The sequence below is a fragment of the Promicromonospora sp. NPDC052451 genome, assembly GCF_044547525.1.
Classification (GTDB): Bacteria; Actinomycetota; Actinomycetes; order Actinomycetales; family Cellulomonadaceae; genus Promicromonospora.
This window is the reverse complement of the sequence record NZ_JBIUAP010000003.1, coordinates 314318-371988: the sequence shown is the minus strand read 5'-3', so window position 1 is coordinate 371988 and position 57671 is coordinate 314318. Positions and strand designations below refer to the sequence as shown.

The 57671-nt window shown below is 73.4% G+C and carries 50 protein-coding genes (2 of these 50 running past the window's edge); 18 read left to right on the top strand and 32 right to left on the bottom strand.

From position 1 onward, the window contains the following. From pyrR to ACIG47_RS07365, 5 genes are all read right to left on the bottom strand, one after another. On the bottom strand, positions 1-238 hold the 5' end (the start) of the coding sequence (pyrR, locus tag ACIG47_RS07385; protein ID WP_397430261.1) for a bifunctional pyr operon transcriptional regulator/uracil phosphoribosyltransferase PyrR. 455 nt of this gene lie to the left of the window's left edge; the window shows 238 of its 693 coding nt (coding positions 1-238); the start codon lies at positions 236-238; its stop codon lies off the left edge, out of view. A 152-nt stretch (positions 239-390) separates the two neighbouring features. Beyond that, entirely contained in the window at positions 391-1593 is a 1203-nt protein-coding gene (locus ACIG47_RS07380) for an MFS transporter (RefSeq protein ID WP_397430260.1), read from the bottom strand. Positions 1594-1624: 31 nt separating this feature from the next. Next, positions 1625-2041, bottom strand: coding sequence for a transcription antitermination factor NusB (gene nusB, locus ACIG47_RS07375; protein ID WP_397418255.1), 417 nt, complete (start codon positions 2039-2041; stop codon positions 1625-1627). A 1-nt stretch (position 2042) separates the two neighbouring features. Then, positions 2043-2606: an elongation factor P gene (gene efp / locus ACIG47_RS07370; protein WP_397418258.1), complete on the bottom strand. Its 564-nt coding sequence runs from the start codon at positions 2604-2606 to the stop codon at positions 2043-2045. A 150-nt stretch (positions 2607-2756) separates the two neighbouring features. Beyond that, on the bottom strand, positions 2757-3218 hold the full coding sequence (locus tag ACIG47_RS07365; protein WP_397430259.1) for a Pycsar system effector family protein: 462 nt from the start codon (positions 3216-3218) through the stop codon (positions 2757-2759). Between the two features lie 243 nt (positions 3219-3461). Here ACIG47_RS07365 and ACIG47_RS07360 point away from each other — a divergent pair, with 243 nt between their 5' ends. Then, positions 3462-4115: a hypothetical protein gene (locus ACIG47_RS07360; protein WP_397430258.1), complete on the top strand. Its 654-nt coding sequence runs from the start codon at positions 3462-3464 to the stop codon at positions 4113-4115. 7 nt (positions 4116-4122) lie between these two features. Continuing rightward, a complete protein-coding gene (locus tag ACIG47_RS07355) occupies positions 4123-4941 on the top strand; it encodes a hypothetical protein (protein WP_397430257.1) in 819 nt (272 codons plus the stop codon). 24 nt (positions 4942-4965) lie between these two features. Here the strand turns inward: ACIG47_RS07355 and ACIG47_RS07350 are convergent, their stop codons facing one another. The 3 genes from ACIG47_RS07350 to soxR form a co-directional block, all read right to left on the bottom strand. Further along, positions 4966-5436, bottom strand: coding sequence for a type II 3-dehydroquinate dehydratase (locus ACIG47_RS07350; RefSeq protein ID WP_397430256.1), 471 nt, complete (start codon positions 5434-5436; stop codon positions 4966-4968). Between the two features lie 36 nt (positions 5437-5472). Further along, on the bottom strand, positions 5473-6060 hold the full coding sequence (locus tag ACIG47_RS07345) for a hypothetical protein (RefSeq protein ID WP_397430255.1): 588 nt from the start codon (positions 6058-6060) through the stop codon (positions 5473-5475). Between the two features lie 96 nt (positions 6061-6156). Further along, complete coding sequence (gene soxR / locus ACIG47_RS07340; RefSeq protein WP_397418270.1) at positions 6157-6660, bottom strand: redox-sensitive transcriptional activator SoxR; 504 nt, start codon at positions 6658-6660, stop codon at positions 6157-6159. Between the two features lie 120 nt (positions 6661-6780). On the opposite strand from soxR, the gene ACIG47_RS07335 reads away from it, so the two are divergent. The 4 genes from ACIG47_RS07335 to ACIG47_RS07320 all read left to right on the top strand — a co-directional run bounded on the left by ACIG47_RS07335 (position 6781) and on the right by ACIG47_RS07320 (position 10796). Next, positions 6781-7824 (top strand): alcohol dehydrogenase catalytic domain-containing protein, encoded by a 1044-nt coding sequence (locus tag ACIG47_RS07335; RefSeq protein ID WP_397430254.1) that lies wholly within the window; start codon positions 6781-6783, stop codon positions 7822-7824. Continuing rightward, positions 7821-9134 (top strand): MFS transporter, encoded by a 1314-nt coding sequence (locus ACIG47_RS07330; RefSeq protein ID WP_397430253.1) that lies wholly within the window; start codon positions 7821-7823, stop codon positions 9132-9134. Before ACIG47_RS07335 ends, ACIG47_RS07330 begins: the two co-directional genes overlap by 4 nt. Before the next feature lie 80 nt (positions 9135-9214). Next, on the top strand, positions 9215-9571 hold the full coding sequence (locus ACIG47_RS07325) for an iron chaperone (protein WP_397430252.1): 357 nt from the start codon (positions 9215-9217) through the stop codon (positions 9569-9571). Between the two features lie 79 nt (positions 9572-9650). Continuing rightward, positions 9651-10796 (top strand): sigma-70 family RNA polymerase sigma factor, encoded by a 1146-nt coding sequence (locus tag ACIG47_RS07320; RefSeq protein ID WP_397430251.1) that lies wholly within the window; start codon positions 9651-9653, stop codon positions 10794-10796. 25 nt (positions 10797-10821) lie between these two features. On the opposite strand, the gene ACIG47_RS07315 is transcribed toward ACIG47_RS07320, so the two are convergent. Beyond that, on the bottom strand, positions 10822-12273 hold the full coding sequence (locus ACIG47_RS07315) for an MFS transporter (protein WP_397430250.1): 1452 nt from the start codon (positions 12271-12273) through the stop codon (positions 10822-10824). Positions 12274-12390: 117 nt separating this feature from the next. Further along, complete coding sequence (locus tag ACIG47_RS07310; protein WP_397430249.1) at positions 12391-13764, bottom strand: alpha-hydroxy-acid oxidizing protein; 1374 nt, start codon at positions 13762-13764, stop codon at positions 12391-12393. A gap of 107 nt (positions 13765-13871) precedes the next feature. On the opposite strand from ACIG47_RS07310, the gene ACIG47_RS07305 reads away from it, so the two are divergent. Both ACIG47_RS07305 and ACIG47_RS07300 read left to right on the top strand, forming a co-directional pair. Further along, complete coding sequence (locus ACIG47_RS07305) at positions 13872-14843, top strand: alpha/beta hydrolase (RefSeq protein ID WP_397430248.1); 972 nt, start codon at positions 13872-13874, stop codon at positions 14841-14843. A gap of 10 nt (positions 14844-14853) precedes the next feature. After that, on the top strand, positions 14854-15627 hold the full coding sequence (locus ACIG47_RS07300; RefSeq protein ID WP_397430247.1) for a glycerophosphodiester phosphodiesterase family protein: 774 nt from the start codon (positions 14854-14856) through the stop codon (positions 15625-15627). A 9-nt stretch (positions 15628-15636) separates the two neighbouring features. Here ACIG47_RS07300 and aroB read toward each other — a convergent pair whose 3' ends face one another. From aroB to ACIG47_RS07230, 14 genes are all read right to left on the bottom strand, one after another. Continuing rightward, positions 15637-16794, bottom strand: coding sequence for a 3-dehydroquinate synthase (gene aroB / locus ACIG47_RS07295; RefSeq protein ID WP_397418294.1), 1158 nt, complete (start codon positions 16792-16794; stop codon positions 15637-15639). Then, positions 16791-17366: a shikimate kinase gene (locus ACIG47_RS07290; RefSeq protein WP_397430356.1), complete on the bottom strand. Its 576-nt coding sequence runs from the start codon at positions 17364-17366 to the stop codon at positions 16791-16793. The genes aroB and ACIG47_RS07290 overlap by 4 nt, the downstream gene beginning before the upstream one ends. A 32-nt stretch (positions 17367-17398) precedes the next feature. Continuing rightward, positions 17399-18628, bottom strand: a complete 1230-nt coding sequence (aroC, locus tag ACIG47_RS07285; RefSeq protein ID WP_397418296.1) for a chorismate synthase — start codon at positions 18626-18628, stop codon at positions 17399-17401. Positions 18629-18909: 281 nt separating this feature from the next. Then, entirely contained in the window at positions 18910-19812 is a 903-nt protein-coding gene (locus ACIG47_RS07280; RefSeq protein ID WP_397430246.1) for a shikimate dehydrogenase, read from the bottom strand. Continuing rightward, positions 19812-20981: an endolytic transglycosylase MltG gene (mltG, locus tag ACIG47_RS07275; RefSeq protein WP_397430245.1), complete on the bottom strand. Its 1170-nt coding sequence runs from the start codon at positions 20979-20981 to the stop codon at positions 19812-19814. Before mltG (ACIG47_RS07275) ends, ACIG47_RS07280 begins: the two co-directional genes overlap by 1 nt. Before the next feature lie 198 nt (positions 20982-21179). Further along, entirely contained in the window at positions 21180-22313 is a 1134-nt protein-coding gene (gene mltG, locus ACIG47_RS07270) for an endolytic transglycosylase MltG (RefSeq protein ID WP_397430244.1), read from the bottom strand. A 35-nt stretch (positions 22314-22348) separates the two neighbouring features. Next, positions 22349-22933, bottom strand: a complete 585-nt coding sequence (gene ruvX / locus ACIG47_RS07265) for a Holliday junction resolvase RuvX (protein WP_397430243.1) — start codon at positions 22931-22933, stop codon at positions 22349-22351. Next, complete coding sequence (gene alaS / locus ACIG47_RS07260; protein ID WP_397430242.1) at positions 22933-25626, bottom strand: alanine--tRNA ligase; 2694 nt, start codon at positions 25624-25626, stop codon at positions 22933-22935. The genes ruvX and alaS overlap by 1 nt, the downstream gene beginning before the upstream one ends. A 216-nt stretch (positions 25627-25842) precedes the next feature. After that, a complete protein-coding gene (locus ACIG47_RS07255) occupies positions 25843-26097 on the bottom strand; it encodes a hypothetical protein (protein ID WP_397418308.1) in 255 nt (84 codons plus the stop codon). Further along, complete coding sequence (locus tag ACIG47_RS07250) at positions 26094-26510, bottom strand: DUF948 domain-containing protein (protein ID WP_397418310.1); 417 nt, start codon at positions 26508-26510, stop codon at positions 26094-26096. Before ACIG47_RS07250 ends, ACIG47_RS07255 begins: the two co-directional genes overlap by 4 nt. 187 nt (positions 26511-26697) lie before the next feature. Then, complete coding sequence (rpsD, locus tag ACIG47_RS07245; protein ID WP_119145706.1) at positions 26698-27324, bottom strand: 30S ribosomal protein S4; 627 nt, start codon at positions 27322-27324, stop codon at positions 26698-26700. A gap of 230 nt (positions 27325-27554) precedes the next feature. Continuing rightward, positions 27555-28949, bottom strand: coding sequence for a replication-associated recombination protein A (locus tag ACIG47_RS07240; protein ID WP_397418342.1), 1395 nt, complete (start codon positions 28947-28949; stop codon positions 27555-27557). A gap of 12 nt (positions 28950-28961) precedes the next feature. Continuing rightward, positions 28962-30146, bottom strand: coding sequence for an AI-2E family transporter (locus ACIG47_RS07235; protein ID WP_397430241.1), 1185 nt, complete (start codon positions 30144-30146; stop codon positions 28962-28964). Positions 30147-30150: 4 nt separating this feature from the next. Next, positions 30151-31368 (bottom strand): AI-2E family transporter, encoded by a 1218-nt coding sequence (locus tag ACIG47_RS07230; RefSeq protein WP_397430240.1) that lies wholly within the window; start codon positions 31366-31368, stop codon positions 30151-30153. A 148-nt stretch (positions 31369-31516) separates the two neighbouring features. Between ACIG47_RS07230 and ACIG47_RS07225 the strand changes: the two genes are divergently transcribed. The 3 genes from ACIG47_RS07225 to ACIG47_RS07215 all read left to right on the top strand — a co-directional run bounded on the left by ACIG47_RS07225 (position 31517) and on the right by ACIG47_RS07215 (position 36736). Continuing rightward, a complete protein-coding gene (locus ACIG47_RS07225) occupies positions 31517-32383 on the top strand; it encodes a prephenate dehydrogenase (protein WP_397430239.1) in 867 nt (288 codons plus the stop codon). A 73-nt stretch (positions 32384-32456) separates the two neighbouring features. Next, on the top strand, positions 32457-35840 hold the full coding sequence (locus tag ACIG47_RS07220; RefSeq protein WP_397430238.1) for a TIR domain-containing protein: 3384 nt from the start codon (positions 32457-32459) through the stop codon (positions 35838-35840). Positions 35841-35884: 44 nt separating this feature from the next. Beyond that, a complete protein-coding gene (locus ACIG47_RS07215; RefSeq protein ID WP_397430237.1) occupies positions 35885-36736 on the top strand; it encodes a prephenate dehydratase in 852 nt (283 codons plus the stop codon). A gap of 22 nt (positions 36737-36758) precedes the next feature. Here the strand turns inward: ACIG47_RS07215 and ACIG47_RS07210 are convergent, their stop codons facing one another. From ACIG47_RS07210 to ACIG47_RS07195, 4 genes are all read right to left on the bottom strand, one after another. Next, positions 36759-40187 carry an ALF repeat-containing protein gene (locus ACIG47_RS07210; protein WP_397430236.1) on the bottom strand — a complete coding sequence of 1143 codons (3429 nt, stop codon included), beginning with the start codon at positions 40185-40187 and terminating at the stop codon, positions 36759-36761. A 24-nt stretch (positions 40188-40211) separates the two neighbouring features. After that, a complete protein-coding gene (locus tag ACIG47_RS07205) occupies positions 40212-40754 on the bottom strand; it encodes a hypothetical protein (protein WP_397430235.1) in 543 nt (180 codons plus the stop codon). 102 nt (positions 40755-40856) lie between these two features. Beyond that, positions 40857-42800, bottom strand: coding sequence for a trypsin-like serine protease (locus ACIG47_RS07200; protein WP_397430234.1), 1944 nt, complete (start codon positions 42798-42800; stop codon positions 40857-40859). 198 nt (positions 42801-42998) lie between these two features. Continuing rightward, positions 42999-43823 carry a sigma factor-like helix-turn-helix DNA-binding protein gene (locus tag ACIG47_RS07195; RefSeq protein ID WP_397430233.1) on the bottom strand — a complete coding sequence of 275 codons (825 nt, stop codon included), beginning with the start codon at positions 43821-43823 and terminating at the stop codon, positions 42999-43001. 204 nt (positions 43824-44027) lie between these two features. On the opposite strand from ACIG47_RS07195, the gene mptB reads away from it, so the two are divergent. After that, the gene (gene mptB / locus ACIG47_RS07190) at positions 44028-45482 is read left to right on the top strand and encodes a polyprenol phosphomannose-dependent alpha 1,6 mannosyltransferase MptB (RefSeq protein WP_397430232.1); all 1455 of its coding nucleotides are present in this window, start codon (positions 44028-44030) and stop codon (positions 45480-45482) included. Then, a complete protein-coding gene (locus tag ACIG47_RS07185; protein WP_397430231.1) occupies positions 45479-46999 on the top strand; it encodes a hypothetical protein in 1521 nt (506 codons plus the stop codon). Before mptB ends, ACIG47_RS07185 begins: the two co-directional genes overlap by 4 nt. A gap of 132 nt (positions 47000-47131) precedes the next feature. Here ACIG47_RS07185 and ACIG47_RS07180 read toward each other — a convergent pair whose 3' ends face one another. Beyond that, on the bottom strand, positions 47132-48646 hold the full coding sequence (locus tag ACIG47_RS07180; RefSeq protein WP_397430230.1) for a multicopper oxidase family protein: 1515 nt from the start codon (positions 48644-48646) through the stop codon (positions 47132-47134). A 45-nt stretch (positions 48647-48691) separates the two neighbouring features. Next, positions 48692-51310 (bottom strand): LuxR C-terminal-related transcriptional regulator, encoded by a 2619-nt coding sequence (locus tag ACIG47_RS07175; protein ID WP_397430229.1) that lies wholly within the window; start codon positions 51308-51310, stop codon positions 48692-48694. 305 nt (positions 51311-51615) lie between these two features. Between ACIG47_RS07175 and ACIG47_RS07170 the strand changes: the two genes are divergently transcribed. Genes ACIG47_RS07170 through ACIG47_RS07150 form a run of 5 tightly spaced genes read left to right on the top strand, consistent with a single transcriptional unit; the run spans position 51616 to position 56830 of the window. Then, the gene (locus ACIG47_RS07170; RefSeq protein ID WP_397430228.1) at positions 51616-52752 is read left to right on the top strand and encodes an ABC transporter substrate-binding protein; all 1137 of its coding nucleotides are present in this window, start codon (positions 51616-51618) and stop codon (positions 52750-52752) included. Beyond that, positions 52749-53603 (top strand): ABC transporter permease, encoded by an 855-nt coding sequence (locus ACIG47_RS07165; protein WP_397430227.1) that lies wholly within the window; start codon positions 52749-52751, stop codon positions 53601-53603. Before ACIG47_RS07170 ends, ACIG47_RS07165 begins: the two co-directional genes overlap by 4 nt. Continuing rightward, the gene (locus ACIG47_RS07160; protein ID WP_397430226.1) at positions 53579-54385 is read left to right on the top strand and encodes an ABC transporter ATP-binding protein; all 807 of its coding nucleotides are present in this window, start codon (positions 53579-53581) and stop codon (positions 54383-54385) included. Before ACIG47_RS07165 ends, ACIG47_RS07160 begins: the two co-directional genes overlap by 25 nt. Further along, positions 54382-55740: an LLM class flavin-dependent oxidoreductase gene (locus tag ACIG47_RS07155; protein WP_397430225.1), complete on the top strand. Its 1359-nt coding sequence runs from the start codon at positions 54382-54384 to the stop codon at positions 55738-55740. The genes ACIG47_RS07160 and ACIG47_RS07155 overlap by 4 nt, the downstream gene beginning before the upstream one ends. 1 nt (position 55741) lies before the next feature. Beyond that, positions 55742-56830, top strand: a complete 1089-nt coding sequence (locus tag ACIG47_RS07150; protein ID WP_397430224.1) for an LLM class flavin-dependent oxidoreductase — start codon at positions 55742-55744, stop codon at positions 56828-56830. 26 nt (positions 56831-56856) lie between these two features. Here the strand turns inward: ACIG47_RS07150 and ACIG47_RS07145 are convergent, their stop codons facing one another. Together ACIG47_RS07145 and ACIG47_RS07140 are read right to left on the bottom strand one after the other, a co-directional pair. Continuing rightward, positions 56857-57261 carry a zinc-binding dehydrogenase gene (locus ACIG47_RS07145; RefSeq protein WP_397430223.1) on the bottom strand — a complete coding sequence of 135 codons (405 nt, stop codon included), beginning with the start codon at positions 57259-57261 and terminating at the stop codon, positions 56857-56859. A gap of 65 nt (positions 57262-57326) precedes the next feature. Continuing rightward, positions 57327-57671 carry the 3' portion of an alcohol dehydrogenase catalytic domain-containing protein gene (locus tag ACIG47_RS07140; protein ID WP_397430222.1) on the bottom strand. 111 nt of this gene lie beyond the right edge of the window, so only the last 345 of its 456 coding nucleotides appear in the window; its start codon lies off the right edge, out of view — the gene reads right to left on this strand; the stop codon is at positions 57327-57329.

Sequence of the window (57671 nt, the reverse complement as noted above, 5' to 3'; positions counted from 1 at the left end):
CGCGCGTCGGGATGCCGAGGAGCAGAAGATCGGCGGCGCCCTTGTTGCGCTCCACGATCTCGTGGGCGATCCGGGTCAGGGCGCGGGCGATGTCGGCCTCACCGAGCACGGTGCGTGCCGCGGTGGAGGTGTCCGCCGGGGCGGCGGCGGCGGGGCTGGTGGTGCCGGGATCCGCGCCATGGCCCGTCGTCGGGCTCGGGGTTGCGCTGGATGCGGGCATGCGGCTGCCAGGGCTCATCTGGCGACCTCCTTCTCCGCCTCACGGGACGGGTTTAAAGGGAGTCTGACAGCCACCACCTTAACCCGCCGGACAGGCGCCGGACGCCGGGTCACCGGCCGACCGGAGGGGCGTTGCTCACACCCCGGCGAGCCGGCCGGCCGGCGAGCGGGTCAGTCGCGGAGCACCGTCGCCGCCAGGCCCGCCGCGAGAGCGACCAGCGCCAGCACCATGCCCACCGTGCCGGGCCAGCCCGCCAGCGCGAAGGCGACCCCGCCCAGCCAGCCGAACAGGCTCGACCCCGCGTAGTACGCCAGGTTGTAGACGGCGGCCGCCTGGGTGCGCGCCTGCGGGGCGGCGACCGGGGTCCACCCGCTGGCCACCGCGTGCGCGCCGAAGAACCCGGCGGTGAGCACGACCAGCCCCGTCAGGACCACCGGCAGCCAGCCCGACAGCGTGGCCACCACCCCGAGCGCCATCACACCGGCCGCGACCACCAGGACACGGCGGCGGCCGTACCGCACGACCAGCCGCCCGGTCCGCGCGGAGGACCACGTTCCCGCCAGGTAGGCGAGGAACACGAGGCTGACCACACCGGGCGACAGGCCGAACGGCTCGGCGGCCAGCCGGAAGCCCAGGTAGTTGTAGACGGCGACGAACCCGCCCATCAGCAGCAGACCCTGCGCGTCCAGGACGAGCAGGCGCGGGCTCAGCAGGGCGCGGAGCCGTCCGGCCTCCGGCGCCGGGTGCCCCGGGACGGCGGCGTCGGGCCCGCCGCTCCCCCGGGCCCGCGGGCCGCGGTCACGCGGCGCGAGCCGGACGAACACCCCCGTCGCGACCAGGCACGCCACCGCCACGGCGGCCACCCCGGCGCGCCAGCCGAAGAGCTCGGCGACGCCACCGGAGACCAGCCGCCCCAGCAGACCGCCCACCGACGTGCCCGCGACGTAGGTCCCGGCGGCCCGGGGCACCACCGCGGCGGGGAGCATCTCGGTCAGGTACGCCATGGCCACCGCGGGGACGCCCGCGACCAGCAGTCCCTCGACGAAGCGCCCCGCGACGATCAGGCCGAACGACGGGGCGAAGGGGACTGCGAGCCCGACCACCGTCGCACCCAGCATGGCGACGGTCATCGCGCGCACCCGGCCGACCCGGTCCGCGACCCCCGCCCAGGGCAGCACCCCCACCGCCAGGCCGAGCGTCGCCGCGGAGACGAGCAGCGCGGTGGCCGACGCCGACGTCGCGAGCTCGCGCGCGGCGTCGGGCAGGACGGACTGCGGGGCGTAGAGCTGGGCGAACGCAGCGGTCCCGGCACCGAACAGCGCGACGAGCAGGCGTCGCTCGTCGAACCGTCCGGTACCGGGACCGGTACTCACGCGTGTCGCAGGGTCGTGCGCGTCTCGGACGTCACGCCAGCAGGGTCGGCTTCAGGTCCTTGACCCGGCCGAGCAGGCCGTTCACGAAGGCCGGCGACTCGTCCGTGGACAGGTCACCGGCGAGGTCGACGGCCTCGTCGAGCGCCACGGCGTCCGGCACGTCGTCGTTGAAGAGGACCTCCCACGAGCCGATCCGCAGCAGCGCACGGTCCACGGCCGGCATGCGTGCGAGGGTCCAGCCCTGCGAGTACGTCTCCAGCACCTCGTCGATGCGCTCGCGGTGGGCGACCACGCCCTCCACGATCTCGACCGTGTACTGCGGCACGGCCGCCTCCGTGCGGGGCACGGCCACGCGGTCGGCGAGGAGCTTCAGCGGGTCGATGCCCCGCTGCTCCGCCTCGAAGAGGATGTCGGCGGCGCGCTTGCGCGCCTTGGTGCGTGCGCCCACGTCAGTCGGTGACGCGGCCGAGGTAGTCGCCGGTCCGCGTGTCGACCTTGACCTTGACGCCCTGCTCGAGGAACAGCGGCACCTGGATCTCGGCACCCGTCTCCAGCGTCGCCGGCTTGGTGCCGCCCGTGGAGCGGTCGCCCTGCAGGCCCGGCTCGGTGTAGGTGATCTCCAGCACGACCGACGCCGGCAGCTCGATGTACAGCGGGGTGCCGTCGTTGGACGCCAGCATGACGTTCATGCCCTCGAGCATGTAGTCCTTCGCGTCACCGACCGTCGCGGCCGACACGTTGATCTGGTCGTACGTGTCGTTGTCCATGAAGACGAAGTCGTCGCCGTCCATGTACAGGTACTGGAAGTCGCGGCGGTCCACGTTCGCGGTCTCGACCTTGATGCCCGCGTTGAACGTCTTGTCGACGACCTTGCCGGACAGCACGTTCTTCATCTTGGTGCGGACGAACGCGCCACCCTTGCCCGGCTTGACGTGCTGGAACTCGATGACCGTCCAGAGGTTTCCGTCGATCCGGAGCACGGTGCCGTTCTTGATGTCGTTGGAGGTAGCCACGTTCGTCTTCCTGTGTCGGGGAAAGGGTTGCCCAGGGCATGCCGACGGGGAGCCGGCGACTGGGGTGACCGGGCCGGATGATCCAGCCGTGCGATCAAGGGTGTCAAGCAGCAGCGGTCAAGTCTAACGGACGACCTCGGTCGGCTCCGCCTATCCCTGCCCGCTTCGCACGATGATGCCGATCGCGCCTGCGACGATCATGAGTACCACCGAGACCGGGTAGTAGGTCAGCGCCCGTCGAATGTGCGCATGCTTCTGGACCGAGATCTCAGCGAGGTTCTTGACCTGGATCCAGGCCTCGCGACGATCGTCCTCCTTGGTCGCCGCCACAAGGTCGTCGACTGACGCGTCGACGATGTCCGGAAGGGAGTATCTGGAGAAGCCTCGCTGCTTCATGCGCGGCCGAAGCGACAGCACGAGATGCATGCCCGCGACCCCGCAGAAGATGATCGCCGCGGCACCGATGAGCGCACCGGCCAGCGCAAGCCACGCCCCTGGCGCGAGCGCCTGGTACAACGGGATGGCCGGCGTCCCGACGCCGAAGGTGAGAGCAATCGCCGCGACCAGGACGCTTGTCTTGACGTCCGCGTTGGTGATGGTGAGCTGGAGCATCGACTGAACAAACTGGGCGTCGGCCGCACTGCCGCTCTGGTCCGGCATCCGAGTCAGACGGCTTGCGTCGCGCTGTGCCCGTCCCGCACCCCACCAGCTCATCCAGCCTCCCGACCTCGTAAAACGTCGCCATGTGAGCGTACCGACCTGCCCGAAGGATGCACACCGACCTCCCCCCTGTTCGATCCCACCGGATCAAGCACATGGCTTACCTTCCCCACAGTGAAGGCATATCCTTAATAGATGTTCACCGTCATCGGCGACATCGTCGGATCACGCAATCTGAGCGACCGCGCACAGGCGCAACGCTCGGTCGTCACGACCCTGTCTCGAGTAGGCGCGTCCATCCCCGTCGCCCAGCGCCTTGAACCGACGTTCGGCGACGAGATCCAGGGCGGGTTCCAGACGATCGCGCACGCAACCCTCGCGACCTTGCTGATCCGGCTCGAACTGGCCTGGCTCGCACATCCCCCGCCCCGGTCTGCTCAACAGGACACCAAGACACCCGATCTGATCGTCATGCGATTCGGAATCGGCCAAGGAGACGTCCGCGTGTTCGAGATCGACACCCAGCCCATTCGACAGGACGGCCCCGGCTGGCACACCGCGCGCGACGCGATCGACTCGCTCGGGAAGAAGGCCGGCACGAGGTACGTCGGACCAGAGAACGCCGGGGCGCCCTCACAAGCAGCAGTCAACGCGTTCCTCATTGCGCGCGACGGTCTCGTCGATACACTCAACCACCGCCAACAGCGGATGCTCCTTCGTGCCCTGCATGGCGATTCACAGAAGGCCATCGCGGAGCTGGAGGGCATCTCGGAGTCGGCGGTGAGCCAGGCGTTCGCGAGGGGCGTGAGTGCCGTTCGGGACGCGCAATGCTTCTTCGGAAAGGCGTGATGCTCGAATGGCAGCCCTCGGAGCGTTCCTCGCGGCACTGGGCGTGGCAGACGCCTTCCGGGACACCAGCACCGTCAGCATCTCGTCCACACGACGCTACGCCGCGCTTGCCGTCGGCGTGGTCACTCTCGCAGCACTTCTGGCAGCGGGTGGAACCTCTGCGGCCTCCATGATCACCCTCGGCATCCCGCTGAGCCTGCTCCTGGCCGTCTGGGCCCTTCTCGACCCGATCGCGACTGCGATCGGCAAGGCGACGGCCCGCGGTGCAGCATTCCTGGCAATCGCCACGGGGACCGTCGCCGCACTCCTCTTCGCAGACGATGCCGCGGTCGCCTGGCCCACCTGGGTGCCCGGCCCGCTGTCGACGTTCTCGCCGTCGCAGGTGATTCTCGTTGCCGGAATAGCAGTTGCCCAGGTCTCGACAGCAAACGTCCTGGTCCGCTTGATCCTTGAAGCCGTCAATGTGCCGACCAAGGAAGGTTCCGACCGTCTTCGGAGCGGGCGTGTCCTGGGACCGATGGAACGCCTGTTCATCGTGGGCCTTGGCCTTGCAGGCAATCTCACCGCCGCGGCGGTGGTCGTGGGGGCCAAAGGGCTGCTGCGGTTCCCGGAGCTCGCAGCCAGCGAATCCAGCGCACGAGCGGCGTCGCCGATCATCATCCAGACATCCGCGAAGGGCACCGCTGGCATGCCGACAGACCCAGGCACGGCCGCGCCGATCCACCAAGGCCCCAACCCGGTCACCGAGTACTTCCTCATCGGCAGCTTCGCCAGCTGGCTCATCGCGCTTGCCGGACTTGGCCTCGCGATGCTCGTCCTTGGTTAAGTCTTGTACTTAATTCCGTGCTCATTAAGCCCTGGACTTATCACCCAGCCGCCCCGCGATCGCCGACAGCGCCAGCCGGTACGAGTCGAACCCGAACCCCGCCACGGTCCCCGTGGCGATCCCGGCCACCACCGAGTAGTGCCGGAACGACTCGCGCGTGGCGGGGTTCGACAGATGCACCTCGACCAGCAGCAGACCGGCCGTCGTGACCTGGGCCGCGGCGTCCCGCAGGGCGTAGGAGTAGTGCGTGAACGCCGCCGGGTTGAGCACGACGTGCGCGCCCGCGTCGACCGCCTCGTGGAGCCAGCCGACGATCTCCGACTCACCGTCCGTCTGCCGCACCTCGACGTCCAGCCCGAGGTCCTCACCCCACTGCGCGGCGGCGACCTTCAGGTCGGACATCGACGCGTGGCCGTAGATCTCGGGCTCGCGGACGCCGAGCCGGCCGAGATTCGGGCCGTTGAGCACAAGGACACGGGGAAGTGCGGAGACCATGCGCGCGAGCCTAGTGCGCCACAGGGCCGGACGGCGTCACACCTTGCCGGGCCCGGTCACGATCCGGTGCCCGCCCGTGGCGTCGGCGATCCAGCCCAGCGTCTCGGGCCGGAGCTCGTCCCACTCCCAGAAGACGAACGCCAGGCACGCGAGCGCCGCGCCGTCGGCGCCCCAGCGCTCGACCGGCTCCGCCGCGCCGCACTCCCGGCACTCCAGGTCGGCCGCGCCGCCCTCGACCCACTCGTTCGCCGCCTCGTGGAACTGGTCCAGCCCGTCCTCGTCCATGCCCGTCGGGCCGACGACGTCCGGGTGCCCGTAGAACGACCGCACGGCCGAGCACCGCGGGCAGGTCACGGCGTCCACGGAGAACTGGCTTCCGTCGTGCAGTGCGCGACCCTCGCGAACCTCGAGGCCCCACGGCTGCTCCCCCGAGGTGGAGGCGACCACCGTCTGCCCCCACGCGGGGCCTGCCGGGTACCCGTCGGCGCCGAGCGCTGCGTTCGGTGACCGGTCCGGCAGCAGCACCCCGCGCGCGACGAGGTCGGCCACGACCCGCTGCCCCAGCAGCGGGGCGTCGGCCTCGGTCGCGTCCAGGTCGGCGACCCACTGGTAGTACGTGCCCACGGTTCTCCTTCGGTGTCGATCGCGACGTCGATCGACGTCGATCCGGCCGGGCGCCGGCTGCGCCCCGGCGGCACCCTGCGCCGCCGGCCACCCACGCTAGCGGCGACCACCGACATCCGCGTCCGGTTCCAGCCCCTCCACCAGGAGCGTCCGCGGCCCGGGGCCCGACTCGGCGAGCTCGTCGTGCGGGTTGGTCAGGGCGCACCGCCGCAGCGAGAGGCAGCCGCAGCCGATGCAGTCGGTGAGATGGTCACGCAGCCGGGAGAGCTGCTCGATGCGGGCGTCCAGGTCGTCGTGCCACGCCTGCGAGATGCGGCGCCAGTCCTTCGCGGTGGGCGTGCGGTCACCGGGGAGGGTCGCCAGCGCCGCGCCGATGTCCGCGAGCGGGATCCCCACGCGCTGGGACACCCGGATGAACGCCACCCGGCGCAGGGTCTCGCGCCGGTAGCGGCGCTGGTTGCCCGACGTCCGGCGGCTGGTGATCAGCCCCTTGCGCTCGTAGAAGTGCAGCGCCGACACGGTCACGCCGCTGCGGGCGGCGAGGTCGCCGACCGTCAGCTCGTCGCGGTCCCAGGGCACTGCGGGGTGGGATGCTTCCATCAGGTGACCTCCTGCGGTCCGAGCGGTGGCGGTGCGTTCCTGCCGCGGCGCCCGTGGTGGTCGCCGTCGGCTCGAGGTCGCAGTTGACCTCAACTATGGTTCAGGTTAGAGGATCACGGCATGGACGCCATCAGACACCATTCGTTCGGCCCGCCCGAGGTCCTCGTGCTCGAGCAGGTCCCCGATCCCGTACCCGGTCCCGGTGAGGTGCTCGTCGACGCGGTGGCACACGGCGTGCACCTGCTCGACACCAGCATCCGGCGCGGCGAGGCGGGACCGCCGCTGCCGCTGCCGACCCTCCCGACCGTCCCGGGCAGGGAGATCGCGGGCACGGTGTCCGCGCTCGGCGACGGTGTCGACCCCGCGTGGGCCGGACGGCCGGTCGCCGCGCACCTGGGACCGGTGCCGGACGGCGGCGGGTACGCGCGGCGCGTCGTCGTCGGCGCGGACCGGCTGCACGCGCTGCCGGAGACGCCCGACGGCACGCCGCTCGACCCCGCTGCGGCGATCGCCATGATCGGGACCGGCCGCATGGCCGCCTACACCCTGGACGTCGCGGCGGTCACGCCGGACGACGTCGTGGTCGTCACGGGCGCCGCCGGCGGGCTCGGCACGCTGTTCGTCCAGGAGGCGCTGCACGACGGCGCCCGCGTGGTCGCCCTCGCGGGCGGCCCGGCGAAGCTGGCCGTGCTGCGGGACCTGGTGAGCGACCCGGGACGTCTCGCGCTGGTCGACTACTCCGCCCCGGGGTGGCCGGACGCCGCGCGCACCGCGCTCGGCGCGACCCCCGCCACGCTGGTGCTCGACGGCGTGGGCGGCCCGCTCGGCACGGCCGCCACGTCCCTGCTGAGCGGCGCGGACGGGGCCGACGCCGCCAGCGCCGGGCGCCTCGTCGCCTACGGCTGGGCCTCCGGCTCCGCCAACCGGTACACCGCGTGGGCGCCCGACGACGAGCGGATCGAGTCGGCGGTCGAGGTGCGCTACGCCGTCGGGCCGGACGCTCCCCCGATGGGCGACCAGCGGCCGTACCAGGAGCGGGCCCTGGCCCACGCGGCGTCGGGCAGGTGGCGCGTGGTCACGCACCGCGTGCCGTTCGCGCAGGCCGCGCGCGCCCACCGCGAGCTCGAGGAGCGCCGCACCACCGGAAAGGTGGTGCTGGTGTGACCGCCGCACCCTCACCCGCGCGCGCCGTCGCGCCCGGTGCCCTGAGCCCCGGCGCGCAGCGCCTCGTCCTGGTCGGGATGGTCGCACTGTGCTCGCTCGGCGCCTTCGAGGCGCTGGCCGTGGCCACCGCGATGCCGACCATCGCCGTGGACCTGGACGGTCTGCGGCACTACACGTTCGCGTTCGCGGTCGTCTTCGCCACGAGCGTGGTCGGCATGCTCACCGCCGGGCGCTGGTGCGACCGCACCGGCCCGTCGCCGGCGATGTGGACCGGCGTGGCGCTGTTCGTCGTCGGCCTGGTGGTCGCGGGGACGGCGACCGGGATGGGTGTGCTGATCGCCGGGCGGGCCGTCCAGGGTGTCGGGAGCGGGCTGTTCGGCGTGGCCCTGTACGTCCTGGTGGCCCGGGTCTTCGCCCCCGGACGCCGGCCCGCCGTCTTCTCGGCGTTCGCGGCCGCCTGGGTGGTGCCGGCGATCGTCGGGCCCGGGCTGGCCGGCCTCGTCGTGGAGCACGCGGGCTGGCGCTGGGTGTTCCTCGGCGCCGCGGTCCTCACCGTTCCGGCGGCGATCCTGATGCGCCCCGGGCTGACGGCGGCGCGGGGCGACGCCCCGGGCCAGGACGACGGGGACGCCGGGGCCGTCCCCACGCCGTCCGAGCGCCCGCTGCGGGCAGCCCTGCGCCTCGCCGCGTCGGTGCTGCGTGCCGGGCGCGGGCTGCCCGCCGTCGTCGCGGTGCGGGCACTGGTGTCGGCGGCGTTCACCGGGGCGGAGGTGCTGCTCCCGCTGCTCCTGGTGCACGAGCGGCACCTCAGCCCGGGCGGGGCGGGGCTGATCCTGACGGTCGGCGCGCTCGGCTGGTCCGCGGCGTCCTGGGTGCGCGGGCGCGACCTGCTGCACCTGAGCCACACCGGCTACGTCCGGCTCGGCGCCGGCTTGCTCGCGCTCGGGACGGTGGGTGCCGCGGTGCTCGTCCTCCCGGGCGTGCCGGCCGGGGTAGGGATGGCGTTCTGGGTGCTGTCCGGCAGCGGCATGGGCCTGGTCTACCCGACGTTGTCGGTGCTCACCCTGGAGCTCGCTCCCCCGCACGAGCAGGGCAGCGCCTCGTCGGCGCTGCAGGTGGCCGATGCCGTCGCCGCGGCGGTGGCGTCGTCCGCGACCGGCACCCTCCTGTGGGCGCTGTACGACGTGACGGGGCTGCCGGCGTACGCGGCGGTGCTCGGTCTCACCGGCCTGCTGGCGGCTGGTGCGGTGCTGCTGGCCAGGCGCACCACCGTCCCGGCCGACGTGGCGGCGGAACCCGGGGCCTCCTGACCGGCCAGGCCGGCCGGCCTGGCCGGCCTGGCGGGCCGTCCGGCCTGGCGGGGCGCGCCCACCGGGCCGAGGCTGTTCCCATGGACGACTTCACGCAGTACATCGCGAGCCTCGACGGACCGGCCCGGGACGCCGTCGAGCACGTGCGGGCGCGTGCGCTGGAGCTCGTGCCGGACGCCGAGGAGGGCACCAGCTACGGCATGGCCGCGCTGCGCTACCGCGGCAGCCCGCTGATCTCGGCGCGCGCCACCGCCAGGCACATCGGCCTGTACCCGTTCAGCCCGCCGGCGATCGAGGCCCTCGCTCCGGACCTGGCCGGTTTCTCGACGTCGAAGGGCACCGTGCGGTTCACCCCGGACCGTCCGCTGCCGGACGACGTCCTGGACCGCCTCGTCCTGTTCCGGCGCGACGAGATCGACGCCATGCGGTCGCGCTGACGTCCGCACCCGGCAGCCGGGTCCGTCACGTTCCGCCGACGTGTCTCGTCGTCGGGGCATGACGCGAGAGCATGTCCCCATGACGACCCCCGACGCCTCCGGCACGCACCTCGACGACGCCGCCCTGGCCCGGCTGCGGCCCCTGGCCTTCTCGGTGGCGTACCGGATGCTCGGGAGCGTCGCGGAGGCCGAGGACGTGGTGCAGGAGGCGCTGACGCGGCTGTCCCAGGCGGACGGCGTGCGCAACCCCGACGCGTTCGTGACGACCGTGACCACGCGGATCGCCATCGACGTGCTGCGCTCGGCCCGCGTACGGCGCGAGTCGTACGTGGGCGAGTGGCTGCCCGAACCCCTGGTCGGTCCCGTGGATGCCCACCTGCCGGTGGCCATGGCCACCCCGCCGCCCGACGCCGCCGGGCACGCCGAGCTGGCCGACGACCTCTCGACGGCCTTCCTCGTGCTGCTGGAGACGCTGACCCCGACCGAGCGTGCGGCGTTCCTGCTGCACGACGTGCTCGGGTTCCCGCACAGCGAGGCCGCCGACGTCATCGGGACGAGCGAGGTGGCCGCACGCCAGCTCGCCTCCCGCGCCCGGCGCCGGATCGCGAACCGGCGCGAGGCCGCGGCACCGGGTGCGGGGTCGACGGAGCCCGGGTCCGGGCACGACGCGGTGGCACGGCACGGTGCCGGAGCGCAGCAGGCTTCCGGGGCGCAGCACGCGTCCGGGGCACCGGGTGCCCGCAGGACCACGGAGACGCATGCCGAGCAGCTCGTGACCCGGTTCCTCGCGGCGTGCGAGGACGGCGCCGTGGACTCGTTCCTGGAGCTGCTCGCACAGGACGTGGTGCTCACGGGCGACAGCGGCGGCAACGTGCCCCCGGGCATGTCGATCGCACGATCCGTCGTGGGCCAGGTGCCGGTCGCGCGGGTGCTGGCCGGCTTCATGCGGCGCGGTGCGCCCCTGCACTTCGAGCGGGCGCTGGTGGGCGGGCAGCCCGGTCTGCTCATCGTGGCGGACGACGTGCTGGGCGGCGGCCTCGTCGGGACCTGGTCCTTCGAGGTGGCCGAGGAGGCGGCACCCGGCGCTCCCGGCACCACCACACGGCTCGCGGCGATCCGCGGCGTCATCAACCCCGAGAAGCTGCGTCACCTGGGGCCGCTGGCCGACCTGACACGGCTCCACGAGTGGCTGCGCACCGAGGGGCGCCGCAGGACCGCCCGGTAGTCGGCGCGAACCGGACGCCCGCCGCTCAGGCCCCCTGCCCGACCGCCCCGGAAGTGCCGGCGCTCGAGACGCCCGGGACCGGCGCCTCCTTGACGAACCACATGAGCACGAGCCCGGCGAGCACCACCGCGATGATCCCGAGCGTGCCCCAGATCGTCGCGCCCGTCAGGGCGATGGCGATGCTCCACAGCGTGCTCGACATCCACGAGGTGGCCCGGCCCGTGGTGGCGTACAGGCCGAAGATCTCCGACTCCCGCCCGGCGGGCGTCACGCGGGCCAGGTAGGAGCGGGACGCCGCCTGCGCGGGCCCGACGCACGCGGACAGGATCAGACCGCCCACCCAGTAGACGACGGGGCCGAGGTCGCGCAGGAACACGACGGCCAGGCCCGCGGCGACGATCACGCCGAGCGTGGTCAGGATCACCGAGCGGGCCCCGAACCGGTCGTCGGCCCGGCCCACGAGCACCGTGCTCACCCCGGCCACGAGGTTGGCCGCGATGCCGAACACGATCACCTCGTCGGCCGAGAAGCCGAAGCTGACGCTGCCGATGATGGCGCCGAAGGCGAAGACGCCGCTGAGCCCGTCCCGGAACACGGCGCTGGCCAGCAGGAACCAGAACGTCTGCCGGGCGGTGTGCCACAGCCCCTTGATGTCGCGGTACAGCACCGCGTAGCTGGCGAAGAAGCCGACCTTCTCCCGGCCCGCGGTCGGCAGCCGCTCCGGCACGAAGGCGAAGACGGGCCAGGCGAACGCCAGCGCCCACAGCGCGCAGGCCACGGCGATCAGGCGGAAGGCGAGCCCGTTGTCGGTGGGCATGCCCCACCAGTCGGCGCCGTTGGCGACCACGACCAGCACCAGCATGAGGATGCCGCCCACGTAGCCGAGGCCCCAGCCGAGCCCCGACACCTTGCCGACCGTGCGCGGCGTGGCGACCGAGACCAGCATGGCGTTGTAGTTCACGCCGCCGATCTCGCTGAGCACGCTGCCGAGGCCGATCAGGGCCGCGCCCAGCACGAAGTAGGCCGGGTCCTCCTCGACGAACCACAGCGCCAGCATGCACAGCACCATCCCGGCGGTGGCGCCCGCGAGCCAGGCCTTGCGGCGGCCGGTCGCGTCGGCACGCTGCCCCAGCACCGGCGCCAGGACGAAGATCGCCACCCCCGCCAGGGCGTTCCACGTGCCCAGCCCGCTCGTGAGCTCGGCCAGCCCGCGCTGGTAGGCCGGGTCATCCTCCCCCAGCGCCGCGACGGCGGGGTCCAGGAACGAGTCGGTGGTCAGGTACAGCGCCGTGAAGACGAACGTGAGGATCACCGTGTTGAACGGCTGGGTACCCCAGTCCCACAGCGCCCAGGAGAACACCTGCCGCCGCGGGATCCGCGTCCCCTCCCGCAGCTCCAGGCCGGTCGCCGGGAGCGGGGCGTCGGCGGCGCCGGAGCCGGAGGCCGGGCTGTGTGGTCGCTGAGGGGCGTCGGTCATGGCGGCAGTCTGCCCGGCCGGCGTGAATGGCGGGTGCTGGGCCGGTCACGATCTCATACCGACCGGCCCGGACCTAGGCTGCAGCCGGGCGTCCGGCCGGGTCAGAGGGTCAGAGGGTCAGAGCGCGAGGTTGTGCCGCCCGATCTGGTCGACGGCCGACACACCCGCGAGCGCCATCGTCAGGTCGAGCTCGGCGAGGACGTGCTCGGCGACGGCGCGGACGCCGTCGGCCCCGGCGAGCGCGAGGCCGTAGACCCAGGGTCGGCCGAGGAGCACCGCGTCGGCGCCGAGGGCCAGCGCGGTGAAGACGTCGGCGCCGGTGCGCACGCCGGAGTCGAACAGGACGGGGGCCGGGGTGCTACCGGGTGCCTGGTGGGCGCGGACGGCGTCGACCACGGGGGCGAGCATGTCGAGCGAGGCGACGGCGTTGTCGATCTGCCGGCCGCCGTGGTTGGACACGATGACGCCGTCGGCGCCGTGGTCGAGGGCGGCGCGGGCGTCGTCGGGGTGCTGGATGCCCTTGACGAAGACGGGCAGGGTGGTGCGTGCGCGCAGCCAGGCGAGGTCGGTCCAGGTGAGGGTGGAGCGGGAGAAGACGTCGAGGAAGGTCTCGACGGCGGCACGCGGGTAGGGCTGGGTGAGGTTGCGCCTGGTGGGGCCGGGGTGGTGGCGGGCCATGGACAGCAGGGAGCGGACGGCGGAGGGGGTGGGCAGCCGGCGGCCCGGGTCCTGGGCGGCGCCCGCCGGCGCGACGTCGGACGGCCTGGTCCCGGCGACCCGGGCCTCGACGAGACGCCGGAACGCGGGGTCGCTGAGGTACTGCGCGATCCCTTCCGCGCGGGCGAACGGGAGGTAGCCGAGGTCGAGGTCGAGGGTGCGCCAGCCGAGCACGTGGGTGTCGAGGGTGACGACGATCGCCTCGCAGCCGCTGGCCTCGGCGCGGGCGACGAAGGACTCGACCACGGTGTCGTCGGACGACCAGTAGAGCTGGAACCAGCGCGGGCTGTCACCCAGGAGGGTGGCGGTGTGCTCCATCGGGGTGGACGCCTGGGACGAGATGACGACGGGCAGGCCCAGGTCCCGGGCAGCGGCGGCGAGGGCGGGTTCCGCGTTGCGCGGTGCTGCGGCCCGTCCTCCGCGGCCGCGCTGGTGCTGGACGGCGAGCTCCAGCGCGCCGACGGGCCCGAACAGCACGGGTGCGGGCAGGTCGCGGCCCAGGAGGGTGGTGGCCAGGGAGCGCCCGCCGACGTCGACCATCTGGCGCGGCACGGTGCGGTACCGGCCGAAGGCCTCGCGGTTGGCCTCGACGGTGCGCTGCGCGCCGGCGCCACCGGAGACGTAGGCCCAGGCGGTGCGGGTCATCCGGCGGCGTGCGGCGGAGGCGAGGGCGTCGGGGTGGGTGGGCACCACGGGGCGGCGGCCGTAGACGCCGTCCCGGTAGATCGCGGACTGCACCGTGCGACCGACGTTGGTCTCACCATTTTTGGGCATGTTGGACATCTTGCCACGGCGTTCGCCGCCTCTCCCCGGCGGCGACTCGTCGCTGACCCGCGCGTCGCGACCCGCTCCGGCAGCCGTCGGCGGCATACGATCCGCACGTGCCTGGTTCACCCGACACGCTCGACTGGCGTACCGACCACCTGCTCGGCGAACCGTTCCAGGAGGCCCCGCTCGGGCCGGCCACCCTGGTCCGCTACCCCCACCCGCCCGACCTGCCGGTACCGCGCGCCGCCGTCATCCATGTGCACGGCTACAACGACTACTTCTTCCAGGAGCACCTTGCGCGGGTGTTCGCCGCGGCGGGGTACGCCTTCTACGCCGTCGACCTGCGGGCGGCGGGCCGGTCGCTGCGGCCCGGCCAGATCCCGCACTTCGTGATGGACCTGCGCGAGCAGGCGACCGACATCGCCACCGCCGCGCGGACCGTGCGCGGGCTGGAGCCAGGACTGCCGCTCGTCGTGCACGCCCACTCCACCGGCGGGCTCACCGCGGCCCTGTGGGCGCACGCGCACCGCAACGCCGCAGGCGCCGACGCCGGGCCCGACCTGCTGGTGCTGGACTCGCCGTTCCTGGACCTGCGCGCCCCGTACTGGCAGCGCACGGTGGGCACCCGGTTCCTGGACACCGTGGGTCGTCTGGCGGCGACCGCGGTCATCAGCGACGGCCCGTCGCGCTACGCGGAGCACCTCCTGGCCGCCAACGGGGGACGCTGGGAGTTCGACACCACGCTCAAGCGGCCCGAGGGCGTACCCGGGCGGGTCGGCTGGTTCGTCGCGGTCCGGCGGGGACAGGCGCGGGTCGCGGCCGGCCTGGAGATCGCGTGCCCGGTGCTGCTGGCGCGTTCCGACTCCTCGGGCCCGGACTCGCTCGACAACCCCCTGCTCGACGCCCAGGACACCGTGCTCGACGTCGAGCAGATGGCGGCCCTCCTGCCGTGCCTGGGCGAGGACGTCACCGAGCTCGTGGTCCCCGGCGGCGTGCACGACCTCACGCTCTCGGCACGCGGGCCGCGCGAGGCCTACCTCGACGGCATGCTCCAATGGGCGCAGAGCCGAAGGACCGACACGTGAGGTGCAGCAAGTGACCTACTTCGAGGGGCCGTTCCAGGCCCTCGCCCACCGCGGGTTCGCGCACGCCTCGGCCGGGACCGAGGGCCTGGAGAACTCGCTGGCCGCCTTCGGCGCCGCCGTCGACCTGGGCTACCGCTACGTCGAGACGGACGCCCACGGCACCGTCGACGGCGTCGCCGTGGCCCTGCACGACGAGTCCCTGGACCGCACCACCGACGGCACCGGACTGGTCGCCGAGCTGCCGTGGTCGGAGGTGAGCGAGGCGCGCATCGGCGGCGTCGAACCCGTACCCCTGCTGGAGGACGTGCTGGGTGGCTGGCCCGGCCTGCGGGTCAACATCGACGTCAAGCACGCCTCCGGCGTCGGGCCCGTGGCTCGCGCCGTGGAGCGCACGGCGTCCTGGGACCGCGTGTGCGTCACCTCCTTCGACCCGGCCCGACGGCGCGCCACGCTGGCCAAGCTGTCCCGGCCCGTGGCGACGTCGGCCGGCCGCAGGGAGATCGCGACGTTCCTCACCGGCGTCCGGCTCCGCGCCCGGCCGCTGGCGCGCCGTGCCCTGCGCCAGGTCGACGCGCTCCAGGTGCCCGTCAGCGAGGGCCGGGTGACCGTCGTCGACGCCGCCTCGATCGAGGCGGCGCACGCGCTCGGCAAGAAGGTCCACGTCTGGACCGTGAACGAGACCGCCGAGATGGTCCGCCTCCTCGACGAGGGCGTGGACGGCCTCGTCACGGACCGGGCCGACCTGCTCAAGGACCTGCTGGTGAGCCGGGGGTTGTGGGACTGACCGCGGGCGTCAGCCCAGGGTCAGGGTGACCGGGGTGCCCGGGCCCTTCGTCGGCGGTTCCTTGGCGACCTCCGCGTAGGCGGCCGCCAGCAGCGTCGGGTCCGGTCCCTCCAGGCGCACCGGCTTGGCGACGTCGTCCAGGACGACGAAGCGCAGCAGGTCACCGCGCGCCTTCTTGTCACGGCGCATGGCCGACAGGAGCTGGTCCCACCGGTCGCCGCGGTAGTGCACCGGGAGCCCGAGCGCGGACAGGATCGACCGGTGCCGGTCGGCGACGTCGTCGGGCAGCTTGCCGGCCATGCGGGCGAGCTCGGCCGCGAAGACCATGCCCACGCTGACCGCCGCGCCGTGCCGCCACTGGTAGCGCTCCGCGAGCTCGATGGCGTGGCCCAGGGTGTGCCCGTAGTTCAGGATCTCGCGCAGGCCGGCCTCCTTGAGGTCCTCGCCCACCACCCGGGCCTTGACCCGGACGGAGCGCTCCACGAGCTCGGCCACGACGGCCCAGGTCTCCTCGGTGGCGTCCGCGCCGGCCCAGTTCCGCAGCTCGTCGACGTGCGCCTCGACCAGGTCCAGGATCGCCGGGTCCGCGATGAAGCCCGTCTTGACCACCTCGGCCAGGCCCGCGACGAGGTCCCACTTGTCGAGTGAGCCGAGCGCCGCCAAGTCGCACAGCACGCCGGCCGGCGGGTGGAACGCGCCCACGAGGTTCTTGCCCTCGGAGGTGTTGATGCCGGTCTTGCCGCCCACGGCGGCGTCGACCATCGCGAGCAGCGTGGTCGGCACCTGCACCACCCGGATCCCGCGCAGCCACGTGGCCGCCACGAAGCCGGCCAGGTCCGTCGTGGCGCCGCCGCCGACGCCCACGATCGCGTCCGACCGCGTGAAGTCGAGCTGCCCGAGCAGACCCCAGAGGAAGGCCGCGACCTGCGGTGTCTTGGCCGACTCCGCGTCCGGGACCTCCGCCACGAACGCCTCGTAGCCGGAGGCCTTGAGGTCCTCCGAGATCGCGTCGGCCGTCGCGGACAGCGCGGCCGGGTGGATCACCATGACCTTCGCGGCCTTGCCGACCAGTGCCGGCAGCTCGCCCAGCAGGTGGTGTCCGATGACGACGTCGTAGGGTGCGTCTCCCTGCACGGTGACCCGTACGGGAGCGCTGTCGGTGCTCACGCGGTGCTCTCCTCGGTGCTCTTGCTCTCGGTCTGACCGTGCTTCGGGTCGGTCAGCTCCCCGCCGACGAGGTCCAGGCCCAGCGCCTCGACGATCTCGCGCGCCACGTGCTCGCCGGGCCGCTCGCTCGACACGATCGTCAGGGTCGCGAGGCGCTCGTAGGTGGGCCGTCGCTCGGTCATCAGCTTCTGCCACTGCGCGCGCGGGTTGCCCAGCAGCAGCGGACGGGCCTGGTTCATGCCGACCCGTTGCGCGGCGATCGCCAGCGGCACGTCCAGGAACACGACGTGGCCACCCTGGGCGGCGTACGCCACCAGCGCCTCCTGGGTCACGGGGTTCATCACGGCGCCGCCACCCAGGGACAGCACGCCGTCGTGCTCCGCGAGGGCGGTCAGGACGGCGTCCCGCTCCAGCTCGCGGAAGCGGGGTTCGCCGTCGTCGACGAAGATCTCGCTGACGGGCTTGCCCGCACCGGCCTCGATGTCGGCGTCCGTGTCGCGCACGGTCAGGCCGAGGCCGGCCGCGAGGATGCGCCCCACCTTCGACTTGCCCGAACCGGGCGGCCCGATCATGACGACGACGGGCCTGGTGCCGGTCGCGCCGCTCACCTCAGCAGCTCCGGGATGGCCGCCACGTACGAGTCGAGGTTGCGGCGCACCTCGGCCACGGAGTCGCCGCCGAACTTCTCGACGGCGGCCTCGGCCAGGGTGAGCGCGACCATGGCCTCGGCGACGACGGCGGCCGGCGGCACCGCGCACACGTCGGACCGCTGGTGGTGGGCGGTGACGGGCTCGCCGGTGGCGGTGTCGACGGTCGGCAGGGCGCGCGGCACGGTCGAGATGGGCTTCATCGCGGCGCGCACCCGGACGATCTCGCCGTTGGACATGCCGCCCTCGATGCCGCCCGCGCGGTTGGTGGTGCGCTGGATGCCGGGCTGCCCGTCCGGTGCCGTGCCGCGCACGATCTCGTCGTGGGCGGCGCTCCCCCGCCGGCGGGCGGTGCGGAAGCCGTCGCCGACCTCGACGCCCTTGATCGCCTGGATGCCCATGAGCGCGGCGGCCAGCTTCGCGTCGAGACGGCGGTCGCCCTGCACGTACGTGCCGAGGCCCGACGGCACACCGTAGGCCAGCACCTCGACGACGCCGCCGAGCGTGTCGCCGTCCTTCTTCGCCAGGTCGATCTCCTCGACCATGAGCTTCGAGGACGCCGCGTCGAGGCAGCGCACCGGGTCGGCGTCGAGCGCGGCGACGTCGTCCGGGGTCGGCAGTGCGGCGTCGTCGGGCACCTCGGCCTCGCCGATGGCGACCACGTGCGAGACGAGCCGGATGCCGAGCGCCTGCTCCAGGAACTTCGCGGCGGCCACGCCGAGCGCCACCCGGGCCGCGGTCTCGCGGGCGGAGGCGCGCTCCAGCACCGGACGCGCGTCCTCGAAGCCGTACTTGCGCATGCCGACCAGGTCGGCGTGCCCGGGTCGCGGCCGGGTCAGCGGGCGGTTGCGGGCCACCTCGCGCTCGTCGCCGGTGCCGGCGTCGACCAGGAGCGCCTCGGCGGGCACCGGGTCGGCCGACATGACGTCGGTCCACTTGGGCCACTCGGTGTTGGCGATCTCGATGGCGAGCGGGCCACCCTGCGTGAGCCCGTGACGCAGGCCGCCGAGCACCCGCACCTGGTCCTGCTCGAACTTCATCCGGGCACCGCGGCCGTAGCCGAGACGGCGGCGCGCGAGGGCGCCCTGGATGTCCGACGTGGTCAGCTCCACGCCCGCGGGCAGACCCTCCATCACCCCGACCAGGGCCGGACCGTGCGACTCACCCGATGTCAACCAACGCAGCATGGTCGGATTGTTTCACGCGCATGACGGACCCGGCGCCCCGGTCCGGTGGGCGACACACCGAGGCCGGCGTGATCGGGCACCGGCGTGTCGCCGCCGGGGAAGGGTGCCCGCGCAACTGCGTCACGGAGAGTAGACAACGTCTACGGTGCGTGACACAGCTGGGCGGGCCCACTGGGCTCGGCCGGCCTGCCTCGCGCCCGTGCATCATGCCCGACGCCCTCTCGTCGCCGGTTGCCATCGCCCGTGGCCGTGGGTATCGGCGAGACGCCGGCACGGACCCGTCAGTGCGAGAGGGCCGCCCGGAGCGCCTCGTCCATGGCCGCCAACGGCGCCGGACGGCCCGTCATGAGGCGCACCTGCTCGGCCGCCTGGTGCAGCAGCATCCGCTCGCCCCCGACCGCGGGTGCGCCGAGCGCCGTCCACGCGCTCTGGAGCACGGTGGGCCGCGGGTCGTAGACCACGTCGAGCAGCACACCGCGGGGGCCGCCTGCGGACGGACCCGACGCCGCGCCGGAGACGTGGTCGGCGAGCAGGGACGCCCACGTGTCGGCCGCGTACTTCGGCGTCGTGGAGACGACGGCGTCCGCGGCGGCCAGGGCGGACGTCGTCGTCTTGTCGTCGAACACCTCGAACGACGGCGCCACGCCCATGCGGGCCACGGCCTCGCGCAGCGGGCCGATCCGGTCAAGGGACCGCACGAACACCCGCGGCGCGGCGCAGCCGAGCTCGGCCAGCGCCGCGACGGCGGAGGCGGCCGTCGCTCCCCCGCCCAGGACGACGGCGTCCGCCACACGGCGCGCGCCGAGGCCCTCGCGCAGCGCCGCCACGATGCCGTGCACGTCCGTGTTGGTGCCCGTCCGGATCACCGTGCCGCGGACGGTCGAGAAGAGCACCGTGTTGACCGCACCCACGGCCTGCGCGAGCGGCTCCACGTGGTCGAGCAGCGGGATGACGACCTGCTTGAGCGGCATGGTCAGGCTCAGCCCGGCCCAGCCCTGGTCGAGCCCGTCGAGGAAGCCCGCCAGGTCGTCCTCGGTGACGTCGTGGAGGCCGTACGCCCAGCCGTCCAGGCCGAGGGCGCGGTAGGCCGCGGTGTGCAGCACCGGGGACAGCGAGTGGGCCACGGGATGACCGAGCACGGCGGCGCGGCGCCCGCCGGCGGGGGTCGTCAGGTCGTCCGTCATCAGTACCCGTTCTCCGCGGCCCAGGCCTGGTACTCCTCGCGGAACTCCAGGAACTCGTCGTAGTCGTCGGTGAACTTCGTCTCCTGCGAGTCCAGGTTCACGGTGACGTACCAGCGCCACGGGCCGGCAGGTGGATTGAGCACCGCTTCCACCGACGCCCTGCTCGGCGCACCGATCGCCGTCGGCGGCAGCCCCGGGACCACGCGCGAGGCGTACGGGAACGACTCGTCCTGGAACTCCTCGGTGGTGATCAGGTGGGACGGCTTCTTGCGCCCGTAGGAGTCGATGGCGTCCAGGCCGAGCGGCTCGTTCGCCGCGAGCCGGTTCTCGATCACGCGGGCGACCTGGCCGCGGTACTCGTCGGGCGCCTCGCGCTCCACCAGCGACGCCTTGATGATCACGTCGTTCCACTGGGCAGGCGGCACCTCGAGCTCCTTGAGCTCGCTCACGGTGAGCGCCACCATCTGCTTGAGCACGTCCGCGGCGGGCACGGTGCCCGGCTTGGCGTCGTAGGTGCTGGCCGCGAGCCAGCCCTCCAGGTGCCCGCCGGCCTCGGCCGGCAGACCCAGCCCCTGGGGGTCGTCCAGTGCCGCCCTGACGTCCTGCTCGGGCCAGCCCGCCTCGACCATCGTCTCCCGGATCTGCGCCACGGTGTGCCCCTCGACGACCGTCAGGCCGCCCCGGACCACCGCGTTCGTCGCCAGCAGCGCGACGGCGGACTCCGCGCTCATGTGCAGCCTCAGCTCGTGCGTGCCGGGCTGGATCGCCGCGGCGTCCGGGTTCGCGTTGAACGCCCGGACGAACGCCTCCGAGCTGGCCACCACGTCCTGCTCGACGAGCTCGGCCGCGATCGAGTACCCGTTGGCCCCCTCGGGCACCTCGACGTCGACCGGTTCGCCGCCGGTGCCCTCGTAGTCCGCGGCGGCCAGGGGCGTGCGGATGCCGAAGAGGTAGCCGTCGTTCTTCACGGTCCACGCGCCGAGGGCGCCGAGCACCACGAGCACCGCGACCACGGCGATGATCAGCGGGCGGCGCGACCGCTTCGGGCGCCGGTCCCGCCGGCTCGCCCGGCCCCCCGGGCGGGTGTCGCGCTCCGTGCGCCGTCCACGCTGGCCGCTGGCGTGCCGCGGTGGCCCCTCATAGCTCACTCCGGGAAGGGCCTCGGTCACGCTCGCTCCGTCCTCTGTGCTGCGCGAATCACTCGTTGATCCGCGCCTGGTCACCATCGGGGTCCATGACACGCCAACAAGATGTCACGATCACATCACAGCCCGGGTGCCGCGAACGCTACCCCGAGCGGACCATTCCCGGCCAACTCCCGGGATTCGCCCGCGCGGTCCGCCGGGAATGCCGGCGGACCTGCGACGTCACTGGTTGGCCTTCTCCCACTCCCGCAGCTCCGCGACGTACTGCTGGTGCTCGTCGAAACCCTCGGCGAACTTGGTCTCGCCGGTGTCGAGGTTGACCGTGACCCAGAACTTCCAGTTGCCGGGGGCCGGGTTCAGCACGGCGTCCACCGCGACCTCACCGGGGTTGGCGATCGGCCCGGGCGGCAGCCCCGTGTGCTGATAGGTGTTGTACCGGTTCTTCGCGTTGTTCGTGTCGGCACGGGTCAGCTCGGTGCCGGGCTTGCCCGCCCCGTACGCGACCGAGGCGTCGATCTGGAGCGCCATGTCGTCCGCGAGCCGGTTCTCGATCGCCCGCGCGATCTTCGGCTTGTCCTCGGCGTGCAGGCCCTCGCGCTCCACCAGCGACGCCTTGGTCAGCACCGTCTGCCAGTCGCTGCGGTCGACGTTCTTCTCCTGGAGCATCCGCACCGTCCGGTCCACCATCTGCGACAGCAGCCCGGCGGCCGTGGCGTCCGGCTTGGCCATGTACGCGTCCGGGTACAGCCAGCCCTCGGCCTTGCCCTTGGCCTGCTTCGGCAGCCCGATCTTCTCCGGGTCGGCCAGCGCGGCCTCGAAGTCCTCCGCCGGGAGCCCGGTGACCTGCACGGCCCGCTCCACGACCTGCTCCACCGTGTACCCCTCGGGGATGGTGACCTGCAGGTCCACCAGCTCGTTCTTGACCAGGAGCGCCACGGCGTCCTCGGCCGACATCTCCTCGAGCATCGTCCGCGTGCCCGGCCGGATCAGCACCGAGTCCGGGTTGGCCTCGAACGCCGTCGAGAAGGCCGACACGCTCGCGACCACTCCGGCCTCGTACAGGGCCTCGCCCATCGCCTGACCCGTGGCCCCCTGGGGGATCTCGACGTCCACCTGGTCGCCGCCGGGTCCCGGAAAGTCCTTCGACGCGAGCGGGCTGGTCAGCCCCGTCAAGGAGTCGAGGTTGGTCCACACCGCGTAGCCGGACCCGCCCACCAGCACGAGGGCCACGAGGAGCACGAGGACGGAACGTCCCCGCCGGCGCTTGCGCCGACGCTGCGCACGCCGGCCGGATCGCGGTTCAGGGAACGCGGGGTCTGCCTGGCTCGGCGGGGGCGCCGTGAAGAGGTCCGTCACCTCAGGCTCACTGTCCTTCGTCGGGGGTGCTGGGGTCAGTCGTGCGTGTCGTGCACGGTCCGCACCTCGACGAGCTCGCCGGCGCGCTCCCCCTTCGCCCGCTCCGCGTCAAGTGCGGATTGCAGAATGATAACGGCTGCGGCCTGATCAATCACGGACCTGTGCCGCTTGGTTTTCCGGCCCGCCGCGCTGAGCGCCTGGTGGGCGGAGACCGTGGTCATCCGCTCGTCCACGAGACGCACCTCAGCCTGCTCGTGCGCGGCCTCCAGGGCCGTGACCAGGCGTTTCGCGAAGGCGCGGGCGTCAGCCGTCGCGGCGCCCTCCTTGCCGGACAGGTGCCGGGGCAGACCCACGTACACGACGGCAGCGAAGCGCTCGGCTGCCTCGGCCACGATGCGCTCGACGTCCGCCGTGGTGCCCTCGGCGCTCCGCGGTGCCTTGCCGCCGCCCTTGCCGCTCCCGTTGCCGGGTGCCGCCAGCACCCGCGGCACGGTCTCCACGGGGGTGGCGACCAGACCGTCGGGGTCGCTGGCGGCCAGCCCGATCCGGGCCATGCCGACGTCGACCCCGAGCCGGGCCCCGCGCGGGAGCCCGGGCTCGGAGCCTGCCTGCTCGCTCATCAGGCGCCGACGGCGACCAGACGGACGCCCTCGGCGATACCGGCCAGGGCCTCGCCGAGCTTGGCCGGGTCGGTGCCGCCGCCCTGGGCCATGTCCGGCTTGCCGCCGCCACCGCCACCCAGCGTCTGGGCGGCGGTGCGCACCAGGTCGCCGGCCTTGTAACCGGCCGCACGGGCGGCGGCGTTGGTCACGACCACCACGACCGGGCGGCCACCCGACACACCACCGGCGGCAGCGACGACGGGCTCGGCCTCGCCGAGGCGGCCACGCACGTCGAGCACGAGGGCACGGAGGTCGTCGGCCTGGGCCTCGCCGGCGTCGTGCGTGACGACGCGCACGTCACCCACGCGCGGCGCCTCGGCGGCGAGCTTGCCGGCCACGGCCAGGAGCTGTCCCTGACGCAGCGCGGCCAGCTCCTTCTCGGCTTCCTTGAGCCGCGTCACGAGCGAGCCGACCCGCTCGTGCAGGTCCTCGGGACGCGTGTTCAGCAGACCGCTGAGCTGACCCACCAGGGCGTGCTCCTTGGCCTGGAAGCCGTAGGCGCCGTCACCCACCAGGGCGTCCACGCGGCGGACGCCCGAGCCGATGGACGACTCGCCCAGCAGGGTGACCCGGCCGAGCTGGCCGGTCTGCTTGACGTGCGTGCCGGCGCACAGCTCGCGCGACCAGTCCCCACCGATCGAGACCACGCGCACGACGTCGCCGTACTTCTCGCCGAACAGCGCCATCGCACCGGCCTCGCGGGCCTTGGCGATGGGCATGAGCTCGTCGGTGACCTCGAGGTTGTCGGCGAGGCGCACGTTGACGCGCTCCTCGATCTCCGTCAGGGCGGAGGCCGAGACGGCGGTCGGCGAGCGGAAGTCGAACCGGATGCGGCTCGGGGCGTTCTCCGAGCCGGCCTGCGTACGGTCCGGACCCACGAGCTCGTGCAGCGCCTTGTGGATCATGTGCGTGGCCGAGTGGGCCCGGCTGATGGCCTTGCGGCGGGCCGTGTCGATCTGCGCCGTGCCCGGGTCGCCCAGGGCGGCCGTGCCCTCGATCAGGCGGCCGCGGTGCACGTTCAGGCCCTTGATGGGCCGCTGCACGTCGTCCACCTCGATGGTGGCGCCGCTGTCGAGCACGATCGTGCCGTGGTCGGCGAGCTGGCCACCGGCCTCGGCGTAGAACGGAGTGCGGTCCAGGACCACCTCGATCTCGGCCGGGGCGGTGACGGCAGGGGCGGGCACACCACCGCTGAGCAGGCCCACGACGCGCACGGTGGCGTCGGTCTGCGTGTAGCCGAGGAACTCGACGGGAGCGGTGAGCTCCTTCTCCAGGGCCTCGTAGGCGGCGACGTCGGCGCCGCCGGTGCGCTTGGCCAGCGCGTCGGCGCGGGCGCGGGTGCGCTGCTCCTGCATGAGCGAGCGGAAGGCCTTCTCGTCCACCTGGACGCCCTGCTCGGCGGCCATCTCCAGGGTCAGGTCGATCGGGAACCCGTAGGTGTCGTGCAGCTGGAAGGCGGCCTCGCCGGGCAGGACCAGGTTGTCGCCGCCCTGCTTCTTCAGGCCGGCCACGGCGCTGTCGAGGATGGTGGTGCCGGAGGCGAGCGTGCGCCGGAAGGCCTCCTCCTCGGCGTAGGCGACGGCCGAGATCTGCTCGAAGTTCTGCTCGAGCTCGGGGTAGGAGGGAGCCATGGCATCCTTCGACACCGGCAGCAGCGACGGCAGGGCGACGCCGTCCACGCCCAGCAGGCGCATGGCGCGCACGGAACGGCGCAGCAGGCGACGCAGCACGTAGCCGCGGCCCTCGTTGGAGGGGCGCACGCCGTCGCCGATGATCATCAGGGCCGAGCGGACGTGGTCGGCCACGACGCGCATCCGCACGTCGTCGTCGTGGTTCTCGCCGTACTTCTTGCCGGACAGCTTCTCGGCGGCCTCGATGACGGGGAAGACCTCGTCGATCTCGTACATGTTGTCCTTGCCCTGCAGCAGGAAGGCAACACGCTCCAGGCCCATGCCCGTGTCGATGTTCTTCTTGGCGAGCTCACCGACGATGCGGAAGTCCTCCTTGGACTTCACGTCGTCGATGGCGTACTGCATGAACACCAGGTTCCAGATCTCGACGAAGCGGTCGCCGCCCTCGTCGACCAGCGGGCCGCCGTCCGGGCCGTAGGCGGCGCCCCGGTCGTAGAAGATCTCCGAGCAGGGGCCGGCCGGGCCGGGCTGGCCGGTGGACCAGTAGTTGTCCTTCTTGCCGAGGCCCTGGATGCGCTCGTCGGGCAGACCGACGATGTCCTTCCAGAGCTGCCGGGCCTCGTCGTCCTCGTGGTAGACGGTGACCCACAGCTTGTCGGGGTCGATCCCCAGCTTGCCGTCCTCCAGGGAGCCCGTCAGGAAGTCCCAGGCGTACCGGATGGCGTCGGCCTTGAAGTAGTCGCCGAACGAGAAGTTGCCGTTCATCTGGAAGAACGTGCCGTGCCGCGTCGTCTTGCCCACGTCGTCGATGTCCAGGGTGCGCACGCACTTCTGCACGCTGGTGGCGCGCGTCCACGGCGGGGTCTGCTGGGCCGTCATGTACGGGATGAACGGCACCATGCCCGCGATGGTGAACAGCGTCGACGGGTCCGGGGAGATCAACGACGCCGACGGCACCACCGCGTGACCCTGAGCTTCGAAGTAGTCGAGCCAACGCTTGCGGATCTCGGCGGTGCGCATGAGGTCAGTGGTCCTTCTTCTCGGTCGTGCGGAGAGGGGTGTGCTGCTGCGGCGTGTGCTGCCGCGCGCGCCGGTCACCAGGGGTGCCCGGGCGTGACTCCTATTCTGCCGCCGCGAGGGGCGCAGACGGAAACTGAAAGACGTGCCCTGTGGACAACACGGCTGGTGGGGTCGTTATGCCTGGCCACGCAGCCCACGTAGGGCCTGCCGTGCTCGTTACCGGGCCTGGTCCGGCAGCTCGCCCCGCAGGGACGCCATCAGCTCGGCCTCCCGCTCGGCACGGGCGGCGGTGAACTCCGAGCGGAACGTGCGGGCCATCGTGGTCACACGGGCGCCGGCGTCGTCCACCGCGGCCGCGGCGCGCTCGCTGACGGACGCGGGCGTGTACCGCTCGACGACCTGGCGGCCCTTGCGGATGACGACCACCGTGACCGCCACGCCGACGCCCACCCAGAACAGCCGGCGGATCATGCCCGCGCCCCGGTCGCGTCGTCGGGCCGCCCCGCGTCGGTGTGCCGGCCGGACCGGTCCCGGGCCCGGCCGAACGCCTGGCGCACACCGTAGGAGAACGCGGCGACCTTCACCAGCGGCTTGCCCAGGGTCGCCGCGTAGAGGCCGGTCAGCGCGGACACGTTCTCGCTGACGTTGGCGGCCGACGTGGTGATCGTGTCGACACGGACGAGCTGGGTGTTGGCCGACGCGACGGTGGTCGCCGCCTCGTCGAGGATCGGCACCGAGTGCTCCGTGACGTCCCGGACGCTCACCCGCGCCTCGTCCAGCAGCTTGCCCAGCTTCCACAACGGGACGGCGAGGAAGCCCACGAGGAGCACGAACGCGATCGCCGCGATCAGTCCCGCCACGTCTCCGAGGTCGCCGAGGGTCATGCGCAAGCTCCTGCCTGAAGGTCCGCAGATGTCCGGCACAGGTGTCTGCCGGGGGTCGACGATCACCCTATCCCGCTCCCGCCCACCCGCGCCCGTCACCCCTGAGCCCGGCGTGCCGGGCACGGAAAAGCAGACGGCCCCGTCCGCGCCGTGGCGCGGACGGGGCCGTCCGGAAGTGCTGGTGAGATCAGCGAGCGTAGTACTCGACGACCATCTGCACGTCGCAGGTCACGGGGACCTCGGCGCGCTTCGGCTGGCGGGTCAGCGTGGCCGACAGCTTCTCGAGCTGCACGTCCAGGTAGCCCGGCAGAGCCGGCAGCACGTCGCGGTGGGCGCCGGCGGCGGCGACCTGGAACGGCACCGTGGTCTGGCTCTTCGGCTTGACCTGGATGGTCTGGCCCGGCTTCACGCGGAACGAGGGGCGGTCGACGATCTTGCCGTCCACCAGGATGTGACGGTGCGTCACGTGCTGGCGGGCCTGCAGGATGGTGCGGCCGAAACCGGCGCGCAGCACGAGCGAGTCGAGACGCGTCTCCAGGTCCTCGACCATGACCTCACCGGTCAGGCCGGCCTGCTTGCGGGCGTTCTCGTACACCTTGAGGAGCTGCTTCTCGCGGAGCATGTACTGCGCACGCAGACGCTGCTTCTCGCGCAGACGCACCGCGTAGTCCGACTCGGTGCGGCGACGGGCACGGCCGTGCTCACCCGGCGGGTAGGGGCGCTTCTCGAAGTGCTTGACAGCCTTGGGCGTGAGCGCGAGGCCCAGCTTGCGGCTCAGTCGCACCTGGCGGCGCGAACGGGTCACAGAAGTCACTGTGTCTTCCTGTCCTTGAGTTACGAAAGAGGTCACACCCGGACACGGGTCTCCCCCGCAGGGGAACCGCACCGGGTGCGGGACCAGCCGATGGAGCGCGGCGAACGCCACGATCACGGGGCCGAGGTCCCAGGGGCTGCCATGGGCAACCCGAGAATCTTACCGCACGTCAGCGCCTGTGCCCGCCGTGCGCCCCGTCACCGTGCCCCGAGCCGGTCCCGAGGGTGTCGTCACCGCCGCTCGTCCTCGCTGCCCAGGATCCCCCGGATCCGCTCGAGGCGCTCCGACACCTGCCGCTCGTAGCCGCGGTCGCTCGGGTCGTAGTAGCGCGAGCCCGCCAGCACGTCCGGCAGGTACTGCTGCGGGGCCACACCGTGCGGCCAGTCGTGGGCGTACCGGTAGCCCTCGCCGTGGCCCATCTTCTTGGCACCGGCGTAGTGCGCGTCGCGCAGGTGCTGCGGCACGGTGCCCACCTTGCCCGCGCGCACGTCCGCGAGCGCCGCGTCGACCCCGAGGTAGGCGGCGTTCGACTTGGGCGCCGTGGCCAGGTGCACCACGGCCTCGGCGAGCACGATGCGCCCCTCGGGCATGCCGATGAGCTGCACGGCCTGGGCCGCGGCGACCGCCGTCTGCAGCGCGGAGGGGTCGGCCATGCCGATGTCCTCCGCGGCGGAGATGACCAGGCGCCGGGCGATGAACCGCGGGTCCTCCCCTGCGGCGACCATCCGGGCCAGGTAGTGCAGCGCGGCGTCGACGTCCGAGCCGCGGATGGACTTGATGAAGGCCGAGATGACGTCGTAGTGCTGGTCGCCGTCCCGGTCGTAGCGGACGGCGGCCACGTCGACGGCGCGCTCGACGTCGGCCAGGCCGACGCGCGGGACGTCACCCTCGCCGGGCGCGCCCCCGTCCGCCGGGCCGTCGGACAGGACGGCGCCGGCGGCCGCCTCCAGGATCGTGAGCGCCTTGCGGGCGTCGCCGCCGGCCAGGCGCAGGAGGTGCTCGGTGGCCTCGTCGTCGAGCTCGACCGACCCGCCCAGGCCGCGCTCGTCGGTCACGGCGCGGCGGACGAGCGCGCGGACGTGCTCGGTCTCCAGCGGCTTGAGCGTGAGCAGCAGGGAGCGGGACAGCAGCGGCGAGTTGACGGAGAAGCTCGGGTTCTCGGTGGTGGCCGCCACGAGGGTGACCCAGCGGTTCTCGACGCTGGGCAGCAGCGCGTCCTGCTGCGACTTGGAGAAGCGGTGCACCTCGTCGACGAACAGCACCGTCTCGTCGCCGCCCGTCGCCAGCCGGCGCCGCGCGTCCTCGACCACCTGGCGTACGTCCTTGACGCCGGCGGTGACGGCGCTGAGCTCCACGAAGCGGCGGCCCGAGACGGTGGCCACGAGGTAGGCCAGCGTGGTCTTGCCCGTGCCGGGCGGCCCCCAGAGGATCACCGAGGACGGGGCCGTGCGCCCGTTCCCCCCGGGTTCGATGAGCCTGCGCAGGGGCGACCCCGGCTCCAGCAGGTGCCCCTGTCCGGCTATCTCGTCGATCGAGGCCGGGCGCATCCGCACGGCAAGGGGCGACGACGCACGGGGCGCGGGGGTGCCCGCGGTGTCGGTCGTCGCGGCGTCGAACAGATCCACCATGCCCTCAGCCTACGGAGGACCACCGACATCCCGTGCCTCGGGGTCGCCGGGCGGGGCGTCCTGCACCGGGCCGGCGCCGTCCTCGTCCGCCGGGAGCATCGGGTCCGGCGGCTTGCGCAGCGTGCTGAACACCGCCCAGGCCACCGCGATGAGCGGGACGGCGACGATCGCACCGAGGATGCCGCCCACGACCGTGCCGCTCGTGACGCCGAGGGCGACCACCACGGGGTGCAGGGACACCTGCTTGCCCATGATGAGCGGCTGCAGCACGTGCCCTTCGAGCTGTCCGATCCCGGCGATGCCGAGCGTGACGATGAGCGCGGTCAGCAGCCCGTCCGCCGCGAGCGCCACGACGGCGGCGATGATCATCGCCAGCGGCGCGCCGACCAGCGGGATGAAGGTGCCGATGAACACGAGCACGGCCAGGGGTGCCGCGAGCGGCACGCCGAGGATCGACAGGAAGATGCCGGCGAGGATGCCGTTGCTGATGGCCACGAGCACGGTGCCGCGGGTGTAGCCGGAGAAGGTGTACCAGCCGACGCCCGCGGCGTCGCGCCACCGGGTGCGGGTGCGGGCGGGCACCTGGGAGACGAACCAGCGCCACATGGCGCCGCCCGAGGCCAGGAAGAAGACGGTGCAGAAGATCGCGAGCACGAGCACCGCGACCCCCTCGACGATCGAGCCGGCGCTCTCGGCGGCGCGGCTCACGAGGGTCTGGGAGTTCTCCTGGATCCAGTTGGCGGCGTCGTCGATCCACTGGTCGCGGGTGTCCACCTCGACGTTGACCGGGAAGGGGTTGTTCTCGATCAGGTCGACGATCTGGTCGATGCCGGTGTTGAACTCCCCCGCGAGCCGTTCCCACTGGCCTGCGACCGACACGACCACGTAGGTCAGGAGCCCGCCGATGACCAGGATGCCGGACAGGATCGCGCCGGCGGTCGCCAGGGCACGAGGCATGACCCGGGAGTAGAGGTCGGTGAGCGGGTTGAGCACCGCGGTGAAGACCAGCGCCAGGAACACTGCCACGAAGACGATGAGCACCTGCGTGACCGCCCAGAACACCAGGGCGACCCCGGCGACGACCAGGATCAGGCGCCACGACCACCCGGCGGCGGTGCGCAGCCAGGGCGGCGGTGCGGAGTCGTACGGCGACGCGTGGTGCGCGACGTCGGTTCGTGGTGCAGGGTCGGGCACCGAGTCAGTCTGCCTCATCCGCGGACGGCGCGCCCTGTGCCGCCCCTGCGGCCTCGCCCGGTGCCGCCGGTGCCGCCGGTGCGGTCGCGCGGAGCGTGCTGAACACCGCCCAGGCCACGCCGGTGAGCGGGACGGCGACGACGGCACCGAGCAGCCCGCCCAGGACCGACCCGGCGGCCACGACCAGCGCCATCACGACGGGGTGCAGCGACACCTGCTTGCCGGTGATCAGCGGCTGGAGCACGTTCGCGTCGATCTGCGCGACGACGACCATGCCGATGAGCACCACGAGCGCGAGCACGGGGCCCTTGGCGGCCAGTGCGACGAGCACGCTGACGACGATGGCGGCGACCGGGCCGATCATCGGCACGAAGGCGCCGAGGAACACGACGACCGACAGCGGCAGCGCCAGGGGCACGCCCACGACGGACAGGAAGATGCCGGCGATGACGCCGTCGGCCAGGGCGACGAAGAACATGCCGCGGGTGAAGCCGGAGAACGCGTTCCAGCCGGCGAGCGCGGCGGCCTCCCAGCGGTCGTGCCGCTCGGCGGGCACGAAGCCGAGCGCCCAGCGCCACATGGCCCCGCCCTGGGTCAGGAAGAAGACGGTGCAGAAGATGGCGAGCACGACGGCGGTCGCGCCCTCGCCGATGGTCCCGGCGCTCTCGGCGGCGGTGCCCGCGTAGTCACCGGCGTTGGCCTGGAGCCAGGCGCCGCCGTCGGCCAGCCACTGTTCGGGGCCGCCCAGGTCCGCCAGGACGGGGACGCCGGAGACGAGCCCGGCGAGATCGGTCAGGCCGGTGCCGAACTCGGTGGCGAGCTCCTCCCACCGGCTGGTGACGGAGGTGACCACGTAGGTCACGAGCGCGCCGACGGCGAGCACGGCGGTCAGCAGCGACGCCGCCATGGCCAGCCCGCGGGGCATGGCGCGGTCGTAGAAGTCGCCGAGCGGCAGCAGCACGGTGGTGAACACGAGCGCGAGGAACAGGGCGACGAAGACGACCTGCACGAGGCTGATCACGTAGAAGACGGCCGCCACCGCGACCAGCACGCCCACCAGCCGCCAGGCCAGGTCGCCCGTGGAGCGCAGCCACGGGGTACCGAACGTGGACGGCCGCACCGCCGTGTGGGCCGGAGTGGCGGAGCCCGGGGCCGTGACCTGCGGGGTGGTCGGCGGCTGGGCCGCAGTCGTCGGCGCTACCGTCGGCGCGTTAGCCGTCATCGCCTTGCTCCTGATTTTGTTTTTGGGCGAATTGTCCAGGCGGACGTTAGCGGTACGCCGGTTCGCTCGACAACTCCCCCGGGCACCGCCACACTCGTCGCAGCCGCACCCCCATCGCGCACCCACGACGACCACGAGGAGCACCCCCGTGACGGAAGGCAACAAGACGGCCGGCGTGGTCGGCCTCGGGTTCATGGGCGCGTCGCTCGCGGCGGCGCTGCGCCGCACCGGGGACTTCGAGCGCGTGGTCGGGTACGACAGCGAGCCGGACGCCGCTGGGCGCTCCCTGGACGCCGGCCTCGTCGACGAGGTGGCCGGCAGCGCCGCCGCCCTCGCCGCCGACGCGGACCTTCTGGTGCTGTGCACGCCCGTGCAGCGGATCATCACCTACCTCACCGAGCTCGGCGAGGTGCTGCGGCCGGGGACGGTCGTCCTGGACATCGGCTCCACCAAGCACGCGGTGACGGCCGCCATGGACCAGCTCCTGCCCGAGGGCGTGATCCCGCTCGGGGGCCACCCGATGACGGGTCCGGCCACCGCGGGCGTCACCGAGCCCGACGCCGTGGTCTACGACGGCCGTGTGTTCCTCCTGACCCCGACGCCGCGTACCGACCCGGCCGCGCTGCACTGGTGCACCGGCCTGCTGGAGCGCATCGGCGCACGGGTCGAGGTGCTGGACCCGGAGCGGCACGACCGCCTGGTCGCCGTCGTGAGCCACCTGCCCCGCATGCTCCCGGTGCCGCTGCTCGCCCTGGCCGCCGACGACCCGGACCCGCTCCTGACGCGGCTCCCGGCCGGCGGCTTCCGCGAGAGCACGCGCAAGGCGACCGAGAGCCTCGACATGTGGGTCGACGTGCTGGTGACCAACTCCGGCCACGTCGCGAGCACCCTGCGCGAGTACGCCCGCGCGGTCGAGGTGGTCGCCGACCAGGTGGCCGACGGCGACGAGGCCGCGCTGCGCGCCCTCCTGACCGACGCCGCGCAGCGCTGGAGGTCGCTCTTCGAGCAGCCCTGACCTGATCCGTCCCCGGCACCACCGATGCCCCCGCGACGAGCGGAGCGGGCGTGCAGAGTGAAGGCAGGAAGAGTTGACCACGATCTTCGTCTCGTACCGGCACGACGACACCCGCCAGGAGAGCGTCCGGTACCACGAGTACCTCCGATCGCTGAACCACGTCGTGTTCCTCGACGACGAGGCCATCCCGCCCGGCGCCGACTTCCCGCCCGTGCTGTGGGAGAGCATCCGGCGGTCCGACGTCGTGCTGGCCCTCATCGGGCCGCGCTGGGCGGCCGGCGGCCGTATCACCGCACCGGACGACTACGTGCGCCGGGAGGTCGAGCTCGCGCTCGACCTGGGCAAGAAGGTGATCCCCGTGCTGGTCGACGGCGCGGCCGTGCCCCGGGCCGAGGACCTCCCGCCCTCCCTGGCCCGCCTCGCCCACCTCAACGCCGAGACCGCGAGCGGTCCCGGCCTCGCGTGGCTCGGCGCCGCGATCGAGGAGGCGACGAGCGACGGGGCCTGGGACGGCCCGTCGGTCCATCTCGCGAACCGTGTGCGGGCCCTGCTCGGTGCCGCGGGCCTGGCGACGTCGGCGATCCGGTCGGCCGGCGTGGCCGGACCGTGGTTCGTGGCGAGCGGGTCACCCGGATCCGGCGGCTGGCACCGGCCCGGGGACGACAACGGCGGCGCGGTCCTGGTCGCCTGCACCACGAGCGAACCGCGGGTCGCGGACCTCACCGGGCTGCCTGCGGCCGCGGAGGCCGCCGGCGCCGGGCGCGCCGTCCTGGTGGTGGACGACCGCACGGACCCCGACGCGCTCCGGTCGCTGCCGCCCGTGCCCGGCACCCGGGTGCTGACCCTGCACGACCTCGTGCGCACGCTGGCACCGCTCGACCCCTACGTCACCTGGCTGCGCGAGACCTACGGCGCGAGCATCGCCCGGGTGGCCGACTCGTTCGTCGACCTGTCCGCGGCCAAGTCGGAGCGGCAGGCCGACGGCGCGGAGATCGCCCGCTCGGCGCGCTCCTCGCTGAGCACCACCGTGGACAAGTGGCGGCGTGACCGCAGCGGCACCCAGCTCGCGCTGCTGGGCGACTTCGGCAGCGGCAAGAGCTGGTTCTGCCTGGAGCTCGCCCACGAGCAGCTCGGCCGGCTCGACGCCGACCGCGTCCTTGCCGAGACCCGGCTGCCGGTCCTGGTACCGCTCCGGGAGGTGCCGCCGCCGAAGCAGGACGCCGCCGGACGGTCGGACTGGTCGGCGCTGGGCTTCTTCGAGAGCTTCTGCGCGCGGCACGGCATCCCGCGGCCCGTGGCCGCCGTGCTGGAGGAGCTGAACGACCAGGGCCTGCTGCTCCTGCTGTGCGACGGCTTCGACGAGATGCCCCGCGCCGCCGACGAGACCGTCAAGGAGGCCTTCGACCGGCTCCGCACGCTCGCCGGGCGCGAGAGCAAGATGGTCGTCACCTCCCGGATCAACTCGTTCCGCGACGTGGACGAGGAGGCCGGGGCGATCCTCGGCGACCCGGCCCGGCGCTTCGACATCCTGTACCTGCGCGACTTCAGCCGCTCCCAGATCCTGGACCTGGTCAAGGCCCGCCACCCCGCCGACTGGCCGAGCCGGTGGACCGTCATCGAGGGCACCTACGGGCTGCTCGACCTGGTCCGGCGGCCGTTCGTGCTGAACATGGTGCTGGAGATCCTCCCGGCCCTGCGCGGCCGGGGACGCACCCGCGCCACGCTCGCGGCACTGTACGAGGAGTACACGCGCCGGTGGATCGAAGAGGTGGGCGGCGGCCGCCCTCGCGCCGTCGGCCCCGCGGACCGCAAGCGCCTCATGCAGCGCCTCGCGTGGAACATGTTCGTGCGCGACACGCTCGAGGTGCTGCCCGAGGACGTGACGGCGCTGGTGGCGGCCGAGAACCTGGTGCGGCTGCCCGGGTTCCAGGAGGCCGTCGAGGCCGACCTGACCACCCAGACCTATCTGCTGCGCGATGCGCAGGGACGCTACCGCTTCGCCCACAAGTCGTTCCTGGAGTACTTCGTCGCCGACCACGTGGTCACCGAGCTGGCGGAGGGCCGGTTCGACGTGCTGGCCGCCCGGACGCTGTCCCCGGAGATCGTCGCGTTCCTGGCGGACATGGACCTCGACCCGCAACGCCTGTACGACCACCTCGACCACGTGCGGGCGCACGGCGACGACGAGTACACGGCCGGCAACGTGCTGTCGCTGCTGCACGTGCACGGCTTCTCTCTCAAGAACGGCAACTTCTCCGGGCTCGTGATCAGGAACGCCGACGTCTCCGGCGACAATCTCGAGCGTGCGCGGTTCACCGGATCCGTGCTGGAGTCCCTGAACGTCACCGACGCCCGGCTGGTCCGGGCCGACTTCACCGACGCGCGGTTCGTGGACCTCATCCTCGGTGTTCGGTCTCCGGCCAAGGGCGTCGCGACGGGCCCGGGTGACGAGCGCGCAGCGACGCTCTTCGACAACGTCGTCCTCATGGACCCGCAGGGGCGGTCGCGTGCCCGCCTGCGGGGTCCCAAGGACTCCCTCACGAGCGTGGAGATCAGCCGGGACGGTCGACTGGTCGCGGCAGGCAGCTTCGACCGCACCGTCTCGGTGTGGCGCGTCCCGGCGCCGGCCACCACCCGCACCCTGGTGCCACCCGCCCACGACCCCGTCCGTGTACTGGCGGGGCACACGGCCACCGTCTACGACGTCGCCTTCGACCCGGCGGGCGACTACATCTACACGGCGGGCAGCGACTGCACGGTCAAGGCCTGGTCGCTGACCGACGGAGCAGAACGCTGGTCGTCGCGCACGCACGAGAAGACCGTCTACTCCATCGCCGCGGCTCCCGACGGGACCCGGCTCGCGACGGGCAGCTTCGACGACACGGTCGGCCTGTGGCGGCTGCGGCGCGACCCGATCGACGGCCCCCAGCCGACCGGTGTCGACCGCCTGCACGGTCACGAGGCGCTGGTCAACGGTGTGGCGTGGAGTCCCGACGGCCGGACCGTGGCCTCAGCCAGCAACGACGGGACCGTCCGCCTCTGGGACGGAGGCACCGGCGCGGCCCGCGTGGTGCTGACAGGACACGAGACGATCGTGTGGACCGTAGCGTTCAGCCACGACGGTCGGCTGCTCGCCAGCGGCGACTCCGACGGCGTCATCCGCCTCTGGGAACTGCCGCCCGACGGCGGTCGCCCCGCCCTGCTGCGCGTCGTCCAGGCGCACACCGCGGCCGTCTGGAAGCTGGCGTTCGGCTCCGCCGACGACGTACTGCTGACCGGCAGCTTCGACCGCACCGTGAAGGCCTGGGGCACCGCCGGATGGACGGAGGAGAGCAGCCTGGACCTGTCGGCGGACCGGAACCAGAAGATCGACTGCCGGTGGATGAAGATCACCGGCGCGCGCGGCCTGAGCCCTCTGCAGGAGAAGTTCCTCCAGGACAAAGGTGCGCGCCGTTGAGGCGGACGCACCCGGGCCCATCCGGAACAACACGAGGAGGACCCGTGGCCATCGGCTATCTCGGCCCCGAGGGGACGTTCACGCACGCAGCCGCCCGGCAGCTCTGCCCGGGTGGCGACCTGACACCGCTGGCGACTCAGGCCCAGGCGATCGCGCGGGTGGAGGACGGCACGCTGGAGGGTGCCGTCGTGCCCGTGGACAACACCGTCAACGGCGTCGTGCTGCCCACCTGGGACGCGCTCCTGGGCACCACACGGAGCCGGATCGTGGCCGACACGCTCGTCCAGGTGACGTTCGACGCGTACGCGCTGTCCGCGGACGTCGTCCCCGAGGTCGTGGTCTCGCACCCGCACGCGCTGGCACAGTGCGCGGGGTACGTCGCGTCGCTCGGCGTACCCACGCGCGCGGCGTCGTCGACGGCGGAGGCGTGCGCCTCGCTCGCGCCCGGCGAGATCGCGATCGCCGCGCCCGTCTGCGCCGAGCTCTACCCCGTGGCGACCATCGCCACCCGGGTCGAGGACGGTGCGGGCGCCACCACGCACTTCGGCCTGGTGGCGCGCGAGGACCGCACGCCCGGTGCCGAACGGTGGACCAGCGTCTTTGCCGCGCTGCCCGCACGGAACGAGCCAGGCAGCCTCGCAGCGCTGCTGGCGCCGTTCGCCGACCTGGGGTGCAACCTGGAGAACATCGTCGCGCGACCCGTGCGCGGGACCTCCGACTACGTGTTCCTGCTGTTCGTGGCCGACGTCGACGCGGAGCGGGAGGTCGGGCTCACGCGGGCCCTGCGGTCGCACTCGACGGCGGTGTCGCTGCTCGGACGGCTGGAGCGGACCAAGCCGGGCGGGGACAGCGCGACGACAGGCGTCCCCGCCCGGCTGGCGGGCGGGGACGCGTGAGACGTGCACGGGGGTTGAGGACCTACCAGGTCAGGAAGCCCTGGAAGGTGCTGGCCCCCGAGCCGATGGCGTCGCCCAGCTTCAGCTTCCGCAGCGTCCGCTCGACCACGTCCTGGCCGACGTCCGGTACCGTCTTCTTGATCAGCTTCTCGATGATCTTTCCCTTGGTGTAGTAAGACGCCTCGACCACGAAGGACGCGCGAGCGTCCTGGTACTGCTTGCTGTCCTTGCCGTACTGCCGCCGGGACGCCCACGAGTTCAGGCCGGACTCCAACAGAACGAACGCGCCGAACGTCTCTGAGGCGAGCATCGCGTATTTGTCGGTACCCCACGTCTTCGCGAAGATGCTCCCGTCGACCGCCGTCTTCACGGTGCTCGTCATCGTGGCGGAGTGGCTCCAGATCTGCGCCCAGTTGATCCCCGTCCCCGACCAGTCAGGCGCGTCCGGGTCACGGCCCTCGTAACAGTAGACGACGGCATCGCCCGAGGTGAGGTCCTGGAAGTCCTCCCGGGGATCGGTCACGAGGTCCTCGTGGCCCTGCTTCCGCTCCGCCTCCTGCTCGGTCTTCACCGCGTCCTCCTGCTGCTTGCGCACGTACGCGACGATCGCCGCCTGCTGGGCCGCGGTCGCCGCCGCGGCGGCGTCCTGGCCCGCGGCGAGCGCGGCCGCCCGGGCGCTGGACGCCGAACGCTGCGCTTCGGACGCCGACACGGCGGCCGAGCTCGCCGACACCATCGCCTGCCGCACCGCGTAGTTCGCGGTCCGGCGCGCCTCCTGAGCCACGGCGGCCGCCTGGCGTGCCGACGCGGCAGACTGCCGGGCTGCGTCCGCCGACTCCTCGGCGGCATCGGCGTGCGACCGCGCTCTGGTGGCAGACACCTGGGCCTGCGCCGCCCAGGACGCCGCACGCTCCCGCCACATCCTCGCCTCGTCCGCCGCTCCGTTCGCCGTCGCCGCCGCGTCCGACGCACGGGCCGCGTCCGCCCAAGCTTCCTCCACGGTCACCGCGGCGCGCGCGAGCATGGCGTCGATCGCGGAGCGGTGCGCCTCGCGGTCCTGGTCGAGCCGCGCCATGTGGGGCTTCCCGGACGTCACGAACGCGTGCCGCATGGCGGTCGTCCCGTCGAGCGCGATCTGGGCGGCCCCCTGGGTGTAGGGCCCGCCGGTGTCCAGCAGCGCGAGGATCTCCGCCCGTTCGTCCTCCCTGAGCGCCACGAAGAGCCCGTTCTTCAGGAAGTTCTGCAGCACGGCCGGCCGCCCGTCGTCCAGAGCCGCCTCGGCGGCGGCCCGCACGGCACGACCCGGATCCTCGGCAAGGATCTCCAAGATGCTCGCCCGGTTGTCGTCCACGCCCGCTACGGCCGCACCGCCCCGGACGAACGCGCGCACCGCGTCCTCGCTGTCGCCGGCCAGCACCGCTGCGGCAGCCCGGGTGACGGCCGCGGACGACGCGGCGGAGATCGCCTTCGCCGTCTCCCGGTCGTCGAGGCGCAGGGCGCTGACACGGTCGGTAGCGATCCACACGAGCGCGTCGTCGTCGGAACCGGCCAGCATGCGCTCGGCGGCCGTCCTGGTCCAGGTGCTCGGTGAGTCGAGCAGCAGCACGGCCGCCCGGCGCCCCGCGTCGAGCGCCGTCGAGGCGTCCCCGTCCGCGTGGGCGGACTCCGCCTGGCCGATCAAGGCCCGCAGCTCCTCGGACTGCAGTGCTGCCTGGGTGCGGTCATGGCTGGCCCGGGCGATCCGGGTCGCCTCCTCCTCCGCGTCCGCCTGTGCCCACTGAATGGCCTGCGCAGCATCGTCCGCCAGGCGGTCGAGCTCCGCCTGCGCCGCGTCGGCTGCCACCGTGACGGCCTGGCCGAGCGCGGTCTGGGCCGCCGTCGCGGCGTCACGAGCCGCCTGCGCCGCCGTATCCGACCGTTTGGCGTACTCGATCGCCTCGCCGGCATGGTCCGCCGCCTCGTCAGCCGCCGCTGCCGCGTTTCGCGCGTGCGTCGCAGCGCCCCGGGCAGCGTCCCGGGCCGACTCCGCGGCCTGGGCCGCCTTGCCTGCGAGGGCCGTCGAGATCTGTGCCGCGCTCGTCGCTCGTTCGGCCGCCGCGTCAGCCTTCGCCGCCTGGCGACGTGCCTCGGCCGCCTCGCTCTGCGCGACCCCTGCCGCGTCAGCCGCAGCTGACGCGGCCAACGCCGACTCGGCCGCGTTGACCGCCGCCGACGCCGCGGCATTGCCCGCGGCGGACGCGTTCCACGAGGCGGTGGCGGCCGCGTCGGCCGCGCCGGCGGCCGAGTCGGCGAGGACCGCGGCGTCACGGGCCGCCTCCGCCGCCTGACGTGCCGCGCCGGCGTTCGCGGCGTCCTTGGACGCCGCGATGGACGTGCTGTAGGCGCGGGCGGCAGCGCGACTCGCCGCTCCTGCGGCGGACGCCGCCGCCTGGGCGGCACGCGTCGCGCGGTGTGCCGCCGACTGCGCCACCCGGGACGCGTCGATCGCGGTGGTGGCTGCCTTCGCCGCACCGTTGGCCGCTCGTGCGGCACGCTTCGCCGCACGGGCCGCACGAGCGACATCGTCGCCCGCCGCCTCCGCCTCTGCCTTCGCCTCGAGCGCCGCCGCCTTGGTCCGGGCCGCGGCGTCCACGGCCCGCTCGGACTGGAGCACGGCGTCGTCGGCGTTGCGGTTCGCGCGCCGGCTCTCGTTCTGCACGATCGTGAGGAGCTGTTCGATGGTCGCCGCTTCCTCGTCCCGGGCCCTGGCGATGTACTGGCCGGTGACCAGGAACCACGTGATGGCGTCCGGGTCGGCGTCGTCGAGCGCCCGCTGCGCGTACTCGGCGACGTGGGGCGTGGCGGTGCTCAGGATGCTGAGCACCTCGGCCCGGTCGTCCTCGTCTTGCGCGTCGTACTGGCCGTCTTCGACGAACGCGCGCAGCGCCGCGGTGGTGCCGTCGTCCAGGGCCGCCTGGGCAGCCCGGCGCACGGCGGTGCCTCCCGTGCTGTGCATCGACAGCACCTCGGCGCGGTAGTCCTCCTGCACCGCGCCGCTGAAGCCGCCCGCCAGGAAGCTGGCCACCGCGGCGTCCCCGCCGTCGAGCGCAGCGCTGACCGCCGCCCGGACCGACCGACCGGAGAACGCGACGGAGTCGAGGAGCGCCGCGCGGTTGTCCTCCGCCGTCGCGGCGGCCAGACCCGTGGTGAGGAATGTCGTGACGTCGGCGTCGCTGCCGGTCAGGACGGACGCCGCGGCGTCCCGGACGGCCCGGCCACCGGTCTTGTAAGCCCAGACGACACGGCCGCGGTCCGTGTCCGGCAGGCCGGCTCCCTCAGGGATGTCGGACGACCCCGTCAGGGCGACGGCGGGCGTGGCTGCGCACGTCAGTCCCGCTGGGAGAAGAGGGATGAAGGCCGCGCCGGCCATCGTGGTCAGCACCTGACGTCTGGTCCAGTGCACAGGAGGCATGGTGATTCCTTTCTGTCGGCGTGGTCAGATGCGGATCTCGACGAGGGTGTAGTCGAGCCCGTCGTGTTCGGCGGTCTCGCCGATGGGAGTCCAGCCGTTGGGCGCGGCGTCGTAGGTATGGGTCTCGCCGTCCTGCGTCATCGTGACCTGGGCGTCGAAGTTGCCGGTGCGGATACCGTTCGTCGCAGGGACGTTGACCTTGAGGTATCCGGTCGGGCCGTCGACCCGGAAGCAGATGTAGTCGCCGGCGCCGTCGCCGTCGTAGTCCGGGAAGCCCCGGCCCTGGAGCCGGAGGTTCGCGTCCGTTCGCCCGGTGCAGTCGCCGAGGTAGACGATGTGGCCGTCACCACGGATCAGCTCGATCCCGTACTGCGCCACCTCCGCCTGCACGGCGGCCGGATAGCTGAAGTCCTCCACCGCGGACGGCGGCAGATCCTCGGCCGCGATCCCCGTCTGGGTGGCGTCGGCGTTCACCGAGAAGGCGAACAGGGCTCCGGCCGCCACCGCGGCGGCGGCCAGCATCCCGAGCGCGGCCCGCGGCACGGACCGGTTCATCGTGACGTTCATTCGTCTCTCCTTGCAGGTCAAAGAGGCAGGTCAAAGAGTTTTGGGTCCGGGTGGTGCGGCGGAGGCTGGGTCACGCCGCACCACCCGGGGTCTGGGGTAGGCCTACCAGCGCCCGCTGGCCAGGCCGGTGCCGACCTGGATGTTCTTGAATCCGGTGCTGGTGACGGTCTTGCTGTACGTCAGCGTGACCTTCCCGGTGGCGCCGACGGCGATCTCCGGGTTGACGTAGAAGCTGCTGTCAGCGCTGGGCGTCGCCGTCATCGCCGGGAGCGTGCTGGCGGTCGCGCCGTCCGCGGTGAAGCCCTGGACGAGCACGTCGCCGCTGGCACGCATCGCCAGGACCACACGGCGCTGGCCGTCGACGCCCACCCTCGGCTGTGCCGCGCGGAGCGACGACAGCGTGACCGGCCCCGGCGTACCGCCCGCGGTGAACGACCGGAACGCCACCTGGTCGGACCCGTTCTCGTTGGTGTGCCAGGCCACGGCAAAGTGCCCGTCGTAGTTGGCCGCGATGCTCACGTCCCGCTGCACGCCCGTCCGGTTCGTGCTGACCACGTAGCCGGGCAGCACCTCGGCCCCGCTCGGGGAGAAGCCACGCACGGCCACGTCCACGTCGCCGTTGACGTAGTAGTCCCGGTCCCAGGCGACGATCGCGTTGCCGTTCGCGCCCATGGCGACGTCGGGGTTGCGGCTGCTGCCGTTGGTGCTGACCTGCTTGTCCCAGGCCATGCCGGAGCCCACGCTGTTGAAGTAGGCCACGCGCACCGTGTTGCTGTCCGTGGACCCGTAGTAGCCGTACTCGTAGGCGACGGCGAAGCCGAGCCCGTCGGGGTCGATGGCGATCCGCGGCGTGATCATCTGCCGAGTCATGGCGGAGTTGACGTCCTGGTCGCCGTTCTGGGTGCCGGCGGAGTCGAACGACTTCACCCGCGCCTCGGACGTCCCGTCCCCGTCGTAGTCGGCCATGAACGCCACGATCGCCGTGCCGTCGTTCCGGATGCCGACGTCGGGGTGCCGGAACCTCCAGTTCGTCGGCTGGTCGTAGACCGTGACGGCCTTCGTGAACTTGGTGACGCCGTTCTGGTAGACCTTCAGCCAGACCCGGGCGTGCAGGTCGTCGGCCGGGTCGGCGCCGTCGTCGCCTGTCCACACCACCGCCGTCCAGGTGCCGTTGTGCGAGACGGCGACCGAGGAGTTGTTCTGGTGGACCGTGGAGGTGCTGTGCGCGGCCGACCACGTGACCGGGTAGTGGTTCGCCACCAGGTCCAGGGCCCAGGCACGCACGTCGGTGACCATCGTGGCCACGGCCCCGGTCCGCGTCTCGGCGGGGTCCGCGCCGAAGCACCCGGCCTGCCAGGACCGGGTGCTCACAGCGACCAGCGATGTCTCCCCGGACACGGTGCGCAGCACCGGGCCGCCGGCGTCCCCAGCACAGACCGCGGCACCGGCCTGCCCGGTCAGCGCGACGTCGCCGCCGGTCACGGAGTCGACGGCGAACTGCCCGGACTTCAGGTGCAGCGGCGCCCACTCGGTGGCCGTGCGCCCGTAGCCGAGCGCGGTGAACGTGTTGCCCGCCGCGGGCGCCGTCACGCCGAGGGTCACGGGCGTGACGCCCGCCACGGGCGTCTCCAGCCGGGCCATCATCAGGTCACGGGACTCGTGCGGCACCAGCTCGACCACCGCGCGGACGGCGCCGGCCGTCGTGGTCAGGTCCGCACGTCCGACGGTCGCCGTCACCGGCTGCGCCGGCTTGCCCGACGGCGGGTCGCCGGCGCCCGGCGTCGCCTCGAAGCAGCTCGCGGCCGTCAGCACCCAGCCCGGTGAGACCAGCGCACCGCTGCAGGCCCGGGCGCTGTCACCGGTCCCGATCTCCAGCCGGACGGCGAACCCGTGGTCCGCATCGGCGCCGACGACCGCGCCCGCCGGCGCCGCGGCCGTCACGGCCAGCGCGAGCGCGGACGCCACCACCGTCGCCGTCCTGAACGTCTTCCTCAACCGGTGCGCGACACCAGCACCCGGCCCGCGCGCGGGGATCTTCGGTCTCATTCTCTTCCTCGGTCCCGGGGAACCCGCTGCGGACACGTCCGAGCAGGCACGATGCCCACGCATCGCCGGAGCAGAGGATGCACGGGGCGACGGGCGGTGCGTTGCAGCAACCTGCAACGCGCGCGCCACGAACCGGGACGACGGCGCGGCCGACCGGGTGAAGTTTCGCCGGGCCCCGCGTCCCGCCGCGGTGCGCCGTCAGCCGCCGAGCGGCCCGATACCCAGGCGCTCGCGCAGGCGCACCCCGGCCACGAACCGGTTGGGTGCCTCCAGCATGCTCAGGACCAGGGCGATCTCCGTGCGCACGGTCCGCACGCTCACCCCGAGCTTCCGGGAGATCTCCTCGTCCGAGGAGCTGGTCAGCATCAGCGCGATGACGCGACGCTGCCGCACGGTCAGGTCCGCCAGAGCCGCGGTCTCGCCGTCGCAGGGGTACATGCCGCTCACCACCGCGTCCCAGTACCCCCGGGCCGCCGCCAGGCACGCCGGGTCCTCGACCTCGATCACGGTCATCTCGCCGCCGACGTTCGGCCCGTCGAGGAGCACGCTGCGCCGGTCGATGATCTTCAGCGGGACCGGTGCGTAGCTGAAGAAGTACGCCGAGGGATCCTCACCGGCCAGCATGAGGCGGACGTCGGCATCGAGGCCCAGACGGTGCCACACGCTGGTCATCCGCAGGCCGCGCTCCATGTGGTAGGTGTTGTTCGGCAGGCTGACCGAGAGCTGCTCGACCGTGCCGGAGCTCCGGATCGACTCCAGGACGCGCCAGGTCCCCGCCGCCTTGGCCATCGCCACGTTGATCTCCTGCGCACCGCGCCCGAAGTACCGTGCGGCGACGCGCTGGCCCCGTTCCATCGCGCCCACCACCCTGGAGCGTTCCACCTGCAGGCGCGTCAACGCGTCGATCACCCGGAGGCGAAAGGGCCGCGTGAACCCGCCCTCGTGACCGAACGCCGAGAAGTCCAGGTTCAAGGACTCGGGCACCTCTCCACCCGCACTCGCTGCCGCGACGACACCCATCATGCATCTCCCTCGACATCGACCGGGGAAGGGCTTCCTCCCACGATCACCACGGACACGGTCCCATTATCGGCGGCCACCGTCACCGGCCACAGCAAAACCCCGGTCTCCGCCACGAAACCTGTTCGCGGAGCGGACACCCCACGTTGTCATGACGTTCTCGTACTGGTCGACGGCCCGTACCCCTGCGCCCCTAGGTTCTCGAGCGTGCTGACCCGTGGCGTCCTCGGAAGCGTGCTGGTCCTGCTCGGCGGACTGGTGGTCTCCCCGCTGCCGCGGTCCGTACCGATCCTGGGCGGCGAGCAGCTCGCCGTCCTGCGTGAGCACACCGCCGGGCGGATGGTGGGGCTGGCCGTCGTCCTGGTCGGGCTCGGCCTGCTCGCCCACGCCTGGCTGGCCCTGTGCCGCTCCGTCGCCGGCGCCGGTGACGGAGCGGCCCAGGACGTCGCCCTCGGCCTGGTCCGGCGGGCCGCGCTGCTGTGGTCCGTGCCGCTGCTGCCCGCTCCCCCGCTCTTCTCCCGCGACGGCTGGTCGTACGCCGCGCAGGGGATGCTGGTCCAGGTCGGGGTGTCGCCGTACGAGCACGGCCCGGGGGTGCTGACCGGCCCGATCGTCGAGGCCGTGGACCCCCGCTGGATGGCCACGCCCGCACCCTACGGCCCGCTGCCGCTGATCTTCGGTGACCTCGGCGCCGGTCTCACCGGCAACCCGTGGGCGCTCGTGGTGGGCCACCGGATGGTCGCCCTGATCGGCCTGGTCCTGCTGGCCTGGGCCGTGCCGCGGATGGCCGCGTGGACCGGTGCCGGCCCCGCGCTCGCCTCCGCCGTCGTGCTCGCCTCGCCGCTGATGGTCGCGAACGGCGTCGGCGGGCTGCACAACGACCTGCTCATGGTGGGCCTGATGGCCGCGGCGCTCGTGGCCGCCGTCGAGCGCGGGTGGGTGGCCGGTGCCGTGCTCGGGGGCCTGGCCGCGGCCGTGAAGCTGCCCGGCGGGCTGATCTGTGTGCTCGTCGTCCTGGTCTCGCTCCCGGCCGGAGCCCTCCTCGTGGACCGGCTGCGCCGCACGGCGCTCGTCGCGGCGGTCTCGGTGGGTGCCCTGGTGGGCACCGGCCTGCTGTGGGGCCTCGGCGTCGGCTGGGTCGACGCGCTCGGCGTGCCCGCGAGCATCGACACGCTGCTCTCGGCGCCCACGCAGGTGGGAAGGGTGCTGGACTGGGCGTCCGCGACGCTCGGGACCGGCCTGCAGCCGACCGCGTTCCGGGACCTGGTCCGGACGCTCGCGATGGTCGCGCTCGTCGCGCTGGCCGGCTGGACGGTGCTGCGTCGGCCTACCGGTGACCCACCGGGCGCGGTGCGTGGCGCCGCCGTGCTCGTGGGCGCCACGCTCCTGCTCAGCCCCGTGGTGCACCTGTGGTACCTGCTCTGGCTCGTGCCGTTCCTCGCGGCACTCCGGCTGGGGCGTGCGGGCACGGCCGCGCTCGTCGCCGTCTGCGTGCTCGCCGGTCTCGTGGCGCCGCTGGACTCCTCGCTGCACGGGGCCTACCTGGCCGTCGTGGGCGGCGCGCTCACCGTCGCGGCCCTGGTGGCCGTGCTCCTGCTCACCCGGCACGGCCGCGAGCGGGTGCGCACCATCGCCGAGGCCGGCCTGGTCAAGGTCCCGTGACCGGCGCTCTCGCACGGTTCCTCGCAGACCCGCGCCGCGCGGCGGTCGGCGCCGCCGTCCTCGCGGCGCTGCTGCTCTCGGGCACCGTGCTGCTCACCGACCCGCCCTACGTCACCGGGGACGAGCCCCCGCACACGGACTACGCCTACCAGGTGTGGCACGGCGAGCTGCCCGTCTTCGAGGAGGGGCTGGAGCTGCGGCCCGACGGCGCCCGCCTGGCCCCCGTCCAGTGGACGGCTCAGCACCCGCCGCTCTACTACGTGCTCGTCGCACCGCTCGTCGGTCCCCTGGCCGACGCCGGGCACCCCGTGGCGGCGGTCTACGCCGCGCGGGCCGTGAACACGGTGCTGGCGGGACTGTTCGTGCTCGTGGCCTGGTGGAGCGCGGGCCGGATCTGCCACCCCGGAAGCATGCTGCCCCGGCTGGTGGCCCTGGTGGCCGCCCTGGCGGCCGCGGTCGCGCACGCGGGCGGGAACGCCTTCAACGACCTGGTCGCCGCCCTCTGCGTGACCACCATGTTCGGGGTGGGCGCGACGGCGATCCGGCGCGGGCCCGGTACGCGGCTCGTCGTCCTGCTGTGCCTGCTGGCCGCGGCCTGCTCGCTGTCCCGGCTGTCGGCCGCGATCATCGCGACGGTGATCACGGCGTTCGTCGTGCTGGCGGGGTCGGTCCGGGCCGCCCAGGGCCGCGGACGGTGGGCCCCGGTCGTGGGCCTCGCCGTCGGCGCCCCGGCCACGGTGCTGGCCGCCGCGGGCTGGTTCTACGCGCGCAACCTGGCCCTGACCGGGAACATCCAGGGGTCGCACTTCGACTGGGCACTGGCCAACCAGGTCCGGGAGGTGCGGCCCGTGTGGGAGGTGGTGCTCGACCCGGTCATCTGGGCGCGGCTGCCCGACCTCTTCTGGTGGGCCGGCCGCGTGCCCCCGGCCACGCCCTACTCGGCGACGACCCTCACGCTCACCACGCTGCTGCTCCTGTGGACCCCGCTGGTCATCGCGCTGCTGCCCCACGTGGCCCCGGTGCTGCGGCGGCTCCGGGGCGGGGCGCTCGCCGGCCGCACCGCACCGGCCCCGCGGGCCGTCCTCCCGGAGGTCGACGGCGCCGTGCCCGCCCACCCTGTGCCCGCCGGCGCCGCCCACGTCGAGCGGCCCGTGGACCGGCTGCTCGTCACGCTGCTCCCCTGGGCCGCCGTGGCCGTCTCGGTGTCGGTGCAGGTGCTGTACACGGCCGCCAGCGGGGGCGCGTACCCGCGCTACCTGCTCCCCGTGGCGCTCCCGGTCTTCCTCGGCGTGGCCGCCGGGCTCGCCCGGCACCCCCGGATCCTCGTGCCGCTCTGGGGCGCCGTCGCGACGGCGGACCTGGTGAGCTGGCTGGTCGCGGAGCTGACCACGCCGCCCCAGCCGGGGCTCTACGGGGAGCCGACGGCGCTCGCGGCCGTCGTCGGCGGGCTGGCCGTCTGCGCCTCCGTCGTCGCGATCCGGGCCGTCGTGCGCACGATCCCGTCCGCACCCGGGTAGGATGCCGTTCATGCTTCCGGCGCTCGCGCGCCGGCGGGATCCGAATGAGACAGCGGATCGAGACGCCCTCACCCTTCCACACGGTGAGGGCGTCTTGTCGTCGAGGCGAGCGACGTCAGCACCCCGGTCCGGTCAGGTGTGGTCGTGCCCGCCGGGCACGGCACCGATGTCCTGACCCTCGTCGAGCACCACGAACTGGCCCATCATCCCGTCGTCCTCGTGCTGCAGCAGATGGCAGTGGTACATGTACGGCACGTTCGGGTCGGTGTGGTCGCTGAACCGCATCGCCAGCCGGTACCTGCTGCCCGGCACCAGCAGGACCGTGTCCTTCCAGCCCCGCAGGTGGGGCGGCGGGACGGCGCCGTCGACGGTGAGCACCTGGAACTGCACGTCGTGCACGTGGAAGTTGTGGACGTAGCCGTTGTCGTTGGTCACCTCCCACACCTCGACGGTGCCCACCTGGACGCCGAAGTCGATCCGGTCCATCGCCATGGACCGGCCGTTGATCTGGTCCGAGGCCAGCACGAAGGAGCGCTCGGCCGTCGCGGCGACGCCGTCCAGGTCCGGCGCCTCGCCGAGCGTCGCGGGCAGCACCGTCTCGTCGGCGAGGTCGTCCGCGGCGCGGAACCGGCAGATGTCCAGCCGGTCGGCGAAGCCGTCGAGCCGCCCGGACGTGCCGCCGAGGTCCGGCGACGGGTAGGAGCGCAGGTCGACGGTCTCGCCGGGCGCGAACTCCACGACGATCTCCGCGCGCTCGCCGGGCGAGAGGTGCAGCCGGTCGGTCTCCCACGGTTCGGCCAGCAGCCCGCCGTCGGTGCCGACCAGCGCGAAGCGGCGGCCGTCGGAGAAGCCGAAGTGGTACAGCCGCGCGTTGGAGGCGTTGAGCAGCCGCAGCCGCACGAGCCGCGTCGTGACGTCGAAGAAGGGGCCGAGCGTGCCGTTGACGAGGATCTCGTCGCCGATCACCCCGAGCGATCCGGCCAGCGGCAGCCGTTCGACGAACTGGTTGTCGCCGTCGAACGCCCGGTCCTGGACGATCATGGGCACGTCGTCGACGCCGTAGGTGGCCGGCAGGTTCAGCGCCTCGGCTCCCTCGCCGACCGGGTCGTCGACGATGAACATGCCGCTCAGGCCCCGATAGGTGTGGTCGGCGGTCGAGCCGTGCACGTGCGGGTGGTACCAGAGCGTGGCCGCCCGCTGGTCCACGGTCCACCGCGGCGTCCACGTCCCGCCCGCCGCGACCGGCTGGTGCGGGCCGCCGTCCATGGCGGCGGGCAGGTGCATGCCGTGCCAGTGCAGCGAGGTGGCCTCCTCCAGGCCGTTGTGCACGGCCAGCTCGACGGCCTGACCTCGGCGGGCACGGATCGTCGGGGCGAGGTAGGTGCCGTTGACGCCCCAGGTCCGGGTGGGCGTCCCTGCCTTGAGCTGCGTCCGGCCCGCCTGGACGTCGAGCGCGAAGCGCACCGCGCCCGACGTCCCGGTCGAGGGCTCGGCCAGGGGCGGGATCCGCAGCGGGGTCGCGAAGTCGACCTTCCCCACCGTGTCCCGCCGCGCGGCCGCGTAGTAGACGCCCAGGCCGCCACCGCCGGCGACGAGCGCGCCGCCGAGGCCGAGGCCGATGATCTTGAGGACAGTACGTCGTTCCATGGGAGGAACTTCCCGCGTCGGCGCGGGTGGTCGCGTCGGTGAGAACTACGTAGGTAGGGCCTCGCCCGGCGCGTCGGGTGAGGTGCCGGGGCCCGGCTCGACGTGCTCGCGCAGCTGGCGGCGCGAGGAGATGCCGAGCTTGCGGAAGATGTTGCGCAGGTGCGCCTCGACCGTGCGAGGGCTGATGTACAGCCGGGCGGCCACCTCGCCCGACGTCGCTCCGGTCGCCACCAGGCGGGCGATGTGCAGCTCCTGCGCGGTGAGCGCGTCGCGGACGTGTCCCGACCGCGTCCGTGCCTGCTCGCCGGTGGCCCGCAGCTCGCCCGCGGCGCGCCGGGCGAAGGCCTCGATCCCGGCCTGCGCGAACAGCTCGTGCGCGGAGCGCAGGTGCGGGCGGCAGTCGCGCCGGCGTCCCGCCCGGCGCAGCCACTCGCCGTAGAGCAGGTGGGCCCTGGCCCGGTACGGGAGCAGCGGGCTGTCGGCGAGGAGGTCGACGGCCTGCCGGTAGTGCTCCTCCGTCCCGGTGACCAGGCCCCGGGCATAGGCGGCCACGCCCAGCCCCGTGGTCGTCCCGCTGGCCTCGGTCCGGTCGGTCAGGTCGTCCAGCGCGCCGGCGGCAGTGTCCTGCTCCCCGCACCGGACCGCCGCCTCCACCAGCTCGGGCAGGGAGAACCCGGCGATGAAGAGGTCGTCGAGCTCGACCGCACGTCGCGCCTGTGCCAGTGCCGTGCGGTAGTCGGCCAGCCCGTTGTGCAGCACCGCGCTCGCCCAGTGGACGTTGGCGACCAGCTGTCCGCCGACGCCGGCCACCGCCGTCACCTCCTCGAAGAGCCGCAGCGCCTCCTCCCGGCGCCCGCGCATCGCGGCGAGCTGCACCCGGTGGTAGATGACCGGGGGGCCGCCGGTCGCGTCCGCGATCGCCTCCTCCTCGGCGATCGCGGAGGCCGCCCGGTCCAGGTCACCGGCCAGGGCGGCCCCGGAGGCCGCCTGGGCGAGGCCGAGCCGCAGGACGAGGGGCGCCCCGGACGTGCGGCCGTTCTTCAGGAGCCACTCGACGATCGTGGTGTGCAGCCCCGGGTCCCACAGCTCGGAGGCGAGCACGACCGCGAGCGCCGGGTGCCGGGTCCAGAGCGCCCCGTCGGCACCGTCGAGCGCCTCGCGCAGCAGCGGGACGGCGGCCCGGTGGCCCTCCCGGGCCAGGACGGTCAGGGCGTCCAGCACGTCGGGGTGCCGGGCCGGTGCCGACGTCGCCTGCGCGGCGCGCAGCACCCGGTCGGTCGCCCCGCCGGCCCGGCCGACGAGCAGGCTCGTCTCCAGGGCGTCCAGGTAGCTCGCGCGCGACCGTGCGGGGTCGACGGCCGCGAGACGGGTGGCGGCGCGCAGCATGTGTGCGGTCCCGTCCCCGTCGCCCACGCGGGCGAGCGCGATCCGGCCGCGCAGCAGGTCTGTCTCGGCGCGTCGGGACTCGTCCAGGTGGCGGTCGTCGATGGTGCCCAGCAGCTCCGCGGCGCGGTCCGGTGCACCCGCGTCGAGCTGTGCCGCCACCGCGGCCAGCGTGCGGACGGTGCGGGGGCCGGGTTCCGGGGTCAGCTCGGCCGCTCGCTCGAGGAACGCAGCGGTAGCCGCGACGCCGCCCCGGGTCCGCGCCCGGGAGGCGGAACGTTCCAGGGCGGCGGCGAGCCCGGCGTCGGGTGCCACGGCCGCCTGCGCTCCGTGCCAGGCGTGGCGGTCCGGGTCGGTGCCGGCGTCGGTGACGTCGGCGAGGAGGCGGTGTGCCAGCCGTCGTCGGGCCGGCTCTGCCGTGTCGTAGGCGACGGCGCGGGCCAGGGGGTGGTGAAAGCGGACGCGGGTGCCGATCTCGACCAGCCCGGTGGCGGCAGCGGCGTCGGCGGCGGTCTCGACGTCGAGGCCGTGGGCCTCGGCGGCGGGCCACAGCAGCGCGGGGTCACCGGTCGGGTCGGCCGCGGCGATCGTCAGGAGCATCCGGGCGTCGTCCGGGAGGCGGGCGAACGATGCCGCGTAGCTCCGTTCGACGCGGCTGCGGGCGGTGGCGCCGTCGGGCGGTGCGAACCCGCCGGCACGCGGCAGCGTGAGGAGTGCGAGCGGGTTGCCGCGGGCCTCGACCAGGAGCCGGTCACGGACGCGTTCGTCGAGCACCTCGTGGCTCTGCGTCGTGAGCAGAGCCGTCGCGTCGGCGTCACCGAGCGGGCCGACGTCGAGGCCGGGCAGCGCGCCCAGCTCGGTCGGCTCCTCGGGCAGGCGTACCGCGAGGACGAGCGCGACGGGCTCGGCGGAGATCCTCCGTGCGACGAACGTGAGCGCGCGGGAGGAGTCCGCGTCGAGCCACTGGGCGTCGTCGACCAGGCACAGCAGGGGCTGCCGGCCGGCGGCGGCCGACAGGAGGCCGAGCGCGGCCAGGCCGACGTGGAACGGGTCCGGCGGCGCCGTGCCGAGGCCGAAGGCGCCCGCGAGCGCTTCGCGGTGCGGCGCGGGCAGCTCGGACAGGTGGCCGAGCAGGGGGTGGCAGAGCTGGTGCAGCGCGGCGAAGGGCAGCCCGGCCTCGTGCTGCACCCCGGAGACCTGGAGCACGCGAGATCCCGCGGCCGTCCGGCCGGCGTGCTCGAGCAGGGCGCTCTTGCCGATGCCTGCCTCGCCGCGCAGCACGAGGGTCCGCCCCGCCCGGCTCCCGCCGCGTCGATCAGCTCGTCGAGCCGTCGTCGCTCCGTCTCGCGGCCGACCAGCGGCCGGCGTGCGGGTGCCGCCGACGTTCGCATGTGCGTAGGTTATCGGCCGCCGCGGACCGGTCGGCGCCGGCGGGCGGCGACCGCGGGAGGCGTGGTCCACCACCCGGCCCTGCGCAGCCGATGTCCGAATAGTGAGAGCAATCGCCCAGGCTCTGGTCAGGTCGGGCGCTCGCGCCTATACCTCGCCCTCGCCAGGAGAACCGGCCACGACGCGAGGAGCTCGCCATGACCGCACCACGCCAGCGATCGCACGCCCCGATACCCCACCACCCCGGTGCCTCGGCCACGAGCCGGGGCGCCCTCACCGCCACCGTGACCGCCACCGTGGCGGCCCTGGTGCTGCTCGCCTCGGGCTGCGCCGTCGGCGCGCAGGCGGACGACGACGCCGCCGGAACCCTCTCCCTCGACGCCGAGCTGCCCACCGAGGTCCCCCCGGGCACCACGCTCGCGATCGGCGACCCGACGACGCAGAAGGCGTTCGAGCTGGCCGGCGACGAGATCGACTCGGACTTCGACTTCGAGATCGAGTGGGCCAACATCTCCGGCGGCCCGCAGACGGTCGAGGCGTTCAACGCGGGTGTCCTCGACATCGGCTCGGTCGCCGAGATCCCGCCGGTCCACGCGGCCTGGACCGGTCTCGACGTGCAGATCTACGCCTCCCAGTACCGGGAGGACTGGGCGGATCACCCCGTCTACGAGCTCGCCGGCGCTCCCGGTGTCGAGCTCGACGACCTGTCGGACCTGCGCGGCAGGCGCATCGCGTTCAGCCCCGGGCAGGCCCAGGGCGCGCTCGTGCTGAAGGCCCTGCGGTCGGCCGGCCTCGACCAGGACGACGTCGAGCTGGTGGAGCTGCCGTCCACCGGCGACGTGTATCCCACCGCGCTGGCCGCGGGCGAGATCGACGTGGCCCCGGTCGGCGGCACCGCCCTGCTGCGCTACCTCGACAAGTACGCCGCCGACGGCGCGACGTCCCTGCGCCACGGCCTGCGGGACGACCCCAGCCACCTCTACGGCCCCACCGACGTGGTGCGCGACCCCGCCAAGGCGGCCGCGCTGCGCCAGTACGTCGCCGCGTGGGCCCAGGCGCGGGTCTGGATCTACGAGCACCCCGACATCTGGAAGGAGCAGTACTACGTCGAGGACCAGGGGCTGACCGAGGACGACGCCCAGTACCTCATGGACACGGCGGCACGGCCCGAGGTGCCGTCCGACCTCACGGCTGGCATCGAGCGCACCCAGGACACGATCGACCTGCTCGCCGCCGAGCTCGACCGGCCGGAGCTACGGGCCGCCGATCTCTTCGACGAGCGGTTCGGACCCGTCGCCGGGGAGTCCGCCGAGCAGGCCTGGAGCGCGTCATGACCGCCGTGGTCCAGGCCGGCCGGGCCACCGTGCCACGTGCGGCGGGCGAGCCGGCGTCCGACGTCCGCCCGCAGGTCCGCCGGCTCGGCCTGCGCACGCCGGTCCCCCTGGCCGCGGGGTCAGGCGTCGCACTGCTCCTGGTGGTCTGGGCCGTCGGCTCGGCCACCGGTCTGGTCGACCCGCGGGTGCTGTCGGCCCCGTGGACGGTCGTGACCACCGGCGTCGGCCTCGCGGTCGACGGCAACCTGCTGGAGAACCTCGGCGTCTCGCTGGCCCGGGCCGCGCAGGGCCTGCTCTGGGGAGTGCTGGCGGGCGTCGTCCTGGCGCTGGTCTCCGGCCTGAGCCGCGCCGGTGAGGCGCTGCTGGACGGTCCGATCCAGGTCAAGCGAGCCGTCCCGAACCTGGCCCTGCTGCCGCTGCTCATCCTGTGGTTCGGCATCGGCGAGGAGATGAAGGTCATCACGATCGCGCTCGGCGTGTTCATCCCCGTCTACATCCACACCCACAACGGGCTGCGGTCCATCGACAAGCGGTACGTCGAGCTCGCCGAGACCCTCCGCCTGGGGCGCCGGCAGTTCATCACGCACGTCGTCCTGCCCGGCGCGCTGCCCGGCTTCCTGCTCGGGCTGCGCTTCGCGGTGACGGGCTCGCTGCTCGCGCTCGTCGTGGTCGAGCAGGTCAACGGCACCGCCGGCATCGGCTACATGATGGAGCTCGCGCGCACCTACGGGCAGACCGAGGTCATCGTCGTGGGCCTCGTGGTCTACGGCGTCCTGGGCTACACCGCGGACTGGAGCGTCCGCCTGCTGCAGAGGAGGGCGCTGACATGGCGACGCACGCTGGAGGACTGAGCGCGACCGTGGCCGGGCGGCCCACCGGGGCGAGGCACCCCGCCGTCGTCGTGCGCGACCTGGTACGGACCTACGGGACGCCCGCCGGTGTGCTCGACGGGCTCGACCTGGAGATCGCCGAGGGTGAGTTCGTCGCGATCCTCGGCCGGTCCGGGTCCGGCAAGAGCACGCTGCTGCGGGCGCTCGCCGGGCTCGACCACGACGTCCAGGGATCGGGCGACGTCCAGGTGCCCCGCAACGTCTCCGTCGTCTTCCAGGACTCGCGGCTGCTGCCCTGGGCACGGGTGCTCGACAACGTCGTGCTCGGCCACGAGGCCCCGCCGGCCCGGGCCCGCGACGCCGGCCGCGCGGCGCTGGCCGAGGTGGGGCTCGCCGGGCGCGAGCGGGCCTGGCCGAACGAGCTGTCCGGTGGTGAGCAGCAGCGCGTGTCGCTGGCGAGGTCACTGGCCCGCAGCCCGGAGCTCCTGCTCGCCGACGAGCCGTTCGGCGCGCTGGACGCCCTGACCCGGCTGCGCATGCACGACCTGCTGCGCGACCTGCTGCGGCGGCACCGGCCCACGGTGCTGATGGTCACCCACGACGTCGACGAGGCGATCGTGCTGGCCGACCGCGTGGTCGTCCTCGACCAGGGACGGATCGTGCTGGAGCGCCGCACCCCGCCCGCCGGCCCGCGCACTGCTCCGCACACCGCCCCGGCCGACGACGTCGACCAGGGACCGCACCGCACCCTGCGTGCCGAGCTGCTCGGCGCGCTCGGCCTGGACCGAGAGGACACCCCATGACCGCGAACCACCGCCCCGGACGGCTCCACCTCAACGCGTTCCTCATGAGCAGCGGCCACCACGAGGCGTCCTGGCGCCTCCCGGAGACCGGACCCGACGCCACCGGCCACGACATCGCCCACCTGCGCCGGCTCGCGCAGATCGCCGAGGCGGGACGGCTCGACTCGATCTTCTTCGCCGACGGGCCGGGGCTGCAGGGCGACGTCGGACGGCGCCCGTCGGGCACGCTCGACCCGCTCATCGTGCTCACCGCCCTCGCGGCGGCCACCGAGCGGATCGGGCTCGTCGCGACGGCGTCGACCACCTACAACTCGCCCTACAACCTGGCGCGGCGGTTCGCGTCGATCGACCACGTGTCCGCGGGCCGCGTGGGCTGGAACGTGGTCACGACCGCCGGCCCGGACATCGCCCGGAACTTCGGGCTGGACGACCAGCCCGCGCACGCCGAGCGCTACGCGCGCGCGGCGGAGTTCCTGGAGGTGGCCCTCAAGCTCTGGGACTCGTGGGAGGACGACGCCATCGTCGCCGACAAGGCGGCGGGCGTCTGGGCCGACAACGCCAAGATCCACCCGCCGCAGCACGTGGGCCGGTACTTCTCGGTCGCCGGGGCGCTCAACGTCCCGCGGTCGCCGCAGGGCCGGCCGCTGATCGTGCAGGCCGGGTCGTCGCAGGACGGCAAGGACCTGGCGGCCCGGTACGCGGAGGCCGTCTTCACCGCCCACCAGACGCTCGGCGACGCCCAGGCGTTCTACCGGGACCTCAAGGCGCGCGCCGTCGCGGCAGGCCGGGACGCCGACGGCGTCCGCGTCCTGCCCGGCATCGTGCCGGTGATCGGCGCGACCGAGGCCGAGGCCCGCGCCAAGGAGCGTGAGCTCGACGAGCTGATCCTCCCCGAGTACGCGCGGCGGCAGCTCGCCCGCACGCTGCGGCTGGCGCCCGAGGACCTCCCGCTGGACCGCGAGCTGCCGGCCGACCTGCCCGACGAGGACGAGATCGAGGGCGCCAAGAGCCGCTACACGCTCGTCGTGGGGCTCGCGCGGCGCGAACGGCTCACGGTCCGCCAGCTCATCGGCCGGCTCGGCGGCGGCCGCGGTCACCGCACCTTCGCGGGCACCCCGGAGCAGGTCGCCGACACCCTCCAGGACTGGTACGACGCCGAGGCCGCCGACGGGTTCAACATCATGCCGGCCGCGCTGCCGTCCGGGCTGGAGCAGTTCACCACCCACGTGGTGCCGGTGCTGCGCGAGCGCGGCCTGTTCCGCGCCGAGTACGAGGGCACCACGCTGCGCGAGCACTACGGGCTGGAACGGCCCGCCAACCGGTACGCGACAGCCGGCACGGCGGCGGGAGCCTGACATGGCCGACGACATCCTCTGGTACATCCCCAACCAGACCCACCCCGGCCACCGCGGGGACGACGCCACCCACGGGCACAACAGCCTGGACACCCTGACCGAGCACGCGGCACGGCTCGAGAAGCACGGCTGGGACGGTGCGCTGCTCGGCACGAGCTGGGGCCGCCCGGACACGTTCACCGTGGCCACGGCCCTGGCCGCCCGGACCACGACGTTCGAACCGCTGATCGCCGTCCGGCCGGGCTACTGGCGCCCGGCCCACCTGGCGTCGTCGGCGGCCACGCTGGACCATCTCTCGGGCGGACGGGTGCGGATCAACATCGTCTCGGGCCAGGACCACCTGGCCGCGTACGGCGACGCCGAGGGCGACCAGGCGCACCGGTACGCGCGCACCAAGGAGTTCCTCCAGATCGTGCGGCGGCTGTGGACGCAGGAGTCGGTCACCTACACGGGCGAGCACTTCCAGGTCACGGACTCCACGCTCGACCTGCGCCCGGTGGTCCGGGCGGGGCGGCCCCACCCGAGGCTCTACTTCGGCGGAGCGTCGGCGGCGGCCGAGCGGGTCGCCGCCACGGAGGCGGACGTGCAGCTCTTCTGGGGCGAGCCGCTGGACGGCATCGCGGAGCGGATCGACCGCCTGCGCACCCTGGAGGCGGAGCTGGGCCGGGAGCACCCGCCGCTGGAGTTCGGCCTGCGCATCACGACGTTCGTGCGGGACACGACCGATCAGGCGTGGGCCGACGCCGAGGCGAAGGTGGCGCAGCTCGCCGCACAGGCGGACCACGAGCAGCCCGGTGGTCGCGCGTGGGGCCGGGCCTCCGCCGTCGGGCAGCGCCGGCTGCTGGAGCTGGCCGAGCGGGGCGACGTCCTGGACGACATCCTCTACACGGCGCCCGGACGCGCCGGAGGTGGCGGGGCCGGGACCACCTGGCTGGTCGGGACGGCGCAGGAGGTCGCGGCGGCGCTGCGGCGGTACGAGCGGCTCGGCGTGACCCACTTCGTGCTGTCGGACACCCCGTACCTGCCCGAGATCGAACGGCAGGGCCGGGAGCTGGTGCCCCTGCTGCGGGGCGAGGCACTCACAGTGTGATCCGGCACGAGGTCGTCCCGGCACGGTCAGGGACGCACGACGATCTTGCCGTGGGTGTGCCGCTCCGCCTGCCGGGCCACGGCGTCACGGACCCGATCGATCGGGAAGGACTCCGCGATCGGCACCGTGACCGTGCCGGCGAGGATCGCGTCGGTGATCCGCTCGAGGGCACGAGGGTCGGCGGCATGGGCGCCCGTGGCGCGCACGCCGGCTCTCGTCGGGCCGCCCGCGACCGACGAGATCCGGTCCGGCGGCACGCCGAGCATCAGAGCCGCATCGACGGTCTCGGTACCGAACAGGTCGATCGCCGCCGAGATCCCGCCCGGGGCCAGCGCAGTCGCCCGGTCGGCGAGGCCGGGGCCGTACGCCACGGGTACCACGCCCAGCCCCTGCAGGAAGCCGAAGGTTCCGGGAGAGGCTGTACCGAGCACCGTCGCCCCCCGGAGCCTGGCGATCTGAGCCGCCAGGACACCCACGCCACCTGCGGCGCCACCGATCAGGACGGTGCACCGGGGCGCAGACGGACCGCGTCCACGGCAGCGACGGCGGTCAGCCCGGGCGTGGGCAGCGCGGCGGCCGTGTCGTCACCGATGCCCTCCGGGGTGTGGAGCAGCACGTCGGGGGCAGGTAGCGGGACCGGAAGGACCAGGTGGTCGGCAGCGGCACGGGCCAGGACCCCGCCGTACACGCGGTCTCCCACCGCGAACCCCACGACGCCCGGCCCGACCTCGTCGACCACCCCGGCGAGGTCGCACCCGAACCCGCTCGGGGTCGGGACGCCGAACGCCGCTGCCAGGCCGGGCGCCGACGCGAGCTGCCAGTCCAGCGGGTTGAGCCCGAC

What these genes read in the sequence shown, in the direction of transcription:
- ACIG47_RS07360 (WP_397430258.1), top strand. Translation starts at nt 3,462, where the DNA reads ATGTTCACCGTCATCGGCGACATCGTCGGATCACGCAATCTGAGCGAC.
- ACIG47_RS07195 (WP_397430233.1), bottom strand. Translation starts at nt 43,823, where the DNA reads ATGATGGGTGTCGTCGCGGCAGCGAGTGCGGGTGGAGAGGTGCCCGAG.
- ACIG47_RS07200 (WP_397430234.1), bottom strand. Translation starts at nt 42,800, where the DNA reads ATGAGACCGAAGATCCCCGCGCGCGGGCCGGGTGCTGGTGTCGCGCAC.
- ACIG47_RS07320 (WP_397430251.1), top strand. Translation starts at nt 9,651, where the DNA reads ATGACGACCCCCGACGCCTCCGGCACGCACCTCGACGACGCCGCCCTG.
- alaS (WP_397430242.1), bottom strand. Translation starts at nt 25,626, where the DNA reads ATGCGCACCGCCGAGATCCGCAAGCGTTGGCTCGACTACTTCGAAGCT.
- ACIG47_RS07255 (WP_397418308.1), bottom strand. Translation starts at nt 26,097, where the DNA reads ATGATCCGCCGGCTGTTCTGGGTGGGCGTCGGCGTGGCGGTCACGGTG.
- ACIG47_RS07205 (WP_397430235.1), bottom strand. Translation starts at nt 40,754, where the DNA reads ATGAACGTCACGATGAACCGGTCCGTGCCGCGGGCCGCGCTCGGGATG.
- ACIG47_RS07230 (WP_397430240.1), bottom strand. Translation starts at nt 31,368, where the DNA reads ATGACGGCTAACGCGCCGACGGTAGCGCCGACGACTGCGGCCCAGCCG.
- ACIG47_RS07165 (WP_397430227.1), top strand. Translation starts at nt 52,749, where the DNA reads ATGACCGCCGTGGTCCAGGCCGGCCGGGCCACCGTGCCACGTGCGGCG.
- ACIG47_RS07350 (WP_397430256.1), bottom strand. Translation starts at nt 5,436, where the DNA reads ATGGTCTCCGCACTTCCCCGTGTCCTTGTGCTCAACGGCCCGAATCTC.
- ACIG47_RS07365 (WP_397430259.1), bottom strand. Translation starts at nt 3,218, where the DNA reads ATGCTCCAGCTCACCATCACCAACGCGGACGTCAAGACAAGCGTCCTG.
- ACIG47_RS07280 (WP_397430246.1), bottom strand. Translation starts at nt 19,812, where the DNA reads ATGACGGACGACCTGACGACCCCCGCCGGCGGGCGCCGCGCCGCCGTG.
- ACIG47_RS07150 (WP_397430224.1), top strand. Translation starts at nt 55,742, where the DNA reads ATGGCCGACGACATCCTCTGGTACATCCCCAACCAGACCCACCCCGGC.
- soxR (WP_397418270.1), bottom strand. Translation starts at nt 6,660, where the DNA reads ATGGAAGCATCCCACCCCGCAGTGCCCTGGGACCGCGACGAGCTGACG.
- ACIG47_RS07310 (WP_397430249.1), bottom strand. Translation starts at nt 13,764, where the DNA reads ATGCCCAAAAATGGTGAGACCAACGTCGGTCGCACGGTGCAGTCCGCG.
- ruvX (WP_397430243.1), bottom strand. Translation starts at nt 22,933, where the DNA reads ATGAGCGAGCAGGCAGGCTCCGAGCCCGGGCTCCCGCGCGGGGCCCGG.
- ACIG47_RS07325 (WP_397430252.1), top strand. Translation starts at nt 9,215, where the DNA reads ATGGACGACTTCACGCAGTACATCGCGAGCCTCGACGGACCGGCCCGG.
- ACIG47_RS07170 (WP_397430228.1), top strand. Translation starts at nt 51,616, where the DNA reads ATGACCGCACCACGCCAGCGATCGCACGCCCCGATACCCCACCACCCC.
- ACIG47_RS07290 (WP_397430356.1), bottom strand. Translation starts at nt 17,366, where the DNA reads ATGATCGGGCCGCCCGGTTCGGGCAAGTCGAAGGTGGGGCGCATCCTC.
- ACIG47_RS07180 (WP_397430230.1), bottom strand. Translation starts at nt 48,646, where the DNA reads ATGGAACGACGTACTGTCCTCAAGATCATCGGCCTCGGCCTCGGCGGC.
- ACIG47_RS07335 (WP_397430254.1), top strand. Translation starts at nt 6,781, where the DNA reads ATGGACGCCATCAGACACCATTCGTTCGGCCCGCCCGAGGTCCTCGTG.
- ACIG47_RS07155 (WP_397430225.1), top strand. Translation starts at nt 54,382, where the DNA reads ATGACCGCGAACCACCGCCCCGGACGGCTCCACCTCAACGCGTTCCTC.
- ACIG47_RS07210 (WP_397430236.1), bottom strand. Translation starts at nt 40,187, where the DNA reads ATGCCTCCTGTGCACTGGACCAGACGTCAGGTGCTGACCACGATGGCC.
- ACIG47_RS07355 (WP_397430257.1), top strand. Translation starts at nt 4,123, where the DNA reads ATGGCAGCCCTCGGAGCGTTCCTCGCGGCACTGGGCGTGGCAGACGCC.
- ACIG47_RS07250 (WP_397418310.1), bottom strand. Translation starts at nt 26,510, where the DNA reads ATGACCCTCGGCGACCTCGGAGACGTGGCGGGACTGATCGCGGCGATC.
- aroC (WP_397418296.1), bottom strand. Translation starts at nt 18,628, where the DNA reads ATGCTGCGTTGGTTGACATCGGGTGAGTCGCACGGTCCGGCCCTGGTC.
- ACIG47_RS07315 (WP_397430250.1), bottom strand. Translation starts at nt 12,273, where the DNA reads ATGACCGACGCCCCTCAGCGACCACACAGCCCGGCCTCCGGCTCCGGC.
- ACIG47_RS07160 (WP_397430226.1), top strand. Translation starts at nt 53,579, where the DNA reads ATGGCGACGCACGCTGGAGGACTGAGCGCGACCGTGGCCGGGCGGCCC.